This is a genomic window from Allobosea sp. NPDC055594, from assembly GCF_053618995.1.
Window position 1 is genome coordinate 1 of record NZ_JBSHIO010000022.1, and the last position, 43326, is coordinate 43326.

Genomic DNA, 43326 nt, shown 5'->3' on the forward strand with positions numbered 1-43326 from the left:
AAAGGGGCCAGCCTATCCAGTGGACGACTTTTACACCGCCCGCGCCCGCACAAGCGCCGGCGCTTCACTGGATGGTTTTCTCACCGCCGTGCACAACCGGATCGGCGACAAATGGGCGGTTCTGATCCTGATCCTGCTCGAGCAGGAGACGCTGCGCTTCAACGAACTGCGCCGGCGGATCGACAGCATCTCACAGAAAATGCTGTCGCAGACGCTGAAGAGCCTGGAACGCGACGGGCTGATCAGCCGGCGCGCCTTCGCGACGGTGCCGGTCACCGTCGAATATGCGCTGACGCCGCTCGGGCGGACGCTCGCCAGCACCGTGCAGGCGCTGACGCAATGGGCCGAGGCCCATATCGGCGAGGTCGAGGAAGCCCAGCGGCGCTATGACCGCGGCGAGGTCGCCGCTTGATCAGCGGCCCTTGAGAGCCCGCTTCGGCGCAAAGAATTCGGCCCAGGCATCCGCCGGGAGGTCCTTATCCATGATCTCCTGCGCCTTGAAGGCATCCGGCGCCAAGCCTTCTTCCAGCATCTCCCAGGCCACCGGCATGGCGACGGCCGCGCCGGGACGGGCGCGGGTCGAGAAGGGGGCGATCGCGGTCGCACCGCGGCCATTGCGGAGATAGTCGACGAAGATCCGACCCTTGCGCGCCTGCTTCGACAGGGTCGCCGTGTAGAGCTTCGGCTGCGCCTGCTCCATCGCCTTGGCGAAATCACGGGCGAACGCCTTGATCTCGTCCCAGCCGGCCTTGGGCTTCAGCGGCATCACAACATGGAAACCCTTGCCGCCGGAGGTCTTGAGGAAGCTCGCAAAACCGAGCTCATCAAGGCGAGCGCGGACCGTCAGCGCCGCCGCGCGCACCCGCTCCATCGGCACGCTCTTGTCCGGGTCGAGGTCGAAGATCACCTGATCCGGGGTTTCGACGGCATCCACCTTCGCGCCCCAGAGATGGATCTCGACCGTGCCGAGCTGAACGAGCGCCGCAAGACCATCGAAATCGCGGATGAAGAGCAGCTCCTCGCCATCCTTGTCCTTCATCCGGGAGATGGATTTGTGCAGCCCGGCGCCGGCATGCTTCTGGAAGAAGACCTGGCCGCCGATCCCGTCCGGCGCGCGCAGCAGACTCAGGGGTCGTTCGACGACGAAGGGCGCCATGCGCTCCCAGACACTGGCGTAGTAGTCGAGCAGGTTCTGCTTGGTGAAGCCGATATCGGGCCAGAGCGGCTTGTCGGGGTTGCTCAACGTCACGGTGGTCTCCCGCCGGGGTGCCCTCGGCGGCACCAGCTTTGCCGCTGATCGCGCCCTGTTCGCCGAAGCCTTGGTCGGCTTCTCCTCGATCACTTCATCAGCCGGCTTGTCCTCGCGCAGGCCGAGGAAGGCCGAATGCCGCAGCGTCTTCGAGGCCGTCCAGGAGCCGAAGGCGATCTCGGCGACGAGTTCAGGCTTGACCCAGACGATACCACGCTCGCGCCCCGCCGCCCCCTCGAAAGGCGCGGTTTCAGCGGCGATCGCGTCGAGCCGCCGCTTCAGGTTTGCGGCCGATTTGCGGGTGAAGCCGGTGCCGACGCGGCCTGCCGGCTTCAGTTCTCCGCCTTCATGATAGCCGAGGACGAGCGAGCCGAGCTGGTTGCGCGACGCTTTGGACGGGACATAGCCGGCAATGACGAATTCCTGGCGCTGCGTGCATTTTGACTTGATCCAGTCGCGGCCCCGGCCACTGCGATACGGCGCCTCCACCCGCTTCGAGATCACGCCCTCCAGCCCCATGCGGCAGGCATGGCGCAGCATGGTCTGGCCGGGCTCGACGAAGTGCTCGCTGAAGCGCAGGGCGGCGTCGGGTTTCGCAGCCTGCAGCAGCTCCTCCAGCCTTTCCTTGCGCGCGAGCAGCGGTTCCACCCGCAGATCCTCACCGTCGAGATGGAGCAGGTCAAAGGCATAGAAAACGAGGTCTGTGGCCTCGCCGTCCGACAGGGCCGCCTGCAACGCTGAAAATGAGGAGATGCCGTCCTTGCCCAGCGCCACGACTTCACCGTCGATCAGCGCAGTGTCGCAGGGAAGTGCCGCGAAGGCAGCGGCAATCTGGTCTCCGAAGCGATCGCTCCAGTCGAGGCCGGTACGAGTGTGCAGCTTGACCTTTCCCCCGGATATCCGCGCCTGCAGCCTGTAACCGTCGAACTTGACCTCGTGCAGCCAATGCTCGCCGGCTGGGGGCTTGTCCTCCAGGGTCGCGAGGCATGGCTCGACGAAGCGCGGCAGCGGCTCGCTTTCGGCTTTCGCCGAGCGGACGGTCTTGGCTCCGGGCGCTTTGGCTTTTGCCTTGGCCTCCCTGGGATTGCGCCCTTTCGCAGGCTTCTCGTCGGTCGACCAGACGTCGCCTGCGGGATCGTCGCCAACCTCTTCGACGCTCTTGCCCGAAACCACCGAGTCCGGCGCCGCCTCCAGGATATCCTCATCATCACGGGCAAAATCGTCGTCGACCTTGATCAGCAGCCAGTTGTCGCGCTTCTCGCCCCGGCGCGGTTTCAGCCGCACCAGATGCCAGCGGCCGCCGAGCTTGTGGCCTTCGAGCGTGAAGGCGAGATGGCCTTTCTCCATGCCGCGGGCGGGGTTCCCCTCGGGGATCCACTTGCCCTCGTCCCAGATGATGACCGAGCCGGCGCCGTATTCGCCCTCGGGAATCGTGCCCTCGAAGCCGCCATATTCGAGGGGGTGATCCTCGACATGGACCGCGAGACGCTTCTCGGCGGGGTCGAGGCTCGGGCCGCGCGTCACCGCCCAGGACCAGAGCACGCCGCCATGCTCGAGCCGGAGATCGTAGTGCAGGCGGCGGGCAGCATGCTTGTGGACGACGAAGGCGCCGCCGGCTTGTTCCGCCCTGCTCCGGCCTTTCGCCGTGCCTTTCGGCTCCCGCGTCCGTGAAAAGTCGCGTTTCGAACGGTAGAGGTCGAGATTGGCCATGGCGCCCTCCGCCGCGGGTCAGGCACTCTTCCTGGTCTTGGCAGCGGCCGGTTTCTTCGTCGGCTTGCCGGCCCCGGACGAGGCCTTGCGCTGCGAAGAGCTCTTGCGCGGCGGCTCGCGTAACGAGTCCTTCTCCTCACCGAGGCTCTTCTTCAGCGCCTCGAACAGGTTGACGACATTGGTGGGACGCTCGGCCGGCTTCGCGACTGGCGGCTTCTTGCCCTTGCGCTTGGCCTCGATCAGCGCGAGCAGCGCTTCCTCGTAGCGATCCTCGAAGCCGGTCGGATCGAACTTCGCCTGCTTCTTCTCGATGATGTGGGTGGCGAGATCGACGAGTTCCGGATCGAGCTTGCCCTTGCGCAGCCCGTCGAAGACCCCGTCCGGCTGGCGCACGGTCTTGTCGTAGCGCAGCGTCGTCAGCAGCAGCCCCTTGTCGAAGGGCTCGATCATCACCGGCCGCTCGCGGCGATAGAGCACGATGCGGGCGATGCCGGCCTTCTTCTGCTTCGCCATCGCCTCGCGGATCACCGCGAAGGCCTCTTCTGAGACCTCGTCGGAGGGGCTGAGATAATAGGGCTGGTCGAAATAGATCTGCGGGATCGCGGCGCGGTCGACGAATTGCTCGATCGAGAGCGTGTGCGAACTCTCGATCTGGACCGCGTCGATCTCGCCCTCCTCGACGAGCAGGTATTCGTCGCTGCCGATCTCGTAGCCCTTGACCTCGTCATCGGGATCGACCGGCTTGCCGCTGACGCTGTCGATATATTGGCGGCGGACAGTGTTGCCGGTCTTGCGGTTGATGACGCGGAAGGAGACCTTCTCGCCATGGTCGGTCGCCGAAGTCAGTTCGACAGCGCACGAGACCAGCGAGAGCTTGAGATAGCCCTTCCAGGCCGGGCGCGGGGCCATCAGGCCGCCCTCAGGGCAGGCCGGCGCGACGGCAGGGCGGGGGGCAGCTCGCGCAGCCAGGCCTCGGCGCGTGCCAGTTCGTCGCTGGTGACGACGGGCACAGGGTCGGCAAGGATGGCGAGCAGGACTTCGCGGTCGAGCTGGCCATTGGCGATGACCTCGCGCAAGGCGTCGCGGGTCTCTCGCTCGGCCAGGAGCTGAGCGCCGAGCGCGGCGATGAGGCGGTCCTTCGGCAGCTGGCGCATGATATCGCCCCCCGGGCTGGTGACTGATACGCTCTGGTCAACCGACGGCGCGGACCAAGGTTCCGGCGTGCCGCTAGCCTTTCCGGCGTTTTCGTGTATATGCCGCTGCCAACCGGCCTCTGCTGCCGGCGGCGCATCCCCTCCGCGATGAGGCGATGCGGGCTTCGGACCCTGCTGGACGACATCCCGGCTAAGGCCCGCCAGATCAACATTCGAACCGAAGGAAAGCACGATGTCGATCACTGCTGAGCGCAAGACCGCGCTCGTGAAGGAACATGCCACCAAGCCGAACGACACCGGCTCGCCGGAAGTCCAGATCGCGATCCTGACGGAGCGCATCAACAATCTGACCGGCCACTTCAAGTCCCATCACAAGGACAACCATTCGCGTCGCGGCCTGCTCAAGATGGTCTCCCAGCGTCGTTCGCTGCTCGACTATCTCAAGGGCAAGAGCGAAGCGCGCTATCGCTCGCTGATCGAGAAGCTCGGCATCCGCCGCTGATCGCCGAATGAGTTCCCGCCCGGTGCCTCGCCGCTCCGGGCGGTTCTTCTAAGGGGGCCGCCGCAATGGTGCGGCATTGCCCTTCTCAATGCGGCGGCCGCATGGGGCGGCTTTCCGCATGATCCACCGGGCGTCGCCGACGCCCATGGCAGGATCGCCGAGCGCTCGGGCGCGGCTGCAATGTACGACCGAGCGTTTTGCCGTCTTGCCCATGGGCCAAAGGGCGCCGGGCGGGTCGCATCCGACCGAAAGAAAATCCATGTTCGACATCCAAACCGAAGAGCTGATCTGGGGCGGGCGCAAGCTCGTGCTCGAAACCGGCAAGATCGCCCGCCAGGCCGACGGCGCCGTGCTCGCCACCTATGGCGAGACCGTGGTGCTCGCCACCATCGTCTCGGCCAAGGAGCCGAAGCCGGGCTTCGACTTCTTCCCGCTGACGGTGAACTACCAGGAGAAGACCTTCGCGGCCGGCCGCATCCCCGGCGGCTACTTCAAGCGCGAGGGACGCCCGACCGAGAAGGAGACGCTGGTCTCGCGCCTGATCGACCGGCCGATCCGCCCGCTCTTCGCCGAAGGCTACAAGAACGACACCCAGGTGATCGTGACCGTGCTGCAGCACGATCTCGAGAATGATCCCGACATCGTCGCCATGGTCGCCGCCTCCGCCGCGCTGACGCTCTCCGGCGTGCCCTTCATGGGCCCGGTCGGCGCCGCCCGCGTCGGCTATGTCGACGGCGCCTACAAGCTCAACCCGCTGATCGACGAAGTGAAGGAATCGGCGCTCGATCTCGTCGTCGCCGGCACCCAGGACGCCGTCCTGATGGTCGAGTCGGAGGCCAAGGAGCTCTCCGAGGAGATCATGCTCGGCGCCGTGATGTTCGGCCACAAGCACTTCCAGCCGGTGATCGACGCCATCATCCGCCTGGCCGAGAAGGCCGCCAAGGAGCCGCGCGAGTTCAACCCGCCGGACGACCAGGCCGTGCTCGACGCGATCATGAAGATCGGCGAGGCCGAGCTGCGCGCCGCCTACAAGATCACCGCCAAGGCCGAGCGCTATGCGGCGGTCGACGCCGTCAAGGCCAAGGTCGTCGCCGCGCTGGTCTCGGATGCGCCGGACGGCGTTTCGACCTTCAGCAAGGAGAAGGTCGGGGCCCAGTTCAAGGAAGCCCAGGCCAAGATCGTGCGCTGGAACATCCTCGACGACGGCATCCGCATCGACGGGCGCGACGTCAAGACGGTGCGCAAGATCGTGGCGGAAGCCGGCGTCCTGCCGCGCACCCATGGCTCCTCGCTGTTCACCCGCGGCGAGACCCAGGCGCTGGTCGTGACCACGCTCGGCACGGGCGATGACGAGCAGTTCATCGACTCGCTGGAAGGCACCTACAAGGAGACCTTCCTGCTGCACTACAACTTCCCGCCCTATTCGGTCGGCGAGACCGGCCGCATGGGTTCGCCCGGCCGCCGCGAGATCGGCCATGGCAAGCTCGCCTGGCGCGCCATCCGCCCGATGCTGCCGGCCAAGGCGGAGTTCCCCTACACGATCCGCGTCGTCTCGGAGATCACCGAGTCGAACGGTTCCTCCTCGATGGCCACCGTCTGCGGCACCTCGCTGGCGCTGATGGATGCCGGCGTGCCGCTGAAGGCGCCGGTCGCGGGCATCGCCATGGGCCTGATCCTGGAAGGCGAGCGCTTCGCGGTGCTCTCCGACATTCTGGGTGACGAGGACCATCTCGGCGACATGGACTTCAAGGTCGCCGGCACCGCCGAGGGCATCACCTCGCTGCAGATGGACATCAAGATCGCCGGCATCACCGAGGAGATCATGAAGGTCGCCCTCGGCCAGGCCAAGGGCGGTCGCGACCACATCCTCGGCGAGATGGCCAAGGCCCTCTCGGCCTCGCGCACCCAGCTCGGCGAGTATGCGCCGCGCATCGAGACGATGAAGATCCCGGTCGACAAGATCCGCGAAGTCATCGGCTCCGGCGGCAAGGTCATCCGCGAGATCGTCGAGAAGACCGGCGCCAAGGTCAACATCGAGGACGACGGCACCATCAAGATCGCCTCGGCCGACGGCAAGTCGATCGAAGCGGCGATCAAGTGGATCAAGTCGATCGTCTCCGAGGCGGAGCCGGGCATGATCTATGACGGCACCGTCGTGAAGATCATGGAGTTCGGCGCCTTCGTGAACTTCTTCGGCGCCAAGGACGGGCTCGTCCATATCTCCGAGCTCGCCGCCCAGCGCGTCCAGAAGGTCTCGGACGTCGTCAAGGAAGGCGACAAGGTCAAGGTCAAGTTCCTCGGCCAGGATGATCGCGGCAAGATCCGCCTCTCGATGAAGGTCGTCGACCAGCAGACCGGCGAGGACATCACCGAGAAGCTGAAGGCCGCCCGCGACGCCGAGAAGAGCCGCGAGAAGCAGCAGGCCGAGTAGGGCCTGCAGCGCCCTCAAAGCGTTTCACGTGAATCAGAACGCCCCCGCATCGCAGGATGCGGGGGCGTTTTCTTTTGGCGATCCCTCTGGTGCGACGCAGCGAACTCAAATAGTCTAGACTTATCTGCCTCGGAGACCGGCATGACCGCCCATCGCATCACCTCGCTGGACCAGCTCGCCTCGCTCTATCCGAACCCCGTCGCACCGGCCTCGCTCCTCAAGGAGATCGACCATGTCGATGCGAACTATGCGGCGCTGATCGCCGCCTCGCCGTTTTTCGTGCTCGCGACCAATGGTCCGGACGGGCTGGATTGCTCGCCGCGCGGCGATCAGCCGGGCTTTGTCACGGTGAGCGACGCCAAAACGCTGCTGATTCCCGACCGAAGAGGTAATAACCGCCTGGATTCGCTCAAGAATATCCTGTTCGACAATCGAATCGGAATGCTCTTTCTGGTCCCCGGCTACGGCGAAACCCTGCGCGTCAACGGCACTGCGGTGCTTTCGAGCGATCCCGCGCTCTGCGCGCGCTTCGACATGGCCGGCAAGCTACCCGCCTGCGTGATGGTCGTCTCGGTGGAGTCGGTCTACTTCCAGTGCTCGCGCGCCGTGGTCCGGGCCGATCTCTGGAATCCCGCGGCTCAGGTCGACAAGCGCAGCCTGCCGAGCGCCGGCACGATCCTGCGTGAGATCACGGCGCGGGCGCCGGCGGTCGAGACCTTCGATGGCGAGGCCTATGACAAGGCGCTGCCGGAGCGGGTCAGGGCGACGTTGTACTGAGCAGCGTTTGATAGCCAACGCCGTCATGCTCGCCCTTGTGGCGAGCATCCACGTCTTGAACACCGGACACAGCCGTTGAAGTGAAGACGTGGATGGTCGGGACAAGCCCGACCATGACGAAAGAGGCGAAGCTTCGACGCTACTCCAGCGCCCCGACCGCCGCCTCGACCGCCTCGACGATCGCGCCGGAGCGGACCAGCGCCGTCGCCTGGTTCATCTCGGCGGCGTACCAGCGGTCGCCGTCGAGCGCCGGGGGAATCGTCTCGCGGACCGCGTCCAGCGCCGCCTGCGTGCCCTTGCCGAGCGGATGGGCCTTGGCAGCCTCGGCGATCAGCGACAGCGCCTGACAGGCCATCAGGATCTCGCCAGCGATGATCATCTCGACATTCTCGACCACGGTGCGGGCCTTGCGGCCGCACCAGGTCGAGTTCGAGACATGGTCCTCGGCATTGGACTTGCCGGGAATCGAATCGACCGAGCCCGGCGAAGACAGGGTGCGGTTCTCCATCACCAGCGCCGAGAGCGAGCACTGCACGGTGGCGAAGCCGGTATTCAGGCCGCGCTTGCCGGCAAGCAGATTGCGCGGCAGGCCGTAGCTCAGCGTCGGGTCGATCAGCCTGGCGAGGCGGCGCTCGCAGATCGAGCCGAGATCGGTCATCGCGATCGCCAGCAGGTCCATGGCCTGCGCCACGTACTGACCGTGGAAATGGCCGCCGGAGATCACCTGGTAGCCGCCGCCATCGGGGAAGATCAGCGGGTTGTCGGTGGCCGAATTGGTCTCGGTCGCAATGATGCGGGAGACATAGTCGAGCGCCTCGCGGGCCGGTCCGTGGACCTGCGGGGCGCAGCGCAGCGAGTAGACGTCCTGCACGCGCGGCGCCGGCGGCTTACCGGGCGTACGGCCGATCTCATCGGGATAGATCGTCTCGCGCGCCGCGGCCGAGCAGCGCTGCGAGCCCTGCGTCAACTTCAGGATGTTGCGGGCGACCAGCGCCTGGCCGGGATGCGGGCGCGCGGCATGGACGCGCGGATCGAAGGCGGCGAGCTCGCCGCGCATCGCCTCGAGCGAGAGCGCAAGCCCGATATCGGCGGCCTTGATCAGGTGCTTGGCATCCTCGGTGGCGAGCACGCCCAGCGCGAGCGAGACCGTCGAGCCATTGATCAGGGCCGAGGCATCCTTGGCGCCGAGCGGGAAATCGGGCGCGAGGCCGGCCTTGGCCAGCGCTTCGCGCGCCGGCATGCGCCTGCCCTTGTAGACCGCTTCGGCCTCCGCGAAGCCACAGACCGCGGCGGCCATATGGGCGAGCGGGGCAAGATCGCCGGAAGCGCCGACCGAGCCCTTCTGCGGGATGACCGGGTGGACCCCGGCATTCAGGCAAGCGAGCAGGCGCTCGACCAGTTCGACCTGCGGGCCGGAATAGTTCGAGGCGAAGGCATTGGCGCGCAGCAGCATGGTGGCGCGGGTGACATCCTCGGCGAAGGGCTCGCCGACGCCCGTGGCATGGGCGTAGACGCTCTTGCGCTGATATTCGGTCATCTCCGCCATCAGCACGCGCTGGTCCTTGAACAGGCCGACGCCGGTGTTGAAGGAGTACATGAACGGCGCCTCGTCGTTCATGAAGTTCGCGTCGATATGCGCCCGCGTCGCGGCGATGGCGGCGCGGGCGGCAGGGGCGAGGCTCGCCTTCTCATAGCGGCCGGAGGCACCCGGCCGCGCCACGCGCAGCACCTGCCTGCCCTTCAGCGTGCGTCCATCGATCGTTACGGCCATGGCCAGTCCCCGTTTCAGCAGATCCCGATCTAGAACCGGATCGCAGGAAATGGGAAGCTGGTTGCGGCCGGTTATCGGCGCCTGCAAGCGCTTTGCCGGCCCAACCCGCGACATTGCTGCGCCTTTACCTGCGGCGCGCAATGCACAATGAAGGCGGCGCAGGAGGTTGCGATGGATTTCGAGAGCTTTTTCCGCGAGGAGTTGAGCCAGCTCCGCAAGGAAGGCCGCTACCGCGTTTTCGCCGATCTGGAGCGCTGCGCCGGCAGGTTTCCGCGCGCGATCTATCATGGCGAGGGCACGCCGCGCGAGGTCACCGTCTGGTGCTCGAACGACTATCTCGGCATGGGCCAGCACCCGGTGGTGATCGCGGCCATGCATGAGGCGATCGACGGCTGCGGCGCCGGCGCCGGCGGCACGCGCAACATCGCCGGTACCAATCACTACCATGTCCTGCTCGAGCGCGAGCTTGCCGATCTGCACGGCAAGGAATCGGCGCTGCTGTTCAATTCCGGCTACATGTCGAACTGGGCCTCGCTCTCGACGCTGGCCTCGCGCATTCCCGGCTGCATCGTGCTGACCGATGCGCTGAACCACGCCTCGATGATCGAGGGCATCCGCCATTCGCGCGCCGACAAGGCGATCTTCGCCCATAACGATCCCGCCGACCTGCGCCGCAAGCTGCAGGCGATGGATCCGGCCCGGCCGAAGCTGATCGCCTTCGAATCGGTCTACTCGATGGATGGCGACATCGCCCCGATCGCCGAATTCTGCGACATTGCCGAGGAATTCGGGGCGATGACCTATATCGACGAGGTCCACGCCGTCGGGCTCTACGGGCCGCGCGGCGGCGGCGTCAGCGAGCGCGATGGCCTGACTCACCGACTCGACCTGATCGAGGGCACGCTGGCCAAGTCCTTCGGCGTGATGGGCGGCTACATCACCGGCTCGGCCGCGCTCTGCGACTATATCCGCAGCTTCGCCTCCGGCTTCATCTTCTCGAGCTCGCTGCCGCCGGCACTCGCCGCCGGGGCGCTCGCCGCCATCCGCCATCTCAAGGCGAGCTCGGCCGAGCGCGAGGGCCAGCAGGACCGAGTAGCCACCTTGCGCCGGCGCCTCGACGAGGCCGGCATCCCGCATCTGCCCAATCCCAGCCATATCGTGCCGGTGATGGTCGGCGATGCCGCGCGCTGCAAGCAGATCAGCGACGAGCTGCTGGCGCGCTTCTCGCTCTATGTCCAGCCGATCAACTACCCGACCGTGCCGCGCGGCACCGAGCGGCTGCGGATCACGCCGACGCCGCTGCATTCGGACGAGGATATCGAAGGGCTGGTCCAGGCCCTGAGCACGATCTGGGGCGCACTCGGATTGCAGCGCGCCGCCTGAGCGGCAGCAGCTTCTGAAACGAGAAAGCCCGGGCCTTGCGGCCCGGGCTTTCTTCTTGCCGTCGCAGGTCCGGCGGGCGTGCCGGACGAACCTCTTCAGAGCAGGCCGTTATTGCCGGCGAGCGTCTTCAGGCCGACATCCGGCCTTGCCCCGACATGGCTGATGATCTCGGCCGCGGCGAGGGCGCCGAGGCGCAGGCAGTCGCGGGTCTCGCGGCCCGAGGTCAGGCCGAAGAGGAAGCCGGCGGCGAAGAGATCGCCGGCACCGGTCGCATCGACCAGCCGCTCGATCGGGAAGACCGGCTCGGCGACGACGCCGTCCGGCGTCACGGCAAGCGCGCCGTTCTCCGAACGGGTGACGACGGCGAGCACGTTCTCGGCGCGCAGGCCGGCAAGCGCCGTGTCGAAATCGGAGGTTTCGTAGAGGCTCTTCAGTTCATGCTCATTGGCGAAGACGAGATCGACCATGCCATTGCGGACGAGGCCGATGAACTCGTCCCGATAGCGATCGACGCAGAAGGAATCGGAGAGCGTGATCGCGACGCGGCCACCGGCCTTGTGGGCGATCTCGGACGCCTTGCGGAAGGCGTCCTTGGCGGCCGGCGGATCCCAGAGATAGCCTTCGAGATACACGATGTCGGCGTTTTCGATCGCGGCAGCGTCGACATCGGCCGGGGAGAGGCCCTGGCAGGCGCCGAGATAGGTGTTCATGGTGCGCTCGCCATCGGGCGTGACGATGATGAAGGAGCGCGCCGTCGCCGGCCCGTCCGCCGCCGCCGGCGTGTCGAAGGCGACGCCGAGCGAGGTCAGATCGTGCCGGTAGAGCTTGCCGAGCTCGTCTGCCTTGACCTTGCCGATGAAGGCGCCGTTGCCACCGAAGGAGGCGAGGCCGGCGATGGTGTTGGCCGCCGAACCGCCTGAGATGACCTTGCCCGGGCCCATCGCGGCATAGAGCGACTCCGCCCGCGCCTCGTCGATCAGGGCCATCGAACCCTTCACCAGCCCGTGACTGGCGAGGAAATCCTCCTCGGCCGTGGCGATGACGTCGACAATGGCATTGCCGAGAGCGAGCACGTCGTAGCGCTTGGAGGTCATGAGGCTTTCCGGAGGTTGAGGGATTTGCGGGCGTGTCGCATCGGGCGCAGGTTCGGTCAAGCGCCGCCGCGGCGGCGGGCGGCGCTGTCGAGGATCGATGACAGCGCGGCGAGATCGGACGGACCGAGCCATTCGATCTCACGGGCGAGCCGGTTGGCGAACAGCGTCGCTTCCGGTTCCAGCCCGGCGGTGTCGACGGTGACGCGCGGATGCGAGAGATCGGCGAGGCGGATCAGCTCGTCTGCCTCGTCCCAGATGATGCCGAGGACGTGGATCGCGCCCTGAATCAGGGTGAAGGTCGGCTGGCCGCGCTTGCCGTGCTCAAGCGCCGAGAGATAGGCCGGGGTGACGCCGAGCGCCTGCGCCATCTGGGCGAGGGTGACGCCGCGGGCGGCGCGCAATTCGCGGACGCGGCGGCCATAGGGCGTCATGGCTGCGGCCCGCGGGCCCGGCGCAGACGGATATAGAGCGCACCCGAACCGCCATGGCGCTGCTCGGCCTCGTCGAAGCCGAGCACCAGCGGCCGCAGATCGGCGAGGCTGAGCCAGTGTGGCACATTGCGGCGCAGGACGCCGCGTTCTGAGCCGAAGCCGAAATCGCCGGCGCCGCCCTTGCCGGTCACCACCAGGACGAGCTTGGCCCCGCGCATCTGCTGGACCCGGAGAAAGCCACGCAGGGCCGCATGGGCTTCGTCCTGACGCATGCCGTGAAGATCGATCGCAGCCTCGACGCCTTGCTGGCCGCGGCGCAGCTGGGTGCGCAGCCGTCTTTCCAGCGGTGCGAGCGGCGGCGGCGCCGGTTTTGCCGCAATCGTCTTCGGCGCGGCCATGGCCGGCGCCTGCCGCGGCGGCTCGGGCTGGAGCACCGGGAGCTCGGGTTCCGGCTCCGCTTCAACCGGCTTGCGGCCGGCGAGCGGCGTCACCGTGCGCGCGACCTGGCGCCAGAGCGCGATCTCGGCCTCGGACAACAATTTGCCACGGCGGCGGGGCATCGCCTCAGCGCTCCCGCCCGCGCGGCCAGAGCACGATCAGGTCGAAGGGGTGGCGGATCAGGCCGGCGCGATGGCCGGCTTGCGGGCCGGAGCCGACGAAAAGGTCGATCCGGGCGGGACCGAGGATCGCTGAGCCGGTATCCTGCGCCAGAACGAGCCGCGACAGCGCTTCCGACCCCCCCGTCCCGTCCGGGATCTCGCCGGCGATCCAGGCCGGCATGCCATAGGGCCAGACACTGCGATCGACCGCGATGCTGCGCAACGGCGTCAGCGGCAGGCCGGCGGCGCCGATCGGCCCCGCCTCCGGCGGCAGGTCGTCGCGCCTTGCGTAGAAGACGAAGGAGCGGTTCAGGCGGATCAGCTCGCGCGCGAAACCGGCATCGGCCTTCAGCCGCGCGACCAGCCGGTCCATGGTCATCTCTGCCGGCGGAATATTCTCGCGGCGGCTGAGCTCGCGGCCGAGCGAGGTGTAGGGGTGGCCATTGCGTCCGGCATAGACCAGCCGCGTGACCCTGCCGTCCGGCAGGCGAATCCGCCCCGAACCCTGGACCTGCAGCACGAAACGGTCGACCGGATCGCGCATCCAGAGGATTTCGAGGCCCTGACCGTCGAGTGCGCCGTCATCGATAGCAGCACGGTCCGGGAAGGGCTCAAGGCCGCGCTCGCCGCGGCGGGCCGAGGACAAAGCGGGGTCGAAGCCGGGCCAGTCATCCCCCGGCATCTTGGTGACGAGGTCGACGGGGCGGCCATAGAGCGGTGTCGGGAAGGCGGCGCTTTGCGTCAGCGAGCCCTCGAATTCCGGCTCGAAATAGCCGGTCATGAAGCCGCGCGGTGTCTCGGCGGGGCGGACCCGCCAGAACGAGAACCGGTCCTCGAAGAACTTTCGGGCAGTGACCCGATCCGGCTCGCCCGCCTTCAACAGGGCAGCGGCCTCGGTGCAGAGCGCCGGCAGACCGGGCGGCGGCTTGATACCCTGGCGCAGCGGCGGATCGGTCTCGCAGCCCTGTGCGAAAAGACGCAGCACGATCCGGTGGTCGTCCTGCGTCCAGCCGGCGATCTCGCCTGTCGTCACGGGCGAGATGCGTGCGCCGGCAGGAGCGGGTGGGGCGCTGGCCGTCACTGCCGATACGCCTGCGGCCCAGAGCCCCAGAACGAGACCGGCGGCACGGATCACGCGGCCGATTCGGTCGCGACCAGCAGCCAGTTCGGATCGCGGCTGCCGAGCTGACGCGAGAAGGTCCAGACGTCGTTGACCTCGGAGACGCTGTCGGCGCTGCCGTCGACGACATTGCCCTGCGCATCGCGGACGACGCTGATCAGCTGCGAGACGAAGGCGATGGTGACCTGGCCGGTCTTGCCCTTGACGTCGACCGCGGTGATCTCGGCCTTGTCGATCGAGACGAAATTCGATTCGGCCTTCTCGCCGCGCTTCTCGCGCTCGCTGATCGCCTGCTCGAAGCCTTCATAGACCTCCTTGGCGAGCAGCCCCTTCAGCATCTTGCGATCGCCGCGGGCGAAAGCGGTGACGATCGTCTCATAGGCGGCCTTGGCACCGCCAAGGAAACCGCGCGGATCGAAACCGGGCTCCTGGCGCGCGATCTCCTCGAGACCTGCGATGATCGGCGAACCGGCGGGCGCGATGTCCTTCCAGCGATCGGCATCCGCGACCTCCGCGGCGGCGGGATCATTGGCCGCACCGGGCAGGCGGATGACATTGTCGCGGCGCGCTTCGGCCGGGGACGCCTGGTCGGGCCGCAGCGGCGGCGTCTCGCGGCGCTGGAACGGATCGGCCGGCGGCTTTTCATGCCCGGTCTTCTGACCGAGCACGGAACGCAGCTTCCAGGCGACGAAAACCGCCAGGGCCAGGAAGACCAGTGTCGTCATATCGAAGTTTTGCATCGACGGCTGATCCGAACCTCAAAGAATACGATCGCATGACGGGCGCGCGACCACAGCACCATCTCCCGGCGGGATATGGTGACTGAGGCTCGTAACATCCACCCCCCGGGGCGACAAGCGTTCTCGGCGAGCCTTTGCTTGTGCCGGCACGGCCGCCATGGTAGCCGACGCGAGTCCGGCGCTTGCGGCGCGACGGACCGTTTCCGCCAGAGAGCGGGGTTTTCTGTCAGAGCCGCCGGAAGACGATGGGACCGATGGCCAACGAAAACGGCAATGGCGCGGGCGACGCCAACCAGCAGGGGCCGAGCCTCAACACGCTCGTCCAGTACATCAAGGACTTCTCCTTCGAGAATCCGAACGCACCGCGCTCGCTCTCGGGCCAGCAGCAGCAGGGCCCGCAGATCGGCCTTCAGGTCAATGTCACCGCCAATGCGATCGGCGAGGCCGAGTTCGAGTCGATCCTGACGCTGGAAGGCAAGGCGACCGTCGGCAACGACACGCTGTTCGCGTTCGAGCTGAGCTATGCCGGCGTGTTCCGCATCGTCGGCGTGCCGCAGGAGCAGCTTCATGCGGTGGTCATGATCGACTGCCCGCGGCTGCTCTTCCCCTTCGCCCGGCAGATCGTCGCCGACGCCGTGCGCAATGGCGGCTTCCCGCCGCTCTATATCGACCCGATCGATTTCGCGACGCTCTATCGCCAGCGCGTCGAGGAGATGCAGGCCCAGCAGGGCGCGGCCGGAACGCCGGTGTCCTGAACGCCAGTTTCAGAACGACGACATGAAAGAGCCCTTCGGGGCTCTTTTTTTGTCGCTTTTTTTCGCCAGCCCGCCTTGCATCGCAAGAGAGGCCGCCCATTTCGGCAGGACCCAGAAGCGCGCGCCATCCCGGACCGCGCGGGTAAGACCATGCCGGAGCATCGATGGACGCCCTGATGACATTAGCCGCCGACCCCACCGTCTGGGCGGCTCTCGGGGCACTGATCGCGATGGAGGTCGTGCTCGGCATCGACAACCTGATCTTCATCTCGATCCTGACGAACAAGCTGCCCGAACACCAGCGCGCCCGCGGCCGGCGCATCGGCATCGGGCTCGCCCTGATCCTGCGCCTCGGCCTGCTCTCGACCGTCGCCTTCATCGTGCAGCTGACGACGCCGGTGATCTCGGTCTTCGGCAAGGCCTTCTCCTGGCGCGACATCATCCTGATCGCCGGCGGCCTGTTCCTGGTCTGGAAAGCGACCAAGGAGATCCATCACAAGGTCGACCCCAATCGCGGGCCCGACATCTTCGACGGCAGCGGTGCGGCGGCCATCACCTTCGGCGGCGCGATCTTCCAGATCCTGCTGCTCGACCTGGTGTTCTCGATCGACAGCATCATCACCGCCGTCGGCATGACCGACCATGTCCCGGTGATGGTCATCGCCGTCGTGGTCGCCGTGCTGGTGATGCTGCTCGCGGCCGACCCGCTGGCGCGCTTCATCGACAAGAACCCGACCATCGTGATGCTGGCGCTCGGCTTCCTGCTGATGATCGGCACGACGCTGATCGGCGAGGGCTTCGGCGCGCATGTGCCCAAGGGCTACATCTATGCGGCCATGGCCTTTTCGGCGCTGATCGAAGGGCTCAACATGCTCTCGCGCCGCGCCGACCGGAAGCAGGGTCGGTAAGTCGCTGCGCCGGCGACCATCGTCATTGCGAGGCGGCCTTCGCCGCCGAAGCGATCCACGGGCCGCGGAGCCTGACCTTCTCGACGGCTTCGCTCGGCTTGCAATGACGGCGGAGGATCACGCTTCCTCTGGCAGGCCGAGATAGCCCCGCCAGAGTGGCGCGGCCTTGAACTTGCCGACGAAAGCCTCGTGCGCCGCGCGCTCCTCATCCGAGAGCCGCGGCGCCAAGGGACGCAGCCTGACCGGCCGCTCGATGACCGCGGCGAGGCCGGCACCCGCGCCTCCGGCCATACTGGTGCCGAGACCGAGGCTGGTCTGCTTGCCGCCGATCAGTTCGATATAGACTTCGGCCAGGATCTCGGAGTCGAGCAGCGCGCCGTGCTTGGTACGGCGGCTGTTGTCGATGCCATAGCGCGAGCAGAGCGCGTCCAGGCTGTTGCTGGCGCCGGGGTGCTTGCGCCGCGCCATGGCGAGCGTGTCGACGACGAGTGCCGGAACGATCGGCGGGATGCCGAGCCGACCGAACTCCATATTGATGAAGCCGACGTCGAAGGCGGCGTTGTGAATGACCAGCTTGGCATCCGCGATGAAGGCGGCGAACTCTCCGGCGATGGCGGCGAAGACCGGCTTGTCGGAGAGGAAGGCCTCGGACAGCCCGTGCACCCGGAAGGCGCCGTCCGGCATGTCCCGCTCGGGATTGATGTAGACGTGGTAGTTGCGGCCGGTCGGGCAGTGGTTGACGAGCTCGACGCAGCCGATCTCGACGATGCGGTCGCCCTTCAGCGCTTCGACGCCGGTGGTCTCGGTATCGAGGACGATTTCGCGCACGTTCAGCCTCTCCGTTCGCCGCGGCCGGGGCGGCCGGCAAGCGCCACGAGGATAGAATGGACCTGCCGCCGCGCCGCCAGAAGGCCGCGGGAGGTGTCCACAAGGAAGTGGGCGCGCCGACGCTTCTCCGCATCCGGCATCTGCCGGACGAGGATCGCCTCGAGCTTGTCCTCGGTGATGCCGGGCCGGGCGAGGACGCGGGCTCGCTGGACCTCGGCCGGAGCGGTGACGACGACCACGGCGTCGCAGCGGTTCTCGCCGCCGGTCTCGAACAGCAGGGGAATGTCGAGCACGGCGACGTCCGCCCCATCCTTGCGGCATTGCGCCAGAAAGGCCTGTTCCTCGGCCCGGACGAGCGGATGGACGATCGCCTCCAACCTGGCCAGCGCCTCGGCCCGGCCGAGCACCGCGGCCGAGAGCTTCGTCCGGTCGACCTTGCCATCGGCGACGACGCCGGGAAAAGCCGCCTCGATCTCGGATGTGGCCGCACCGCGATAGAGCCGATGGACCGCCTGATCGGCATCGTAGACCGGCACGCCCTCGGCGCGGAACATCTCCGCGGTCGTCGACTTGCCCATGCCGATCGAACCGGTCAGCCCGAGCAGAAAGGTCATCGTGGCCTCCTATCTCAGCGGAATATCGGCTTCGAGTCGGGCCCGCAGTGCCGGCGTCACCTCTGGACGTACGCCGAACCAGCGCTCGAAGCCCGGGATCGCCTGATGCAGCAGCATGCCGAGTCCGTCGACCGGAAGGCCACCACGAGCCCGTGCCTCCGCGAGCAGGGCTGTCTCGAGCGGGACATAGACGATGTCGTCGACGATGGTTCCGGGCCGCAGGCCCGTAAGGTCGAGATCGAGCGGCGGCTGGCCCTGCATGCCGAGCGACGTCGTGTTGACGATCAGATCGCTCGTCGCGACCAGGGCCGCCGCCTCCGAGCGCCCGCGTGCTTCGACACCCGCTCCGAACTCGGCCGCGAGATCCTCGGCCCGCGCCATGCTGCGATTGACGAGAATGATCCGGCCGACGCCGCGCGAGACGAGACCGTGAACCACGGCTCGCGCCGCACCGCCCGCCCCCAGGATCAGCGCGCTGGCAGTGCGTGCGTCCCAGCCGGGGACGCGGTCGTCGAGATGGGCGAGGAAGCCGAAGGCGTCGGTATTGTCGCCATGGAGCTTGCCGTCCTCCATCCAGATCGTATTGACGGCGCCCATGCGCCGCGCGGTTTCGCTGACATGGTCGAGCAGCGGCAGCACCGCCTCCTTGTTCGGCACGGTGACATTGCCGCCGGCGAACTCCCCCGAACGGATGCGGTCGAGGAAGGCGGCGACCGCGTCCGGCGGCACGTCGACCCGTTCATAGCTGCCATCGAGGCCATGCTCGGCCAGCCAATGGCCATGGATGATCGGCGAGCGCGAATGGGCGACGGGATGGCCGATAATGAAGCAGCGTGTCATGGGGCGGAGCCGTTGGTTCAGGCAAGAAGCTCGAACTCGCGCAGAACCGCGAGCAAGTCGAGCAGGGGCAGGCCGAGAATGGTGAAATAGTCGCCGTCGATGGCGCTGAACAGCTGCGCGCCCAGGCCTTCGATCTGATAGCCGCCGACGCTCGCCGTAGCTGCGGGACCTGCCTGCGCGACATAGCTCTCGATGAAGGCGGCATCGAGCGGGCGCATCTCCATGCCGACCCGGCGGACGCCGCCGCGAATCACCGCACCGTCGCGAGCGAGCGCGAAGGCCGAGCTCAGTTCATGGCGCTTGCCAGACAGTGCCGCGATCTGGAGCAAGGCCGCGTTCTCATCCTCGGGCTTGTGGAAGGCGGTGCCCTCGCAGGTCAAGGTCTGGTCGGCACCGAGGACCCAGCGGCCGGGCGCTTGCCTGGAAACGGTGAGCGCCTTGGCGGCAGCGAGCGCAGCGGCGACGCCCGAGACCTCGCCGCCCGCTGCCAGGAAATCCGCCTCGACCGCACGCTCGTCGATACCGGGGCGAATCGCCTCGATCGCCAGACCGGCATTCTCCAGCATGCTGCGCCGCGTCGCGCTGCCGGAGGCGAGGATCAGCTCCCGGTCGCCGAGCCAGAAGGAAGCCGGCGGTTTCACGTCGCGATGAACTTCATGCGGTGGTCGCGCAGCAGATCGAGGATCGCCGCGGCCGTCTCCTCGATCGAGCGCCGGGTGACGTCGATCACCGGCCAGCCCTTGCGGGCACAGAGCCGGCGCGACTGGACGATCTCGTCGGCGACGGCATCGGGATCGACATAGGGCGTCTCGTCATCGGCCCGCATCGAGAGCAGCCGGTTCTGCCTGATCTGGATGATGCGCTCGGCGCTGGCAACGAGGCCGACGATCAGGGGGCGCTTCAGCCTCTCGATCTCGGCCGGCAGCGGCACATGCGGTACCAGCGGGATATTGGCGGTCTTGATGCCGCGATTGGCGAGATAGATGCTGGTCGGCGTCTTCGAAGTCCGGCTGATCCCGACCAGGATGACGTCGGCGCTTTCGAGATCGCCGCCGAGCTGCCCGTCATCATGCATCAGCGTGTAGTTCATCGCGTCGATGCGGCGGAAATACTCGGCGTTGAGGACGTGCTGCGCGCCCGGTCGTGTCGCCGAAGCCTGGCCTAGATAGGACTGGAACAGCGAGAGGACCGGTTGCAGCACCGAGAGACAGGGGCAGCCGATCTCCTGGCAGAAGCTCTCGAGCCGCTCCGCCCATTCAGGCTCGACCAGGGTATAGAGCACGACGCCGGGCGAGGATTCGATCTCGGCGAGCACGCGAGAGAGCTGATTTTCGGAGCGCACCAGCGGGTAGACATGCTCGATCGCCGATACCGCCTCGTATTGTGCGGCGGCGGCGCGGCTGACCGCGATCAGGGTTTCGCCGGTCGCATCGGAGACCAGGTGCAGGTGAAAATAATTGCGCGGCACGACTGCTCCCAGCCTTGTCAGGCCCCTTGAAGCGTCTGGTCTAGCGCGCGAGGCCGGCAATTGGAATCGCCTGCAGACGGCGAAGGCAAGCGAATCAGCCCTGGGGAAGGCTGGGGACAAGTCGGGCTTTCCCCCACCCATCCGGACGACCCCGGGATAACCACCTTGCGCCCTCAACAGGTGAGGCCATGTGGACAGGAACCGAATGTTTCACGTGAATCATTGCGAGGCGCGGCATCGCGGCGCACGCCATCGCGAATTCCAATTCGTTAAGAAGCTCTTAACGGTTGGCCACTCAGCTTCGCAGCTCCGACCTCGAGCCCGGACAGGCTGTGGATCGGTTGTGGATGGGATTGTGCCGGGCTATGTCCGGGGCCCCAAGAGTCAAAACAGAAGACTCTCTAAATTTAAAGATTCTCTTAAGGCCGGTCGGTGGACCGCCAGCCCAGGGTAAGCGAGCACGATGACCAACTGCCTTTTCCTGCGCGCACTCTCTGGCGAAAAGACGACGATTCCGCCGCTCTGGCTGATGCGCCAGGCCGGACGCTATCTGCCGGAATATCGCGAGGTCAGGAGCAAGGCCGGCGGTTTCCTCGAGCTCTGCTACAATCCGGCCTTCGCGACCGAAGTCACCTTGCAGCCGATCCGGCGCTTCGGCTTCGACGCGGCGATCCTGTTCTCGGACATCCTCGTCGTGCCGCATGCGCTCGGCCAGAAGGTCTGGTTCGCCGAAGGCGAGGGGCCGAAGCTGGAGGCGCTCGCCGACGCCGGTGATCTTGCGAAGCTTGACGAGCAGCTCGATCTGGAGCGGCTCGCGCCGGTGTTCGAGACGGTCGAGCGCGTCCGGGCGGCCTTGCCAGCCGAGACCGCGCTGATCGGCTTCTGCGGCGCGCCCTGGACCGTGGCGAGCTATATGCTCGCCGGCAAGGGTACGCCCGACCAGGCGCCGGCAAGGCTCGTCGCCTATAGCGACCCGGTTTTCCTCGATCGGCTGATCGAGCGGCTCATCGAGGCCTCGATCGTCTATCTCAACCGCCAGATCGATGCCGGCGCCCAGGTCGTGCAGGTCTTCGAGAGCTTCGCCAGCGCCCTGCCGCCGGGGCTGATCGAGAAGCTCTCCTTCACGCCGCTGCGCCGGATTGTCGCCGGCGTGAAGGCGAAGCATCCGCAGGCCAAGGTGATCCTGTTCGCGCGCGGAGCCGGACCGCGGCTGGAAGGACTGGCGCAATCGAGCGGCGCCGACGGGATCGGGCTCGACTGGGGCGTCGATCCGCGCTGGGCCGCGGCGACGCTCAATCCGGAGGTGACGCTGCAGGGCAATCTCGACCCGCTGGCGCTGATCGCCGGTGGCGAGGCGCTGCGGCATGATGTTGCGGCGATCCGCGAGGCGATGTCGGAGCGGCCCTTTATCTTCAATCTCGGCCATGGCATCCAGCCGCAGACCCCGGTCGCTCATGTCGAGCAGCTGGTGAAGCTGGTTCGTTCGTAAGGGTTGGCCGCCGTGAGCTATGAGTGGATCAAAGCCTTCCATGTGATCGCGATCATCGCCTGGATGGCGGGCATGCTCTATCTGCCGCGCCTGATGGTCTACCATGCCGAGGCGCAGATCGGCTCGATCCAGTCAGAGACCTTCAAGATCATGGAAAGGCGGTTGCTGAAGGGCATCATCAACCCGTCGATGACGCTGGCCTGGATCCTCGGCCTCTACCTCGCCTGGAGCGGCTTCGCCTTCAAGGGCGGCTGGCTGCACGGCAAGATCCTGCTCGCTCTGGTGATGTCCGGCATCCATGGCTACCTGGTCGGCCGGGTCCGCGCCTTCGCGCAGGACCGCAACGACAAGTCGGCGCGCTTCTACCGGATCCTCAACGAGGTGCCGGCGGTGATCATGGCGGTGATCGTCATCCTGGTGATCGTCAAACCGTTCTGAGGCGGGATTTGCGGTTTCCCGCTTGAGCGACGCTGGGAAAGCAGCTATCAGAAGTTGCGCTTCCTGTTTGCGTCCTTCCTCTCGTCGACGGCTCGTGCCACGACTGCTCCCGCAGGCGACCACGACATCCCGACATGTGGGCCATCCGCCCCATCCCGTCGATCCCCTCCTCTGCCTCCGCCCGAGGCTCCCCGCCCGGGCCGTTAACACCCAGACCCAGGTGCCCCATGCGGGAAATCAAGCTTCACGAACTCAAGGTCAAAACGCCGACCGAATTGCTGGCCTTCGCCGAAGGCATGGAAGTCGAGAATGCGAGCACGATGCGCAAGCAGGAGCTCATGTTCGCGATCCTGAAGCAGCTGGCGGCGAAGGAGACCGAAATCCTCGGCGAAGGCGTCGTCGAGGTGCTGCAGGATGGCTTCGGCTTCCTGCGTTCTTCCGATTCGAACTACCTGCCCGGCCCGGACGACATCTATGTCTCGCCCTCGCAGATTCGGAAATTCGGCCTGCGGACCGGTGACACGGTCGAAGGCCCGATCCGGGGACCCAAGGATGGCGAGCGCTATTTCGCCTTGCTCAAGGTCAACACGATCAATTTCGAAGACCCCGAGAAGATCCGGCACAAGATCCATTTCGACAATCTGACGCCGCTCTATCCGGATGAGCGGCTCAAGCTCGAAGTGCAGGATCCGACCAAGAAGGATTTCTCGCCGCGCGTCATCGACATTGTCGCGCCGATCGGCAAGGGCCAGCGCGCCTTGATCGTGGCGCCGCCGCGCACCGGTAAGACCGTGCTGCTGCAGAACATCGCACAGTCGATCACCACCAATCATCCCGAGTGCTATCTGATCGTCCTCCTGATCGATGAGCGGCCAGAGGAAGTCACCGACATGCAGCGCTCGGTGAAGGGCGAGGTGGTGTCCTCGACCTTCGACGAGCCCGCGACCCGTCACGTCCAGGTTGCCGAGATGGTGATCGAGAAGGCCAAGCGTCTGGTCGAGCATGGCCGCGACGTCGTCATCCTGCTCGATTCGATCACGCGCCTCGGCCGTGCCTACAACACCGTCGTGCCGTCCTCCGGCAAGGTGCTGACCGGCGGTGTCGACGCCAATGCGCTGCAGCGCCCGAAGCGCTTCTTCGGCGCGGCCCGCAATATCGAGGAAGGCGGCTCGCTGACCATCGTCGCGACCGCGCTGATCGATACCGGCAGCCGCATGGACGAAGTCATCTTCGAGGAGTTCAAGGGCACCGGTAATTCGGAAATCGTGCTCGACCGCAAGGTGGCGGACAAGCGCATCTTCCCTGCGATCGACATCCTCAAATCGGGCACCCGCAAGGAAGAGCTCATCACGCCGCGCTCGGACCTGCAGAAGACCTATGTGCTGCGCCGCATCCTCAACCCGATGGGCCCGCAGGACGCGATCGAGTTCCTGATCGACAAGCTACGCCAGACCAAGCAGAATTCCGAGTTCTTCGACTCGATGAACACCTGATCGGCGATCATCGCCGCAGTGAAATGCAGAGGCCCCGGCTTCAAGCCGGGGCCTTTTTCGTCAGCGAGGTCCCGTCGAAGATCAGTGCGTGCCTGCGACCGCCCCGGCCAATCGATTCGGCTCCGTGACGGGCGGCAGGCAGCTTCCATGCCGGCAGATGAAGGCGGCACCAGAGCCTGCCTGCCTGGCATAGGCGTGGGCGGGATGATCGGCCGGCAGGCCGGCGGGATCGGGGCAGTCGACGAGGATGCTCGTCAGATGCGGTAGTGCCAGGGCCGCCTCGCGGAAGGCTTCGCGATCCGGCCCGGCGAGCACGATCTCGACGCCATTGCGCGCGAGGTCATAGGCGTTCAGCGCCGAGCCATGAGCCATCGGGGCGCGGGCGGCCGCGGCGAGTATGGCCGCGAGAAACCGGTCGGCCTGCTCGCGATCCGTGGGCAGGCCGGTCTGCGCGGCGATGCGCAACAGATTGGCGGCGTGCAGGCCATTGGCATTGGGCACGGCATCGTCGTGAGTCGGCTTCGGTATGACCGGGAGTTCCGCAGAGTCAGCCCGAGTCATGCGCAAGAACCGCGACCCCGGCTCGCGGTAGTACCGCTCCAGATGCAAGCTCCAGCGTCTGGCGAGAGCGAGGTAGTGCTGATCTCCCGTTGAGTCATGCAGCGCCAGAGCGGCATCGGCCATCGCGGCATGGTCAAGCGCGAAGCCCGGCGCGATCAGCCGACCGCCCCGGTACGAATGGGCGAGGCCATCACCACCCGCCATGGATTCGGCAACGAAACGAAAGGCGTCGACGGCGAGCGGAATCCAGTCTTTTCGTCCGAGGAGTCCGGCTGCACGGACGAGGCCCGAAATCATCAGCCCGTTCCAGTCGGCCAGGATCTTGTCATCGCGACCAGGCGGGACACGCTTGCTGCGGGCGGTGAGCAGGCTGGCGCGCAGCTCGGTGAGAACCGCCGCGATGTCCGGCGACGGATCGGGCGTATCGAGCCGGTTCAGGATGGCGTGGCCTTCCCAATTGCCTTCGGCGGTCACGTCATAGTGCTGCGCGAACAGGGCCGCGTCGTCCGCCTCGAGCAGCCGTGCGAGCTCCGTTGCCGTCCAGACATAGAACCTGCCCTCCTCGCCTTCCGAATCGGCGTCGAGGCTGGCGGCGAAGGCGCCTTCCGGCAGAAGCATGTCGCGCTCCAGCCAGGCGACGATGCCCTCCGCGGCCTCCAGCATCAGCGGATCGTTCGTCCGCGCCGCCTCGAGCGCGTAGAGCGGCAGCAGCTGGGCATTGTCGTAGAGCATCTTCTCGAAATGCGGCACGAGCCAGCGCTCGTCGACCGCATAGCGGGCAAAGCCGCCGCCGAGATGGTCATGGATGCCGCCGCGCGCCATCCGCTCGAGCGTCCGGCTCACCGCCTGCCTGGAATCATGATCGGCGCTGCGCTGTGCATGGCGCCAGAGCAATTCGATCAGGCCGGGATTGGGGAATTTCGGGGCGCCGGCGAGCCCGCCATGATCGCGGTCGAAGCGCCTGGCAATGCCGCGGGCGATGCCGTCGAGATCGGGCTCCGGCACGGCGTCCTCGAACCTGTCGGCCTCGCTCTGCTGCAGGGCATGCCGGATCGCCTCGGCATTGCGGCGGATGCGTTCGGGATCCTCGCGGTGGATGCCGGCGAGCTGGCGCAGCACGGAGACGAAGCTCGGCCTGCCATAGCGCGCCGTGGGTGGGAAATAGGTGCCGCCCCAGAACGGCGCACCGTCGGAATCGAGGAACATGGTCAGCGGCCAGCCGCCCTGCTCGCCGAGACTGTGCAGCGCGTTCATGTAGACATGGTCGATATCAGGCCGTTCCTCGCGATCGACCTTGATGTTCACGAAGAGCTCGTTCATCACCGCGGCTGTCGCGGGGTCCTCAAAGCTTTCATGCGCCATGACGTGGCACCAGTGACAGGCGGCATAGCCGATCGAGAGCAGGACCGGACGCCGGCTCATCCTCGCCTCGGCAAAGGCTTCCTCGCTCCATTCCCACCAGTCGACGGGATTGTCGCGATGCTGCAGCAGATAGGGGCTGGCGGCTTGCTTGAGGCGGTTCATGGGCGGGCTTCCGAGACGGAGCCGGCCAGGCTTATGGGATAGGCCGGCGGAGGAGCACGGTATGACTGGAGCAGCCTATCCGACGATCGTGGCGCTGTCCTCTGCCGCTGGCCGGGCCGGCGTCGCCGTGGTGCGGGTCTCCGGCACCCAGGTCCGATTCGTTCTCGAAACGATTCTGGGAACGGTGCCGAAGCCGCGGCTCGCCAGGCTTTCGGCCATGCGAGATTGCGATGGAGAGGTGATCGACCAGGGCCTGGCGCTGTATTTTCCGGGCCCGGCGAGCTTCACGGGCGAGGATGTCGCGGAGTTCCAGGTGCACGGCTCGCGGGCAGTGCTGTCGCGGCTGCTGAAGACTCTCGCCGCCCTGCCCGGTCTGCGGCTCGCGGAGCCCGGCGAATTCACAAGGCGTGCCTTCGAGGCCGGAAAGCTCGATCTCGCCGCTGTCGAGGGCCTGGCCGACCTGATCGATTCGGAGACGGAATGGCAGCGTCGTCAGGCACTACGCCAGATGGAAGGCGCGCTCGGCATCGCCGCGGCCGAATGGCGTGCAGCGCTGATCAAGGCGATGATGCTGCTCGAGGCGGAGATCGATTTTGCCGATGAGGGCGATGTTTCGGGGCCGCTGATCGAGGAGGCGGTCGGCATCGCGCGGACGGTACTACCGAGCCTTCAATCCGCGCTGGGCAGCTTCAGGGCTGGCGAGCGGGTGCGCGAGGGCTTCGTCGTCGTGCTGGCCGGGCCGCCCAATGCCGGGAAGTCGAGCCTGCTCAATGCGCTGGCGCGCCGCGACGTCGCCATCGTCTCGCCGATCGCCGGCACGACCCGCGATGCGATCGAGGTCCGGCTCGATCTCGACGGCATTCCCGTCCTGCTGGTCGATACGGCGGGCCTGCGTGAGAGCGCCGACGAGATCGAAGCGGAGGGCGTGCGGCGGGCGCTGCAGCGCGTTGCCGATGCCGATCTCACCCTGAACCTTCGGGCAATCGATTCGGACCCGGTATCATTGCCCGCGGGCGCATCGAGCCTGGCGATCGCCACCAAGATCGACCTGCCGGGGCGGCAGGTTCCGGGCGAGGTCGGCGTCTCCGCGCAGAGCGGTGCCGGGCTGGGCGAACTGACCGCCCTGATCGGCGCGCGCTTGCGTGCGATGGCCAGCCCGGAACCGGCACTGCTGACGCGCGAACGGCAGCGGATCGCCGTCGGTGAAGCGGTTGCCGCGATCCTCCGCGCCGAGGCGCTCGATCATGGCCCACCCGAACTGATCGCCGAGGAATTGCGGCTGGCGGCAAGAGCCCTGGAGCGGCTGGTCGGCCGGATCGATGTCGAGGACGTGCTGGACAGCCTGTTCTCCGGCTTCTGCATCGGCAAATAGATCGCGCGCCATGCGCGATTTCAGATGGCGAGGCCGCGATCACCGGTGTTTTCATTGACCGCGCCGATCGGCTTGGCTAGCGAAGAAGCATGTCTGACAGCATCGGAACGACGCATTACGACGTGATCGTCGTCGGCGGTGGCCATGCCGGGGCGGAAGCCGCCGCCGCGGCCGCTCGGCTCGGCGCGCGCACGGCCCTGCTCACCCACAAGCTCGCCACCATCGGGGTGATGTCCTGCAATCCGGCGATCGGCGGGCTCGGCAAAGGCCATCTCGTCCGCGAGATCGACGCGCTCGACGGGATCATGGCACGCTGTACCGACCAGGGTGGCATCCAGTTCCGCATGCTCAACCGGCGCAAGGGCCCGGCGGTGCGCGGGCCGCGGGCCCAGGCCGACCGGAAGCTCTATCGCGAGGCGGTGCAGGCGGCGCTCTCCGGTTGTTCCGGACTCGATCTGATCGAGGGCGAAGCCTTCGATCTCGATGTCGCGGACGGTCAGGTTCGCGGGGTGGTGCTCGCCGATGGACGTCGATTCGGTTGTGGAACGGTCGTGCTGACGACCGGCACCTTCCTGCGCGGCCTTGTCCATATCGGCGAGAAGAAGATCGCGGCGGGGCGGGTCGACGAGGCGCCTTCGGTCGGGCTTTCGCTTACCCTGGAGCGCTACGGCTTCCCGCTCGGCCGCCTGAAGACCGGGACGCCGCCGCGGCTCGATGGCCGCACGATCGACTGGGCGGCGCTGGACATGCAGGCCGGCGATGACCCGCCGGAGCCGTTCTCGGCGCTGACGGCGGCGATCACCACGCCGCAGATCGCCTGCGGCATCACCCGCACGACGCTCGCGACCCATGAGCTGATCCGCGCCAATCTGCATCGTGCGCCGATGTTCTCCGGGCAGATCGAAGGCCGCGGCCCGCGCTATTGCCCGTCGATTGAGGATAAGGTCGGCCGGTTCGGCGATCGCGACGGCCATCAGGTCTTCCTCGAGCCGGAGGGATTGGACGATCCGACGGTCTATCCGAACGGGATCTCGACCTCGCTGCCCGAGGACGTCCAGCTCGGACTGCTGAAGACGATTCCGGGGCTCGAGCGCACCAGGATGCTGCGGCCGGGCTATGCGATCGAGTATGATTTCGTCGATCCGCGGGCCCTGACGGCCAGTCTCGAGACGCGCGCGATTCGCGGGCTTTTCCTCGCTGGTCAGATCAACGGCACGACAGGTTACGAGGAGGCTGCCGGCCAGGGCCTGGTGGCGGGTCTCAACGCTGCCCGGCGTGCCGGCGGCAGCGAACCGATCGTGCTCGACCGGTCCCAGTCCTATATCGGCGTGATGATCGACGATCTGGTGACGCGCGGCGTTACGGAGCCGTATCGGATGTTCACCTCGCGCGCCGAATTCCGGCTCTCGCTGCGGGTCGACAATGCCGATGAACGCCTGACCGGGCTCGGGATCGCGCTCGGTCTGGTCGGTGCGACGCGGCGCGCCAAGTTCGAGATGCGCCAGGAGCAGATCGCGGGGCTGACAGGGCAGCTGAAGCAGCGTGTGCTGACGCCGTCCGAGGCAACGGCAGCCGGCTTGCAGGTCAACCGGGACGGGGTCAAGCGCAGCCTTTTCGAGATCCTCTCCTATCCGGGGATCGAATTTGGCGCCTTGGCCAGGGCCTGGCCCGATCTCGCAGGCTATCCGGAGGATGTGACGATGCGCGTCAGCGCCGACGCGACCTATGCCGTCTATCTCGACCGGCAGTCGGCGGAGATCGATTCCTATCAGCGCGACCAGGCGCTGAGCCTGCCGCAGGATCTCGACCTCGCTGGGATCTCCGGACTTTCCAATGAGTTGCGTGCGAAGCTCGAAGCCGCGCAGCCCGCCAATCTGGCGCAGGCCGGCCGGATCGAAGGCATGACGCCGGCAGCACTGACCTTGCTGGCGGCGCATGCGCGGCGAAGAAAATCCGCAACCGTCACCGCAGCGGTATCATGACTGTGCGTACAGTTGATAACTCGGACCGTCAGCGCGGTTTGAGCTTGACTCCTGTTTCACGTGAAACAGAGGAGCGCCTCGCCATCCTCGTCGCCGAGCTCGAGCGCTGGCAGCGTGCCAAGAATCTGGTTTCGACTGCGACGCTCGACGAGGTCTGGACCCGGCACATCGCCGATTCGCTGCAGCTCTTCGACCATGCGCCCGAGGCCCGGCGCTGGCTCGATCTCGGTTCCGGCGGCGGCTTTCCCGGTCTGGTCCTCGGAATCCGACTGGCGGAAGTCGGCGGACATATCGATCTGGTCGAGAGCAACGCGCGCAAATGCGCCTTTCTGCGCCATGCGGCCAGGCTCACCGGCGCAGCGGTGACGGTTCATGCGGCCCGGATCGAGGATGCGATGCCGCGATTTCTCGGCAAGGTCGATGTGGTGACGGCGCGGGCGCTGGCATCTTTGCCGCTCCTGCTCGACTGGTGCAAAGATCTGTTGAGAACCGGTGTGATCGGGGTCTTTCCGAAGGGACAACATCTAGATGCCGAATTGACCGAGGCTTCTAAATATTGGAAGATTCAGGCATCAACGTTTCCTTCCGTTACGGATTCGGCGGCGCGTATCCTGGTGATCCGCAACGCTCAGAAGCGGACCGACCCATGAACGACCTAGGCCCTCGGCCAAGCTCCGGCCGGCCTCGTGTCCTGGCCCTCGCCAATCAGAAGGGCGGCGTCGGCAAGACCACGACGGCAATCAATCTCGGCACCGCGCTGGCAGCAATCGGCGAGAAGGTGCTGATCATCGATCTCGACCCGCAGGGCAACGCCTCGACCGGGCTCGGCGTCGATCGCAAGAGCCGGCGCGCCTCGACCTATGACGTGCTGTGTGGCGATATCGGCCTCGGCGCCGCAATGCAGGCGACGGCCGTTCCCAATCTGTTCATTGCGCCCTCGACGCTCGACCTGCTCGGCGTCGAGCTGGAGATCGCCAGCGAGAAGGATCGGGTGCAGCGCCTGAAGAAGGCGGTCGACGAGCTCGAGCACGACCAGCGCTGCAATGACCTGACCTATATCCTGATCGACTGCCCGCCCTCGCTCAGCCTGATCACGATCAACGCGATGACGGCGTCGGATGCCGTGCTGGTGCCGCTGCAATGCGAGTTCTTCGCCCTGGAAGGCCTCAGCCAGCTTCTGAAAACGGTCGAGCAGGTCCGTGCCGGCCTCAATCCGCGCCTGATCATCCAGGGCGTGGTGCTGACCATGTACGACCCGCGCAATAATCTCTCCGGCCAGGTCATGGCCGATGTCCGCGACTTCCTCGGCGACAAGGTCTACGAGACGGTGATCCCGCGCAATGTGCGGGTGTCCGAGGCGCCGTCCTATGGCAAGCCCGCGCTTCTCTATGATCTGCGCTGCGCCGGTTCGCAGGCTTATCTCAGGCTGGCCTCCGAAGTCATCAGGCGCGAGCGCAGTCTGCGCGCCGCCGCCTGAACCCGAAAAGACGTAGAAAGTTCAAGAGGTTGACGATGGCTGAGGAACAGGGACGCTCGCGTCTTGGCCGTGGTCTCGCCGCGCTTATCGGCGATGTCGGAGACGAGATCGGCGCGATGGAGCGGGCGCGGGGCCAGCGCAAGGTCCCGGTCGAGTTCCTGCGGCCGAGCGCACGCAATCCGCGTCGCCTCTTCGACGATGCCGAGCTCGACGACCTTACCGCATCGGTGCGGGAGCGCGGCATCCTGCAGCCGATCATCGTGCGGGCCTTCCCGGGCATGCTCGACGCTTACGAGATTATCGCCGGCGAACGGCGCTGGCGGGCGGCCCAGCGCGCTGGGCTTCACGAGGTTCCGGTCATCCAGGTCGAGGCCAATGACCGTGAGGCACTGGAGATCGCGATCGTCGAGAATGTGCAGCGCGCCGATCTCAACGCGATCGAGGAGGCGGCGGGCTATGAGCGCCTGATCGCCGAATTCGACTATACCCAGAACGATCTCGCCAAGGTGATCGGCAAGAGCCGCAGCCATGTCGCCAATACGCTGCGCCTTAGCAAGCTGCCGGAGCCGGTGCGGCAAATGGTCAGCGAAGGCGCAGTTTCGGCCGGTCATGCCCGCGCCTTGCTCTCTGTTTCGGACCCGGAACAGGTCGCCAAGCGGATCGTCGAACAGGGACTGACGGTGCGCGATATCGAGCGGCTCGGTCAGGAGGAAGCGCGCGGTGAGACCAAGAGCGTCCCGCATGCTGCTGCAGCGCCAAGGCCGGAGAAGGACCCGGATACCCGAGCCGTCGAGAAGGCGCTGGAAGAGGCGCTGGGCCTGAGCGTCGCGATCAAGCACCGCGCCAATGGCGGCGGCGAGATGAAGATCTCCTACAAGACGCTGGAGCAGCTCGATGCCCTGTGTCGGCGGCTGAAGGCCTGATCAGAGCATTTTTCCAGCGAAGCGGGCTCCGGCTTGCCTGGTAAAATGTGCTATCTTCTTGATTATGCAGAGGATCTTTCCAAAGGGTGGGATCCGCTTTTCGGTCCGATGCTCTAGCCGCGTCCGGAGGACGCCATGCGCGTCAGCGTCCAGAGCGCCCGCATGGCCACGGGGCGGCTCATCTCGCCATCGCGACGCACCGCGACCATCGCGGCGCCGAGAACAGCGACGGCATCCTTCAGCTTGAGGGCGTTCCAGGCGCCGAGGGCCGCCTCGGCCTGTGCCAGGCGGGGATAAGGCAGCCGCATGGCCGCGACCGCGTCGCGGGCGCTGCGGCCGCTGTCGAGCGCGAAGCGCGCCTTCATCAGGGCGAGCGCATGGCGCAGCACCGCTCCGAGCAGCACGCCCATGTCGAGCCCCTCGCCGGTCAGCTTGGCGAGCGCCAGATCGAGCCCGGCAAAGCGGCCGGCGAAGACGGCATCGACAACGCTCGCCTGTTCCCGCTGCGCGGTATCGCCGACCACGGCCTCGACATGGGCGAGGCTTATGCCGGCGTCCTGGCCGGCATAGAGGATCAGCTTGTCGATCTCCTGCCGCGAGGTCTGGCGATCGCCGCCGAGCAACCCGACCAGCGCCTCGCGCGTCGCCCGATCGATGGTCTTGCCGGCGCCACGCACCATCTCGTCGACGATGCCACCGAGATCGCGCGCCGCATCGCCATAACAGGGCACGGCGAGGGCGCTCCGGGCTTTCTCGCAAGCGGTTCGCAGCGGGTTGGAACGCTGCAGGTCGCCGGCCTCGACGATGACCACCGCATCCTTCGAGGGCGTCGCCAGCAACGGCTCGACCGCGGCCAGCAGAGGCTTGGAGGTCACGGAAACGCGGATGGCGCGTCGGCCGCCGAACAGGCCGATCGTGTTGGCCTCGTCGACCAGTTTGAGCGGATCTCCGGCGATGTCGTCGCCGCTCATCCGCACCAGCTGGAAGGCATCCTGCGGATCGTCGACGCTGGTCCGCGCCAGCGCGGCCGCGCGCTCCGAGACGAGCCCGGCATCGGGACCGTAGAACAGGAAGAGCCGCCAAGCCGGATCCGGCCGCGCCAGCGTCCGGTCGGCTTCATGGGCCTTGATCGTCGCCATGGCGGCCGGGCCGCCTTCAGGCGGTCAGGTCGGCGGCGATACGGGCGCGGATCAGCTGGGCCAGATTCTTGGCTGCCCGGATCTGGGCGTCGCGCGCGGCCCGCAGGCTGGCGAAACGTTGGGTCGAGCGTTCATAGGGTGCGCGCACCACGCTCTGCCCGGAGGCGATGACCTCGTTGGAACCGTTGCGGAGCAATTGCCAGTCGGCCGTCGCGACCAGAATCGCCGAATCGGCGCGGCCATTGGCGTAGTCGACGGTGATGACCTCGAGCGTCTCGCTGGTGGTGGCGACGAGGCGGAACTTCTTCTGCAGATCGGGCGCGCCGCCGCCATCGAGCTCGAAGACGAGTTCGTTGCGCAGATAGTGGCCGACCAGGCCCTTGATCTCGGGCACCTCGATGCTGAGCATGGCATTGCGGACATTGTCGCCGACCTTGCTCACCGTACCGTCGGCATAGAGTGGCCGGAAACAACCGCCGGCGAGTGCCGCCAGGGTGAGAGCGGCGGCCAGTGCGAGTGGCCGGCCGCGACGGCGGGTGGATCCGGCTTCAGACGACGACATTCACGATTCTCCCGGGAACCACGATGATCTTGCGGATCGTCCGGCCTTCCAGCGCCCTGACAACGGCCTCGGAGCCGCGTGCAGCCGCTTCGACCGCCTGCGGATCGGCGTCGGCCGCCACGGTCAGCTCCGCCCGCTTCTTGCCGTTGATCTGCACGGGAAGGATGATGCTGTCATCGCGTAACAAATCCGTTTCCGCTTCCGGCCAGGCTGCTTCGCCGGCGAGGCCCGGCAAGCCCAGCGCCTGCCAGCATTCCTCGGCGAGATGCGGCATCATCGGGGCGACAAGCTGCGTCGCGATCATGGCGGATTCATGCAGGGCGAAGCCGATATCGGCCGGAAGCTCGGCGCTTTCCGCCGCGGCATCGGCCGTCTTGGCGATGGCGTTGGTCAGCGAATAGACCTGCGCGACACAACGGTTGAAGGCGAGCCGCTCGATATCGGCGCCGACCGCATGCAGGGCCCGGTGGCTCGCCTTGCGCAGCAAGGTGGCGGCATCGCCGAAGCCGGCAGGGCGGCTGACCTGGTTGCCGGTGCGCGCGGCGATCTCGCTGACCAGACGCCAGAGGCGCTGGACGAAGCGGGCGGCACCCTGGACGCCTTCGTCGCTCCAGATCACGTCGCGATCCGGAGGGGAATCGGAGAGCATGAACCAGCGAGCGGTATCGGCGCCGTAGGAGGCGATGATGTCGTCGGGATCGACGACGTTCTTCTTCGACTTCGACATCTTCTCGATCGAGCCGATCTCGATCGGGGCGCCGGTGTCGACATGGAAGCCGCGCCGCTCGCTGCCATTGCTCTCGATGCGGACATCGCCCGGCTCTACCCAGGCGCCGTCCTGCGCCCGATAGGTCTCGTGCACGACCATGCCCTGGGTGAACATGCCGTCGAAAGGCTCGTCGACGCCGGCATGGCCGGTCGCCTTCATGGCGCGGGTGAAGAAGCGCGAATAGAGCAGGTGCAGGATCGCGTGCTCGACCCCGCCGATATACTGGTTGATCGGCAGGAAGCGGTCGACCGCGCTGCGCTCGGTCGGGCTGGTTTCGAGCCAGGGATTGGTGAAGCGCGCGAAATACCAGGACGAATCGACGAAGGTGTCCATCGTATCGGTTTCGCGGCGCGCCGGCTTGCCGCATTGCGGGCAGGCGACATGCTTCCAGCTCGGATGATGGTCGAGCGGGTTGCCCGGCTTGTCGAAGGAGATGTCGTCCGGCAACTTCACCGGCAGCTGCTCCTCCGGCACCGGCACCGTGCCGCAATCGGCACAGTGGATGATCGGGATCGGGCAGCCCCAGTAGCGCTGGCGCGAGATGCCCCAGTCGCGCAGGCGGAAATTGACCTTGCGCTGGCCGACCGGACGGTTGCCGCGGGTTTCCGCCTCGAGGCGCCGCGCGACATCCTCTTTCGCCTCCGGAATGGTCATACCGTCGAGGAAGCGCGAATTGATCATCCGGCCATCGTCGGTATAGGCGGTGTCGGTGATCACGAAGCTCGCGGGATCGACGCCCTCCGGGCAGACCACCGGGGTATTGCCGAGGTCGTATTTGTTGACGAAGTCGAGGTCGCGCTGGTCATGCGCCGGGCAGCCGAAGATCGCGCCGGTGCCGTATTCCATCAGGATGAAGTTCGCCACATAGATCGGCAAAGTCCAAGTGGAATCAAAGGGATGGACGGCGCGCAGGCCGGTGTCGAAGCCGAGCTTGCCGGCCTTGTCGATCGCCTCCTGGGCGGTGCCGGTGCGCTTGCACTCGGTTATGAAGGCCTGCAGCTCGGGGTTGTCGCGCGCTGCCGCCTTGGCGAGCGGATGGTCCGCCGCAACCGCCATGAACTTCGCGCCGAACAGCGTGTCCGGCCGGGTCGTGTAGATTTCCAGCTCGTCCTGGCCGAGCCCGTTCGATTCGAGCGCGAAACGAATCAGCAGCCCTTCGGAGCGGCCGATCCAGTTCTTCTGCATCAGGCGGACCTTGTCCGGCCAGCGCTCCAGCCCGTCGAGCGCGTCATTGAGCTCCTGGGCATAGTTGGTGATCTTGAAGAACCACTGCGTCAGCTCGCGCTGCTCGACGACGGCACCCGAGCGCCAGCCGCGGCCGTCGATGACCTGCTCATTGGCGAGCACGGTCTCGTCGACCGGGTCCCAGTTGACCTTGGCGGTCTTGCGGTCGACCAGCCCGGACTTCAGGAAATCGAGGAAGAGCTTCTGCTGGTGGCGGTAATAGCCGGGGTCGCAGGTGGCGAGCTCGCGGCTCCAGTCGAGCGACAGGCCCATCGACTGCAGCTGGGTGCGCATCGTCGCGATATTGGCATAGGTCCATTCGCGCGGATGCACCTTGTTGGCCTTGGCGGCGTTCTCCGCCGGCAGGCCGAAGGCGTCCCATCCCATCGGATGGAGCACGGCGAAACCCTTGGCGCGCTTGTAGCGTGCGACAACGTCGCCCATCGCGTAGTTCCGGACATGGCCCATATGAATGCGTCCCGAGGGATAGGGAAACATCTCGAGGACGTAATAGGCCGGGCGCGTATCGTCGTTGCGGGTCTCGAAGAGCTTGCGCTCATCCCAGACCTTGCGCCATTTCGGCTCGGCTTCCTTCGGATTGTAGCGTTCGGCGGCCATGCTGATCGTGTCGTTCTTGCGTGATCGGACTCGCCCGGACTAGGACACCATCGGACGCGCCGGGTCAATGTTTGGAACGGTTTGGCTGCGATGCGGGCAAGGGGCGAGACAATGCAGGATGCACTGACGGGATTGCAGGAGACCAAAGCCGCGATCGCGCGAGCCGCGGATGATTTCGGCCGCAAGCCCGAGGATGTGACGCTGATCGCCGTCTCCAAGACCAAGCCGGTGGACGCGATCTTGCCGGTTCTCGAAGCCGGGCAGATCGATTTCGGCGAGAACTATGTGCAGGAAGCCAAGGCGAAATGGCCGGAGCTGCGCGAGCGCTTCCCGCAGGCAAGGTTGCACATGATCGGGCCGCTGCAGTCCAACAAGGCGAAGGAGGCGGTGGCGCTGTTCGATACGATCCACTCGCTGGACCGCGAGAGCCTCGCCAAGGAATTGTCGCGCGAGATCGCCCGCAGCGGCCGCGCGCCGCGGCTGATCGTCCAGGTCAACACCGGGGCCGAGCCGCAGAAGGGCGGCGTGCTGCCGGCCGATGTGGACGCCTTCCTGACGAGCTGCCGGGTGACCTACGGGCTGGAGATCGAGGGGCTGATGTGCATCCCGCCGGCCGACGAGCCGCCCTCGCCGCATTTCGCGCTGCTCGCCAAGATCGCCAAGCGCAATGGCCTGCCGATCCTGTCGATGGGGATGAGCGCCGACTATGAGGCGGCCATCCAGCTCGGAGCGACGCATGTGCGCGTCGGCAGTGCGATCTTCGGCGCGCGCGACTACGGAACTACCTGACAAGCCGCTGATATCGCTGGTCTATTTCCGGTAGTGCCGGGTATGGCCGACCTGCTCAGGAGTCGGCCGGGGCCGGCGCTCGTTCGGCTTCCGCCAGCACGACGCGGTTGCGGCCGAAGGCTTTAGCCGCATAGAGCGCCTTGTCGGCACGCTCGATCACATCCTCGATATCGCGATCCTGCTCGCAGACGATGGCGGCGCCGACGCTGATGGTGAGCTCGATCTGGGCGAGACCCTGCGTCACCACGGTCGCGCCGATTGCTTCGCGGATGCGGTTGGCAAGATTCTCGGCGCCCTGCGCATCGGTCTCGCGCAGCAGCACGACGAACTCCTCTCCGCCAAAGCGCGCCACCTTGTCGGTCGTCCGGATCTGGCCGGCGATGATCTTGGAGACGGCGCGGATGACCTCGTCGCCCGCGGCATGGCCGAATGTGTCGTTGATCCGCTTGAAGTGGTCGATGTCGAACATCAGCACGCCGAGATTGCGGCGGTAGCGCTTGTAATAGTTCATCGCGTCTTCGGCGAAGGGCAGGAAGGCGCGACGGTTGAGCAGCCCGGTCAACGGGTCGGTGTCGGCGAGGATCTGCAGTGTGTGCAGGTCGGAGCCGAGGCGGCGGGTCTTCTCCTCGGCTTCGAGCGCCTGCTTGTCGGCCTTGGCCTTGACGTCGCGAATGATCGTAGCGGCGTCGCGCGCGCCCTTCTCGGCGGTTCCCAGGCGGCGCAGCAGCGATCGCAGCGCGGCCGAGAGCTGGAGGATGTCGCGCGAGCCGTGCTGGCGCCTGATCCCGGCGGCGCTCGGATCGCGGCCGATCAGGTCCACCGATCGGCAGAGGGTTCTTAGCGGCCTGGTGACGGTGCCAGCGAGGAACCAGGCAAGCGCGGCACCGATGGCCGCGACTGCCAGGCCGAGCAAGGCGATTATGGCGGTGAGGCGATTGGCCGGCGCAAGCGCGACATCGACCGGGCGCCGGGCGGCGACGACCCAGCCGAGGCCCGGATAATCGTCCAGCCCCTTGGTCGCAGAGAGTGCCGTCAGCATCGGCTGATTGCCGGACCGGTCGACGAAGGAGACGCCGTGGCGGGCTCCAGCGATTTCTGTGCTCTCGAAACGCTTGGCGCCTTTCGGACCGAGCAGCACGGTGCCGTCGCGGCCGAGCACCCAGAGTTCGGAAGCGAGGGCGGGATCGTGGTTGCGCAGGACGTTGTCGCGCAGGGTGCCGGCCCAGTTCCAGCTTAGATGAGCGCCGAGGACGCCGACCTTGGCGCCGGTCGGGTCGAAGACCGGCATGGCAACGTCGACGAAGCGAAAGGGCGCCTCGTCCGGGCTCTTGCGCAACAGCGAATCGAGCAGCTTGGCGTCGTGGACGTCCTCTACAGCTGGCCCAGCGAGACCGCTGATGAACCAGGGGCGTTGGGCAACAGAGACGCCTTCGAGCATGCCGCGGGTCGCGGCGCGGACATTGCCGCTTGGCTCTGCGAGGCCGAGCCAGGCATAGTCGCTGAGGCCCGCCTGCAATTGCATCAGGACCGCCCGGACCCGCGCCGGATTGTCCTGCCAGAGACCGCGCAGCGGCTCCATCTCGGCCAGATTCTTGATCTCGCGGTAGCGCTCGAACATGTTCTGGTCGAGCCGGTCCGACATCGTGCGGGCGAGCGCGACGAGTTCGAGATTGGCCTCGCGCACCGCATCCCGGCGGGCGAGCCAGGCGGCCCCGGCTGCCGAGACGGCGACGACGACGATGCAGAGTAGGCCGGCCATGGCGGCGGTCTGCTGGCGCAGCGTCAGGCGATCGGCCAGCCCGATCAGTGACAGGCGCTTTGGCATGATCCTCTCCGGCAATAGCGCCGAAGAGGATCGATCGTCTGGGCGAATCGTCGGTTAACGAATGCCGACCGTCGCCGGCGATGGTTTGCGGCTCGTGAACGACCGCGCTCGAATGCGTTCCACGGTCATCTATGCTCTAGATCGGCTGGCCGACATCGATGCGGTTGCCGTCGGGATCCTCGAAGACGAAGGCACGCAGGCCGTAATCCTTGTCGCGCAGGCCCTTGACGATGCGCAGCCCATGCGAGCGGCAGAGCTCATGAAAGGCGTTGACGTCCGCGACCATCATGTGGGCGATGTTGAAAGGCGCGGCCTTATGGTCCTTCTGCAGGGTCAGATGGATCTCGGCGCCGTCCTTCTTCAGGATCATGAAGCCGACCGGCTGGCCGTTCTCGAAGGTTTTCGTGAAGCCGAGCACGCCGGCGTAGAAGGCGTGGGCGCGCGCCATGTCCCGGACGGGGAACATGGCGGCGACGCGGCCGAAGCCGATCGGGCGAGGAGAAGAATCGCTCATGGCAAGGTCTCGCTGCGCGGCTCAGCGTGCCTGCCTGGGCGGTGCCAAGTCGGGACGCTGCCGCGAATCTGTTCGTCGAGACGGTGCTCCCAGCCAGTATCGACGGGGTGGCGGGCTTTGCAAGCCTCGTGGAAGGCCGAGCCGCGTGGCTGCTAGCGGACGACCAGCGTGCAGGCTCGGGCCAGTCTTGGCAGGACCTTGGCGAAGACATGGCCCTCGACCGCGACGCAGCCGGCGGTCGGCGTGAAGCCGGGTCTGGCCAGGTGCCAGAAGATCGCGCTGCCGCGACCGCGCCTGACAGGTGCGTCGTTCCAGCCGAGCTCGACGATGATGTCGTAGAGATGGTCGGTGCGGGCGAGCCGCTCCTCGGCCTCGCCCGGCGGGCGGTCGATCAACCGGTTGTAGCGCCGGTCGGCCATGTCGTCGCACCAGGCGTCGCGCGGGCCGATCCGGCGCGCCGGCAGAAGGCTCGCGGGGCGCGGCAGCCGGTCGCCGCGGAAGAACAGGCGGCGCAGCGGCAGTTTCGCCCTGGGGGTGCCGCCATCGCCTTCGCGCTTGTCGACTTTGATGCCGGAGCGGCCGAGCGCGCAGGGAAAGACCGCTGCGCCGGCCTTCAGGAAACCCTTGCGCGGATCGCGCACCGAGCGCACCACGATGATCTGCGTCAACCGGCTCGCGCCGGCACGGTTTTCAGCTTTGTTCACGGCGATCCTTGTCCTGGACGGCTTGCCGGCGCCTTTGTTGGGCCGATTGCTGCAAGATTCGCGTCGGAGGGTTAGCGGCGGGTGAACGCGAAAGTTCGCTTGCGATCGGCTCTTGCGCGCGCCGGCGCCACGCCGCGACTGCGCCAAGCGGGACAAATTAGAAAAACGTGATCGCCGGCATAGGCTTGGCGAATGGCCTGCGTGAAAAACCGGTTCCCACTTTTTCCTGCCATGCTCTAGTGTCGGCACGAACGCAATCGAGCTGAATCGGTCTCATGTCAGCCACGCATCATATCCTGCTCGTCGACGACGACCAGAGTCTGCGCGACGCGCTCGCCGAGCAGCTGGCGCTCTATGACGAGTTCCGGGTTTCTTCGACCGAAACGGCGACCGGCAGCGTCAGGATGGTCCAGGCCGAGCGTGTCGACCTCGTCGTGATGGATGTCGGCCTGCCCGACATGGACGGGCGCGAGGCGGTCAAGCTGATGCGCAAGAACGGCTTCAAGAGCCCGGTGATCATGCTAACCGGCCAGGGCTCGGACGCCGACACCGTGCTCGGGCTCGAGGCAGGCGCCAATGATTACGTCGTCAAGCCGTTCAAGTTCGCCGTCCTGCTCGCCCGGATCCGGGCCCATCTGCGGCAATACGAAGCCAGCGAGGACGCGGTCTTTCAGGTCGGGCCCTACACTTTCCATCCGGGCTCGAAGCTCCTGGTCAACGCCAAGGGCTCGAAGACCAAGCTGACCGAGAAGGAAACGGCGATCCTGCGCTTTCTCTACCGTGCCGGGCGCAAGCCGATCGCGCGCGAGGTGCTGCTGCAGGAGGTCTGGGGCTATAATTCGCAGGTCACGACCCATACGCTGGAGACGCATATCTACCGGCTTCGGCAGAAGATCGAGCCCGACCCCGCCAATGCCCGCCTCCTCGTGACCGATGCCGGTGGCTATCGGCTGAACCCCTGAGATCATGGCCCTCAACGACGACATCGCATTCCTGGCCCGGCAACCGCTGCTGAGCCTGATGGATCGCGACGCGCTGCGCCTCGTCGCCTTCGCGGCGGAAAGCCGCAGCTTGCGCGCCGGCGACGTGCTGTTCCGTCGTGGCGAGGGCTCGGACGGCGCTTTTCTCGTCGTCTCCGGCGCGGTCGCGCTCAGCCGCGAGGATGACGGGCGCCCGGCGGAGGAGATTGCCGGGCCGGGTGCGCTGATCGGCGAGCTCGCTCTGTTCGCGGCGCTGGAGCGGCCGGCGACGGCGATCGCGCGCGAGCCGACGCAGGTGATGAAGCTGTCGCGCAGCGTGATGCGGCGGGTGCTCGCCGAATCGCCGGATTCGGCGGCTGCCCTCGCGCATGCGATCGAGGAGCGGCTGACGGAGTTCACCGGCGAACTCGCCTCGGTCGGCATGTCGCTCCGGGCGATCGACTGGCGTTGAGCGGCTGCGTCCTCGCGGGTCGCGGGCGCGTCAGAGCTCCAGCGTCGCCGTGACCGGGACGTGGTCGGAAGGGCGCTCCCAGCCGCGTGCCTCGCGCAGGAATTCGAGATCGCGCAGGGTCGGCTTCAGCCCGTCCGAGAGCCAGATATGGTCGAGCCGGCGGCCGCGATTCGAGGCTTGCCAGTCGGCGGCGCGATAGCTCCACCAGCTGTAGAGCTTTTCCGGTTCTGGTTTCAGGGTGCGGGCGGCGTCGGTCCAGCCGAGCTCGCTGCGCAGCTTTTCCAGGGTCTGCGTCTCGATCGGGGTATGGCTGACGACGTCGAGGAGCTGCTTGTGACTCCAGACATCGTGCTCGTAGGGGGCGATGTTGAGGTCGCCGACCAGGATGCTCGGCCGTCCCGACGGGTTCCTGGCCACGCCCCAGGCGCCGAGCGCGTCGAGGAACTGCAGCTTGTGTGCGAATTTTGGGTTGGCCTCGGGATCGGCGATGTCGCCCCCGGCCGGGATGTAGAAGTTATGGATGGCGATGCCGGCGGCCGCTCCGGCGCCCTTGTCGAGCACGACGCTCATATGGCGGGCGTCGTTGCGCTCGCACATCGCCATTGCTTCCGTCTCGGAGAAGGGCAGCTTCGAGACGATGGCGACGCCGTTATAGCCCTTGTTGCCGATGAAGGCCTGGTGGACATAGCCGGCTTCGGCGAAGGCCTTGGCCGGGAACTGCTCGTCCGGCGTCTTGGTCTCCTGCAGGCAGAGGATATCGGGACTGTGCTTCCCGAGAAATTCGGTGACCATGCCGATGCGCAGGCGCACCGAATTGATGTTCCAGGTGGTGACGTCGAGCTTCACGCGCAGGATCCGGACGGCGGGGAGCCGGAAACTGGGTCGCCGCGCGCGGAAATGCAAGCGCCATGGTAGCCGCAGCGTCATTCCGGCGCGACCTGCCGGCCGGGCCCGAGGGTTGCGGCCGGAACGGCGTCAGATGTGGCTCAGAGCACGCGCTCGTAATTGATCACGAAATTCTTCTGATCGGGCCGGCGCTGGGTGTCGAGATTGTAGAGCGAGACCGAGGTCTCGTAGCCCTGCGGGTCGATCACCACCCATTGCCTGAGCTCGTTGGCGGTCAGGTCGAAGTTCAGGGTGATCTTCGAGGTGCCGCCGAGCGTCGAGCGGTCCTCGATCTTGACCGAGAGGATGTCGCCCTTGGTGCTGACGCCGGTCACGGTCGAATCCCGCGCCAGGTCCATATGCTCCTTGAGCAGGAATTTCAGCGGCGTCTGGCCGATCGAATAGAGATCCTGCGTCGCCAGCTTCTTGTCGCGGATCGCGACCGAGGTGCCGTCAGCGATCACTTCCATCGTCACCGGCGGACGGTATTCGAAGCGCATCTTGCCGGGGCGCTGGACATAGATCTTGCCCTCGAAGCGGCGGCCATCGGCGGCGAACTGGATGAAGTCGCCCTGCAGGGTGGCGAAGCCGTTGAAATAGGCGTTCAGGCGCTCGACTGCTTCCGGCTTCGACAGCGGGGCGGATGGCCGCGAGGGCTTGGCGGCGGGCGTCGGGCGCGGCTCGTTGGTTGCGGCGACGACTGCGGCCGGCCCAGGCGCTGCGGCGGCGTCGACCCGCGGCATTCCAAGGCCGGGCGGCCGGGCGGGCGGCAGGGGGATGGCCCGCTGGCTCGTCTTCGGCGCCGGCGGCTGGGCTGCTGGCTTGATGTCGAGCGGCTGCGACATGACAGGCCCCGACGCCAGCGCGAGCGCCAGGGCGGCGGCTGCGAGAGCTGGCATGGGGAGCGAGGGCTTCATGAGACGGTACGGTTCCGTTTGACTGCTTGATAAGGATATCGTGGCGGCGCCGGCTGCCGGCAAGGGCTCAACGCCGCAGTCGCTGGCAAGGTTGCACATTGCTCATGGCATTTTCAGGACCGCTTTCGCGCGAACAAGGTCGGAACATGGCGGAAATGGCCGGTCATGCCCTGCCTTCGCCGCTGCGGGGCTAATCCTCGTCCTCGCGCGCACGCGAAGTCTCCACCAGGATTTCGCGTTTTCCGGCGTGGTTTGCGGGGCCGACGATGCCCTCGTTCTCCATGCGCTCCATGATCGAGGCGGCGCGGTTGTAGCC

The 43326-nt window shown here is 66.7% G+C and carries 42 protein-coding genes; 18 read left to right on the forward strand and 24 right to left on the reverse strand.

Features of this window, described 5'->3' with window-relative positions; genetic code table 11:
- The first annotated feature begins 67 nt into the window (after positions 1-67).
- On the forward strand, positions 68-412 hold the full coding sequence (locus ACWGRX_RS24890) for a winged helix-turn-helix transcriptional regulator (RefSeq protein ID WP_452119769.1): 345 nt from the start codon (positions 68-70) through the stop codon (positions 410-412).
- Here ACWGRX_RS24890 and ligD read toward each other — a convergent pair whose 3' ends face one another.
- From ligD to ACWGRX_RS24905, 3 genes are read right to left on the reverse strand one after another with little or no spacing between them, the layout of a single operon-like run.
- Entirely contained in the window at positions 413-2959 is a 2547-nt protein-coding gene (ligD, locus tag ACWGRX_RS24895) for a DNA ligase D (protein WP_452119742.1), read from the reverse strand. It abuts the gene before it with no gap.
- Positions 2960-2977: 18 nt separating this feature from the next.
- A complete protein-coding gene (gene ku / locus ACWGRX_RS24900; protein ID WP_452119743.1) occupies positions 2978-3868 on the reverse strand; it encodes a non-homologous end joining protein Ku in 891 nt (296 codons plus the stop codon).
- Complete coding sequence (locus tag ACWGRX_RS24905; protein ID WP_452119744.1) at positions 3868-4113, reverse strand: hypothetical protein; 246 nt, start codon at positions 4111-4113, stop codon at positions 3868-3870. Before ACWGRX_RS24905 ends, ku begins: the two co-directional genes overlap by 1 nt.
- A 232-nt stretch (positions 4114-4345) precedes the next feature.
- Between ACWGRX_RS24905 and rpsO the strand changes: the two genes are divergently transcribed.
- The 3 genes from rpsO (at position 4346) to ACWGRX_RS24920 (ending at position 7823) form a co-directional block, all read left to right on the forward strand.
- Positions 4346-4615 (forward strand): 30S ribosomal protein S15, encoded by a 270-nt coding sequence (rpsO, locus tag ACWGRX_RS24910; protein ID WP_291637523.1) that lies wholly within the window; start codon positions 4346-4348, stop codon positions 4613-4615.
- A 259-nt stretch (positions 4616-4874) separates the two neighbouring features.
- Positions 4875-7046 (forward strand): polyribonucleotide nucleotidyltransferase, encoded by a 2172-nt coding sequence (gene pnp, locus ACWGRX_RS24915; RefSeq protein WP_291637521.1) that lies wholly within the window; start codon positions 4875-4877, stop codon positions 7044-7046.
- A gap of 141 nt (positions 7047-7187) precedes the next feature.
- Positions 7188-7823, forward strand: a complete 636-nt coding sequence (locus ACWGRX_RS24920; RefSeq protein WP_452119745.1) for a pyridoxamine 5'-phosphate oxidase family protein — start codon at positions 7188-7190, stop codon at positions 7821-7823.
- A gap of 139 nt (positions 7824-7962) precedes the next feature.
- On the opposite strand, the gene ACWGRX_RS24925 is transcribed toward ACWGRX_RS24920, so the two are convergent.
- Positions 7963-9594, reverse strand: coding sequence for an HAL/PAL/TAL family ammonia-lyase (locus tag ACWGRX_RS24925; protein WP_452119746.1), 1632 nt, complete (start codon positions 9592-9594; stop codon positions 7963-7965).
- Between the two features lie 171 nt (positions 9595-9765).
- On the opposite strand from ACWGRX_RS24925, the gene hemA reads away from it, so the two are divergent.
- Positions 9766-10977: a 5-aminolevulinate synthase gene (hemA, locus tag ACWGRX_RS24930; protein WP_291637515.1), complete on the forward strand. Its 1212-nt coding sequence runs from the start codon at positions 9766-9768 to the stop codon at positions 10975-10977.
- A 95-nt stretch (positions 10978-11072) separates the two neighbouring features.
- Here hemA and ACWGRX_RS24935 read toward each other — a convergent pair whose 3' ends face one another.
- The 5 genes from ACWGRX_RS24935 to ACWGRX_RS24955 are packed head-to-tail and all read right to left on the reverse strand — an operon-like array spanning position 11073 to position 14961.
- Positions 11073-12071 (reverse strand): adenosine kinase, encoded by a 999-nt coding sequence (locus ACWGRX_RS24935; protein WP_452119747.1) that lies wholly within the window; start codon positions 12069-12071, stop codon positions 11073-11075.
- A 56-nt stretch (positions 12072-12127) separates the two neighbouring features.
- Positions 12128-12502, reverse strand: coding sequence for a helix-turn-helix domain-containing protein (locus ACWGRX_RS24940; RefSeq protein ID WP_291637511.1), 375 nt, complete (start codon positions 12500-12502; stop codon positions 12128-12130).
- Positions 12499-13062, reverse strand: coding sequence for a Smr/MutS family protein (locus ACWGRX_RS24945; protein ID WP_291650292.1), 564 nt, complete (start codon positions 13060-13062; stop codon positions 12499-12501). The genes ACWGRX_RS24940 and ACWGRX_RS24945 overlap by 4 nt, the downstream gene beginning before the upstream one ends.
- Positions 13063-13066: 4 nt before the next feature.
- Positions 13067-14236: a murein transglycosylase A gene (mltA, locus tag ACWGRX_RS24950; RefSeq protein WP_452119748.1), complete on the reverse strand. Its 1170-nt coding sequence runs from the start codon at positions 14234-14236 to the stop codon at positions 13067-13069.
- Complete coding sequence (locus ACWGRX_RS24955) at positions 14233-14961, reverse strand: Tim44/TimA family putative adaptor protein (RefSeq protein ID WP_291637505.1); 729 nt, start codon at positions 14959-14961, stop codon at positions 14233-14235. The genes mltA and ACWGRX_RS24955 overlap by 4 nt, the downstream gene beginning before the upstream one ends.
- 245 nt (positions 14962-15206) lie before the next feature.
- On the opposite strand from ACWGRX_RS24955, the gene secB reads away from it, so the two are divergent.
- Positions 15207-15716 (forward strand): protein-export chaperone SecB, encoded by a 510-nt coding sequence (gene secB / locus ACWGRX_RS24960; RefSeq protein WP_452119749.1) that lies wholly within the window; start codon positions 15207-15209, stop codon positions 15714-15716.
- A 164-nt stretch (positions 15717-15880) separates the two neighbouring features.
- Entirely contained in the window at positions 15881-16624 is a 744-nt protein-coding gene (locus ACWGRX_RS24965) for a TerC family protein (RefSeq protein WP_291637501.1), read from the forward strand.
- A 117-nt stretch (positions 16625-16741) separates the two neighbouring features.
- Here ACWGRX_RS24965 and dnaQ read toward each other — a convergent pair whose 3' ends face one another.
- Genes dnaQ through ACWGRX_RS24990 form a run of 5 tightly spaced genes read right to left on the reverse strand, consistent with a single transcriptional unit; the run spans position 16742 to position 20374 of the window.
- Complete coding sequence (gene dnaQ, locus ACWGRX_RS24970; protein WP_452119750.1) at positions 16742-17452, reverse strand: DNA polymerase III subunit epsilon; 711 nt, start codon at positions 17450-17452, stop codon at positions 16742-16744.
- Between the two features lie 2 nt (positions 17453-17454).
- Positions 17455-18066: a dephospho-CoA kinase gene (gene coaE / locus ACWGRX_RS24975; RefSeq protein ID WP_452119751.1), complete on the reverse strand. Its 612-nt coding sequence runs from the start codon at positions 18064-18066 to the stop codon at positions 17455-17457.
- A 9-nt stretch (positions 18067-18075) separates the two neighbouring features.
- Positions 18076-18906 carry a shikimate dehydrogenase gene (locus tag ACWGRX_RS24980; RefSeq protein ID WP_452119752.1) on the reverse strand — a complete coding sequence of 277 codons (831 nt, stop codon included), beginning with the start codon at positions 18904-18906 and terminating at the stop codon, positions 18076-18078.
- Positions 18907-18923: 17 nt separating this feature from the next.
- Complete coding sequence (locus ACWGRX_RS24985; RefSeq protein ID WP_452119753.1) at positions 18924-19547, reverse strand: Maf family protein; 624 nt, start codon at positions 19545-19547, stop codon at positions 18924-18926.
- The gene (locus ACWGRX_RS24990) at positions 19544-20374 is read right to left on the reverse strand and encodes a pyruvate, water dikinase regulatory protein (protein ID WP_291637491.1); all 831 of its coding nucleotides are present in this window, start codon (positions 20372-20374) and stop codon (positions 19544-19546) included. Before ACWGRX_RS24990 ends, ACWGRX_RS24985 begins: the two co-directional genes overlap by 4 nt.
- Before the next feature lie 463 nt (positions 20375-20837).
- Between ACWGRX_RS24990 and hemE the strand changes: the two genes are divergently transcribed.
- The 3 genes from hemE (at position 20838) to rho (ending at position 23794) form a co-directional block, all read left to right on the forward strand.
- Complete coding sequence (gene hemE, locus ACWGRX_RS24995) at positions 20838-21863, forward strand: uroporphyrinogen decarboxylase (protein ID WP_452119754.1); 1026 nt, start codon at positions 20838-20840, stop codon at positions 21861-21863.
- A gap of 12 nt (positions 21864-21875) precedes the next feature.
- Positions 21876-22301 carry a protoporphyrinogen oxidase HemJ gene (gene hemJ, locus ACWGRX_RS25000; RefSeq protein WP_291637486.1) on the forward strand — a complete coding sequence of 142 codons (426 nt, stop codon included), beginning with the start codon at positions 21876-21878 and terminating at the stop codon, positions 22299-22301.
- Between the two features lie 227 nt (positions 22302-22528).
- Positions 22529-23794: a transcription termination factor Rho gene (gene rho, locus ACWGRX_RS25005; protein WP_291637484.1), complete on the forward strand. Its 1266-nt coding sequence runs from the start codon at positions 22529-22531 to the stop codon at positions 23792-23794.
- 81 nt (positions 23795-23875) lie between these two features.
- Here rho and ACWGRX_RS25010 read toward each other — a convergent pair whose 3' ends face one another.
- A complete protein-coding gene (locus ACWGRX_RS25010) occupies positions 23876-25879 on the reverse strand; it encodes a thioredoxin domain-containing protein (protein ID WP_452119755.1) in 2004 nt (667 codons plus the stop codon).
- Between the two features lie 61 nt (positions 25880-25940).
- On the opposite strand from ACWGRX_RS25010, the gene mnmE reads away from it, so the two are divergent.
- The 5 genes from mnmE to ACWGRX_RS25035 all read left to right on the forward strand — a co-directional run bounded on the left by mnmE (position 25941) and on the right by ACWGRX_RS25035 (position 31633).
- Positions 25941-27251, forward strand: coding sequence for a tRNA uridine-5-carboxymethylaminomethyl(34) synthesis GTPase MnmE (gene mnmE / locus ACWGRX_RS25015; protein ID WP_452119756.1), 1311 nt, complete (start codon positions 25941-25943; stop codon positions 27249-27251).
- An 89-nt stretch (positions 27252-27340) separates the two neighbouring features.
- Entirely contained in the window at positions 27341-29233 is a 1893-nt protein-coding gene (gene mnmG, locus ACWGRX_RS25020) for a tRNA uridine-5-carboxymethylaminomethyl(34) synthesis enzyme MnmG (protein ID WP_452119757.1), read from the forward strand.
- A complete protein-coding gene (gene rsmG, locus ACWGRX_RS25025; protein WP_452119758.1) occupies positions 29230-29883 on the forward strand; it encodes a 16S rRNA (guanine(527)-N(7))-methyltransferase RsmG in 654 nt (217 codons plus the stop codon). The genes mnmG and rsmG overlap by 4 nt, the downstream gene beginning before the upstream one ends.
- Positions 29880-30710, forward strand: a complete 831-nt coding sequence (locus tag ACWGRX_RS25030; RefSeq protein ID WP_452119759.1) for a ParA family protein — start codon at positions 29880-29882, stop codon at positions 30708-30710. The genes rsmG and ACWGRX_RS25030 overlap by 4 nt, the downstream gene beginning before the upstream one ends.
- Before the next feature lie 35 nt (positions 30711-30745).
- Positions 30746-31633 carry a ParB/RepB/Spo0J family partition protein gene (locus ACWGRX_RS25035; RefSeq protein ID WP_452119760.1) on the forward strand — a complete coding sequence of 296 codons (888 nt, stop codon included), beginning with the start codon at positions 30746-30748 and terminating at the stop codon, positions 31631-31633.
- 113 nt (positions 31634-31746) lie between these two features.
- Here the strand turns inward: ACWGRX_RS25035 and holA are convergent, their stop codons facing one another.
- Genes holA through leuS form a run of 3 tightly spaced genes read right to left on the reverse strand, consistent with a single transcriptional unit; the run spans position 31747 to position 35945 of the window.
- The gene (gene holA / locus ACWGRX_RS25040) at positions 31747-32772 is read right to left on the reverse strand and encodes a DNA polymerase III subunit delta (RefSeq protein WP_452119761.1); all 1026 of its coding nucleotides are present in this window, start codon (positions 32770-32772) and stop codon (positions 31747-31749) included.
- 16 nt (positions 32773-32788) lie between these two features.
- The gene (locus ACWGRX_RS25045) at positions 32789-33334 is read right to left on the reverse strand and encodes an LPS assembly lipoprotein LptE (RefSeq protein ID WP_291637467.1); all 546 of its coding nucleotides are present in this window, start codon (positions 33332-33334) and stop codon (positions 32789-32791) included.
- Positions 33321-35945: a leucine--tRNA ligase gene (gene leuS / locus ACWGRX_RS25050; protein WP_452119762.1), complete on the reverse strand. Its 2625-nt coding sequence runs from the start codon at positions 35943-35945 to the stop codon at positions 33321-33323. The genes ACWGRX_RS25045 and leuS overlap by 14 nt, the downstream gene beginning before the upstream one ends.
- 111 nt (positions 35946-36056) lie before the next feature.
- Between leuS and ACWGRX_RS25055 the strand changes: the two genes are divergently transcribed.
- Positions 36057-36734: a YggS family pyridoxal phosphate-dependent enzyme gene (locus tag ACWGRX_RS25055; protein WP_452119763.1), complete on the forward strand. Its 678-nt coding sequence runs from the start codon at positions 36057-36059 to the stop codon at positions 36732-36734.
- A gap of 55 nt (positions 36735-36789) precedes the next feature.
- Here the strand turns inward: ACWGRX_RS25055 and ACWGRX_RS25060 are convergent, their stop codons facing one another.
- The 3 genes from ACWGRX_RS25060 to ACWGRX_RS25070 form a co-directional block, all read right to left on the reverse strand.
- Positions 36790-38559, reverse strand: a complete 1770-nt coding sequence (locus ACWGRX_RS25060) for a sensor domain-containing diguanylate cyclase (protein WP_452119764.1) — start codon at positions 38557-38559, stop codon at positions 36790-36792.
- 136 nt (positions 38560-38695) lie between these two features.
- Positions 38696-39073 (reverse strand): glyoxalase superfamily protein, encoded by a 378-nt coding sequence (locus tag ACWGRX_RS25065; protein WP_452119765.1) that lies wholly within the window; start codon positions 39071-39073, stop codon positions 38696-38698.
- A 152-nt stretch (positions 39074-39225) separates the two neighbouring features.
- Entirely contained in the window at positions 39226-39777 is a 552-nt protein-coding gene (locus tag ACWGRX_RS25070) for a L,D-transpeptidase family protein (protein ID WP_452119766.1), read from the reverse strand.
- 275 nt (positions 39778-40052) lie between these two features.
- On the opposite strand from ACWGRX_RS25070, the gene ACWGRX_RS25075 reads away from it, so the two are divergent.
- A complete protein-coding gene (locus tag ACWGRX_RS25075) occupies positions 40053-40739 on the forward strand; it encodes a response regulator transcription factor (protein ID WP_291637456.1) in 687 nt (228 codons plus the stop codon).
- A gap of 4 nt (positions 40740-40743) precedes the next feature.
- The gene (locus ACWGRX_RS25080) at positions 40744-41208 is read left to right on the forward strand and encodes a cyclic nucleotide-binding domain-containing protein (RefSeq protein ID WP_291650330.1); all 465 of its coding nucleotides are present in this window, start codon (positions 40744-40746) and stop codon (positions 41206-41208) included.
- A gap of 30 nt (positions 41209-41238) precedes the next feature.
- Here the strand turns inward: ACWGRX_RS25080 and xth are convergent, their stop codons facing one another.
- The 3 genes from xth to ACWGRX_RS25095 all read right to left on the reverse strand — a co-directional run.
- Positions 41239-42054: an exodeoxyribonuclease III gene (gene xth / locus ACWGRX_RS25085; protein ID WP_452119767.1), complete on the reverse strand. Its 816-nt coding sequence runs from the start codon at positions 42052-42054 to the stop codon at positions 41239-41241.
- Positions 42055-42194: 140 nt separating this feature from the next.
- Positions 42195-42992 carry an outer membrane lipoprotein carrier protein LolA gene (locus tag ACWGRX_RS25090; protein ID WP_452119768.1) on the reverse strand — a complete coding sequence of 266 codons (798 nt, stop codon included), beginning with the start codon at positions 42990-42992 and terminating at the stop codon, positions 42195-42197.
- Positions 42993-43200: 208 nt separating this feature from the next.
- A partial coding sequence (locus ACWGRX_RS25095; protein WP_452119770.1) for a DNA translocase FtsK occupies positions 43201-43326 on the reverse strand: 126 nt, incomplete at its 5' end.

Bases quoted from the DNA above. Each gene is read 5' to 3' on its own strand.
- ligD (WP_452119742.1), bottom strand. From the start codon at position 2,959: ATGGCCAATCTCGACCTCTACCGTTCGAAACGCGACTTTTCACGGACG.
- ACWGRX_RS25035 (WP_452119760.1), top strand. From the start codon at position 30,746: ATGGCTGAGGAACAGGGACGCTCGCGTCTTGGCCGTGGTCTCGCCGCG.
- ACWGRX_RS24920 (WP_452119745.1), top strand. From the start codon at position 7,188: ATGACCGCCCATCGCATCACCTCGCTGGACCAGCTCGCCTCGCTCTAT.
- secB (WP_452119749.1), top strand. From the start codon at position 15,207: ATGGGACCGATGGCCAACGAAAACGGCAATGGCGCGGGCGACGCCAAC.
- ACWGRX_RS25010 (WP_452119755.1), bottom strand. From the start codon at position 25,879: ATGAACCGCCTCAAGCAAGCCGCCAGCCCCTATCTGCTGCAGCATCGC.
- hemA (WP_291637515.1), top strand. From the start codon at position 9,766: ATGGATTTCGAGAGCTTTTTCCGCGAGGAGTTGAGCCAGCTCCGCAAG.
- ACWGRX_RS25090 (WP_452119768.1), bottom strand. From the start codon at position 42,992: ATGCCAGCTCTCGCAGCCGCCGCCCTGGCGCTCGCGCTGGCGTCGGGG.
- hemE (WP_452119754.1), top strand. From the start codon at position 20,838: ATGACCAACTGCCTTTTCCTGCGCGCACTCTCTGGCGAAAAGACGACG.
- ACWGRX_RS24955 (WP_291637505.1), bottom strand. From the start codon at position 14,961: ATGCAAAACTTCGATATGACGACACTGGTCTTCCTGGCCCTGGCGGTT.
- ACWGRX_RS24905 (WP_452119744.1), bottom strand. From the start codon at position 4,113: ATGCGCCAGCTGCCGAAGGACCGCCTCATCGCCGCGCTCGGCGCTCAG.
- ACWGRX_RS24980 (WP_452119752.1), bottom strand. From the start codon at position 18,906: ATGACACGCTGCTTCATTATCGGCCATCCCGTCGCCCATTCGCGCTCG.
- ACWGRX_RS24935 (WP_452119747.1), bottom strand. From the start codon at position 12,071: ATGACCTCCAAGCGCTACGACGTGCTCGCTCTCGGCAATGCCATTGTC.
- ACWGRX_RS25075 (WP_291637456.1), top strand. From the start codon at position 40,053: ATGTCAGCCACGCATCATATCCTGCTCGTCGACGACGACCAGAGTCTG.
- ACWGRX_RS25060 (WP_452119764.1), bottom strand. From the start codon at position 38,559: ATGCCAAAGCGCCTGTCACTGATCGGGCTGGCCGATCGCCTGACGCTG.
- rho (WP_291637484.1), top strand. From the start codon at position 22,529: ATGCGGGAAATCAAGCTTCACGAACTCAAGGTCAAAACGCCGACCGAA.
- ACWGRX_RS25080 (WP_291650330.1), top strand. From the start codon at position 40,744: ATGGCCCTCAACGACGACATCGCATTCCTGGCCCGGCAACCGCTGCTG.
- pnp (WP_291637521.1), top strand. From the start codon at position 4,875: ATGTTCGACATCCAAACCGAAGAGCTGATCTGGGGCGGGCGCAAGCTC.
- ACWGRX_RS25045 (WP_291637467.1), bottom strand. From the start codon at position 33,334: ATGTCGTCGTCTGAAGCCGGATCCACCCGCCGTCGCGGCCGGCCACTC.
- ACWGRX_RS25065 (WP_452119765.1), bottom strand. From the start codon at position 39,073: ATGAGCGATTCTTCTCCTCGCCCGATCGGCTTCGGCCGCGTCGCCGCC.
- ACWGRX_RS24965 (WP_291637501.1), top strand. From the start codon at position 15,881: ATGGACGCCCTGATGACATTAGCCGCCGACCCCACCGTCTGGGCGGCT.
- ACWGRX_RS24940 (WP_291637511.1), bottom strand. From the start codon at position 12,502: ATGACGCCCTATGGCCGCCGCGTCCGCGAATTGCGCGCCGCCCGCGGC.
- leuS (WP_452119762.1), bottom strand. From the start codon at position 35,945: ATGGCCGCCGAACGCTACAATCCGAAGGAAGCCGAGCCGAAATGGCGC.
- ku (WP_452119743.1), bottom strand. From the start codon at position 3,868: ATGGCCCCGCGCCCGGCCTGGAAGGGCTATCTCAAGCTCTCGCTGGTC.
- ACWGRX_RS25030 (WP_452119759.1), top strand. From the start codon at position 29,880: ATGAACGACCTAGGCCCTCGGCCAAGCTCCGGCCGGCCTCGTGTCCTG.
- mnmE (WP_452119756.1), top strand. From the start codon at position 25,941: ATGACTGGAGCAGCCTATCCGACGATCGTGGCGCTGTCCTCTGCCGCT.
- rsmG (WP_452119758.1), top strand. From the start codon at position 29,230: ATGACTGTGCGTACAGTTGATAACTCGGACCGTCAGCGCGGTTTGAGC.
- ACWGRX_RS24925 (WP_452119746.1), bottom strand. From the start codon at position 9,594: ATGGCCGTAACGATCGATGGACGCACGCTGAAGGGCAGGCAGGTGCTG.
- mnmG (WP_452119757.1), top strand. From the start codon at position 27,341: ATGTCTGACAGCATCGGAACGACGCATTACGACGTGATCGTCGTCGGC.
- rpsO (WP_291637523.1), top strand. From the start codon at position 4,346: ATGTCGATCACTGCTGAGCGCAAGACCGCGCTCGTGAAGGAACATGCC.
- ACWGRX_RS25055 (WP_452119763.1), top strand. From the start codon at position 36,057: ATGCAGGATGCACTGACGGGATTGCAGGAGACCAAAGCCGCGATCGCG.
- holA (WP_452119761.1), bottom strand. From the start codon at position 32,772: ATGGCGACGATCAAGGCCCATGAAGCCGACCGGACGCTGGCGCGGCCG.
- ACWGRX_RS24945 (WP_291650292.1), bottom strand. From the start codon at position 13,062: ATGCCCCGCCGCCGTGGCAAATTGTTGTCCGAGGCCGAGATCGCGCTC.
- coaE (WP_452119751.1), bottom strand. From the start codon at position 18,066: ATGACCTTTCTGCTCGGGCTGACCGGTTCGATCGGCATGGGCAAGTCG.